Below are 56,599 nucleotides of genomic sequence, written 5' to 3' on the forward strand. Positions count from 1 at the left end.
TAAACAATCACTCGTCAACAACTTTTTTATAATTGATTAAAAGCAGTGGAGCTGATTGCGTCGGACTAATAATATATCATCTGGTTATTAAAGAGTCAACTATATTTTAAAAATAAATTCACAGCACATCATCACCCTTTGTTTAATTCATAAGGAAGCCCCCCTGCCCTCGTTTTGGTTATTACTTGTGCACTCTCTTTTTTAAAGGCTTGATATATCTCACGCAATCATTTGGATGAGCGAACCGGCGGTAGAGTCCAAAGATCAATTTGTACTTCTCTTCCATAGCTTTTTTCACTCTGTCGTCTATACGAGAATCTGATAAATCAAGCAGCAGCTCTTCTAACTCCCTCTTTAATATGTATTCCATTTCCTGAGCTTCTTTTCCGTTAATTAATAACCCAAGCATTTGTCCACCTCTTTTATAAAAGTAAAGTCTACTCATATCTTGTCCTCACCTGCATAAAATTATGCTAAGTGACCAGACGGAAGGGGAGCTCCTTTGATATGAGACACATTTGGGTTCTAAATGGCAAAACACTAAAGTATTATGCTCTTGCCACAGTGGCAGCCTTATTTGCTGCCAGCTTCTTATATGCAAGTCAGGCATATATACCGGCTTTTTCTACTGATGAAGGGCCAAGGGCTTTCCATAGAGCAGAGATTGATGAAAAAAAGGCCGCCTTAACTTTCAATATCAGCTGGGGTGATAAACGTGCCCTGCCTATACTTGAAATTCTTGCAGACCACAAAGTAGAAGAAGCAACATTTTTCGTTTCAGCCTCCTGGGCAGAAAGGCACCCTGATATTTTAGAAAAAATAAATGAGGCAGGATACACCATCGGCAACCACGGTTACCAATACGAGCATTATACAGAATGGGAAGAAAGTGAAATGATGCGGGATTTAAATGAAAGCCATCGCAAATTGAAGGAGGTAGGAGGAATCGAGCCAGTCTACTTTCGCCCCCCTCACGGAGATTTTGATGAGAGAGTGTTACAAGCTGTAGATCGATTCGGCTATTCTACAATTCATTGGAGTGTCGGCGGCAGTGATTGGAAAAATCCAGGAGTTGAAACAATTGTAAAAGATATTACAGAGAACACAGAACCTGGTGATGTGATTCTTCTCCACGCTTCAGACTCAGCAAAGCAGACCCATAAAGCTCTCCCTGTGATTCTTAATGACCTCTCTGAGAAAGGATATCAACTTGTTTCATTAGAAGAATTAATTACAGATGGTGAAGCGAAAACTCAAGAAAATAAAGTAATAAAAAACAGCCATTTTCCATGAGGATAAATGGCTGTTTTTATATTATGCTTTCTCTTTTTGGTCTCCTGTCAATCTGTGAAGGGTCAACAACTGCCACGTATTTGCTGTCAGAAGAGGTGCCAGGTAGATCCAGAGCCACTTGGAGTCATTTACTGTTCCAACTGTTAACGCCGGAATCCACTCAATGGTTGTAATAACGTACATGAAAAAAAGAGCCGGGATAAACGTTCTTTTATTCGTGTCTCTCATTTTAAAGTAAGCAACAATTATACTGTACAGTAAGAGTAAGAAAGGCATGATCATATAACCAAAGATGGTTTCATCTCCGTCAGCATAAGCTAAGTATCTAAAATAAATCAGGTCAAATAATACAAATAATATAAGAATGACTTGAATTCGATTCCACAGCTTGACGGATTTAAATAAACCCAAAGCCAAACGATGAATAGTTAAATAAGCAAAAAAGCCCATTTGAGCCACCAGGCTTATGGCTGCACTAATACCCAGCATCCAAAGCAGGCCAAACAAAAAATTTAAGAACCCGCCATCTAAGTACGTATCTAAATCTAATAACACACCAACTATCGCTCCGCTTATTGAGCCAATAATCAGCGTAGTAAAAAACAAATAAACTACTTTCCGAGTATTCAACGCCATCCGCTCCCCTTATGTTCTTACCGTAATGATTTTATCAATCGTGTTGGGAAAAAGCTACCTTATATACTTGTTGTGCATATTTTTTCACATCTCCACTCATATTAAAGACAACTACACTACTGAAAGGAGCGTCCACGTGATGAAAGGTCTTCAAATATTATTTATCCTTGGATTGCTCGTCACATTTGCCTCCGGGTGCGCCACTGTGGAGGGAGGAGAGAACCACGGTGATTATGAAAGTACAAAAGAAATGCTGGTGGACTTATTAAAGACAGATGAAGGAAAGGCAGCCGTAAGAGAAATATTAACTGATGAAGAAGTAAGACAGGATATTGTAATGGAACAAACTTTCGTCCAAAGCACTATACAAGACACGTTAGTATCTCCTGAAGGTAAAGCATTTTGGCAAGAAACCATGAAGGATCCTGAATTTGCCCGGGCACTGGCAGAGAGTATGCGCCAGGAGCATGAAGAGCTCCTTCGGCGTATGATGAAGGACCTGAGTACCAGGCTGTTTTGTTAGAGTTATGGCAAGACCCGGAAATGGATGATAATATTTCTGAGCTTTTACGAAGCAAAGAACACAAACAGCAAATTATGAACGTAATGACAGAAGCCTTTGAGAGCCCCTTCTTTCTTGCAAAGCTCCATGATATTCTAACCGAAGTTTCTGCGGAACGCTTAGAACAGGAAGCAGCTGATCAAGAACAGCAGGAACAACAGGAACAGCAGGAACAACAGGAACAAGAACAGGAAGATCAGCAAGGAGAAGAGGGGGAACAGCAACAAGAACAGCAGCAAGAAGGTGAAGAAGAACCCCAATAAATTCTTTGCCGGCTCTAGTTAAAAAGGCCCCACCTGCTGAGGTGAGGGCCTTTTCCTTTCTATAGAAGAAAATCTATTTACTTACCTGCCTTTTCAATCACTTTTGAAGCGATATCATGATAAATCTGTCCGATCTTATCGTCAGCGTCATACACGGATGGAGCAAAATCTTTCTGATCTATTTCAGGCTGCCCTAGCGGGATACGACCAAGAATGTCTGTTTTTAGCTCTTCGCTTAGTCTTTCTCCGCCACCTGTTCCAAACACATATTCCTTCTCACCAGTCAGCTTGCTCTCAAAGTAAGCCATGTTCTCCACAATACCAAGGATCTGGTGGTTTGTTTTAATAGCCATTGCCCCCGCTCTTGCAGCAACAAAAGCAGCTGTCGCATGAGGAGTAGTCACAATGATCTCCTTACACTCTGGAAGCATCGTGTGAATGTCCAAGGCAACGTCCCCAGTGCCAGGAGGAAGATCTAAAATAAGATAATCAAGTTCTCCCCACTCTACTTCATTAAAGAAGTTATTAAGCATTTTTCCAAGCATAGGCCCTCTCCAAATTACCGGAGCATTATCTTCGACGAAAAATCCCATGGAAATTACTTTTACTCCAAAACGCTCAACAGGATAAATTCTTTCTTCCACCACAGTGGGACGTTCTTCAATCCCCATCATATCTGGCACGCTGAATCCGTAGATATCTGCGTCAATAATTCCAACTTTCTTGCCCTGCCGTGCTAAGGAAGTGGCCAGGTTTACGGAAACGGTAGACTTCCCTACGCCACCTTTCCCGCTTGTTACAGCAATAAACTGTGTCTTATTCTCTTCAGAAAGAAGAGACGGCCCTGAAGCAGCAGCTGGCTGTCCTTGCTCCATGCCTCCATGCTGGCTTACTTCTTCTTTTGTCAACTCATCAAAACGGAGACCGACAGATCCTGCCCCTGCTCCTTTCACAGCGCTTACAATTTCTTGCTGGACTTTCATTTGCTCAGAAGTACCCGTTCTGGCTAATGCAACTTTCAAACTGACGTTATCCCCTTTAATCTTCACTTCTCTGAGACCGCCGGTTTCAACGATATTTTTATTTAGGTCAGGATCATTTATTCCTTTTAAAGCTTCAATCACTTGTTCTTCTGTAAGCAACACGGACACCATCCTTTGACTTTAGAAAATCTTACTATGTATAGCATACCTTTTCTCCCCTGTATTTTTCAAACAGAAAAACACCAGCTCTCATAAATTGAGCCTGGCGTTTTTTTAACTCTCTGCCTTGTGACGGAAGAAAATAAAGAGCTTCCTTCGCCAGGAAAGCCCTTAAAACCAAACTGCACTTACAATGCCAACGGTCACAACCATATAAAGAAGGTTAAGAGGAATACCTATCTTCAAATAGTCAGAAAAACGATATCCACCCGGCCCATAGACAATAAGGTTTGTCTGATACCCTATAGGAGTGGCAAAGCTGGCTGAAGCTGCGATAGCAATGGTGACAAAGAAAGGTACAGGATCAACTCCCAGCTGCGTTGCCATGGCAAGGGATATAGGAAACATGAGTACGGCCGCAGCATTGTTTGTAATGATTTCTGTAAAAACCGAGGTGAGAAAGTAAACAACCAAAATAGCGCCGATGATCCCCGCTCCAGCCGTGAGCTCTACAAAATGTTGAGCAATAAAGGCAGCTGTCCCTGTCTGTTCCAGAGCTATACCTATCCCTATCGCACAAGCAATAAGAATAAGAACATCAAATTGAATATACTTTTTTGCACCTACAAAGGTAATCGTTTTTGTCAAAAACAGAGTCAGAGAGGCAAGGACAGCTGCTTCAAACATGGAAAGTACATTAAAAGCGGCTAACAAAATCATGACAACCATTGTTACTCCAGCAATCAGGGACTTTTTTGAGTCCATGATTTCCGGCTCCTCCAGCGGTGAAACGATATAAAAATCACTTGTGTTAGACCACTTATTTACAAAGTCTTTATTTACGAGAAGCAGTAGTGTGTCCCCCGGCTTTAATTTAATATCTCCGACTTTACTGTTGATTCTCTCGTCATTTCTATGAACGGCAACTATACCTGCATCATACTTACTGCGAAACTTTATTTCTTTTACCGTTTGATTCATCAAAGAAGACTGATGTGATACCACCGCTTCTACTAAGGAAGAGGTGCCGTTTTGAAGGTCTTCAAGTACAAGGTTGGTTCCGGTTTCCACCCTTAAACCCTTGATATTTTGCAAATCCACAATAGTTGAAAGGAGTCCAGTAAAAATCAAACGGTCGTTTGTTTTAATTTTATGGTAGGACGGAACAGGAACGATTCTTTCCCCGTTTCTAATCAGTTCGATGAGATAAAGGCCATTTAAGCTTCTTAGGCCAGCCTCTTCTATCGTTTTCCCCACTAAAGGTGAATTTCCTTCCACAACTGCTTCCGCCAAATATTCCTTAGAACTCTCATCAAAAGACTCTTCAGAGGTTTTCCGGTTAGGCAAGAGCTTGTATCCAATCGTAATCATGAACAAAATCGCTAAGATACTTGCAGGAAGGCCTACAATTGCAAGCTGAAACATTGAGAATCCTTCAAGCCCCTGCTCAAGCATAAAACCGTGGATAACCAGGTTAGTGGACGTACCGATTAAGGTAAGAGTCCCTCCGAAGATCGCTGCGTAAGACAGCGGGATTAAAAATTTTGAAGGTGATATATTTCGTTCTTTGCACCACTTTCGAACAACAGGGGTGAACATGACAACAATAGGGGTATTATTTAAAAAGCAGATAAGCCAGCAATAGGAAGCATCATTGAAAAAGAGATTTTTTAGGCCCTTTGCCAGATCCCAACGCTTTTGTTACCACCTGGTTAAGCATTCCGCTTTGTTTAATTGCCCCAGCTATAATAAAGAGGAGAGCAACAGTGAGCATGCCCTCGTTTGCAAAACCTCTTAGGGCATCTTCCGGCGCAAGTACCCCGGATAGTAAAAGAACAGCCAAAGCTGTAAAAACAATAAAGTCCGGCCGGGCTATTTCTCTTACAAGGCAAATGAGCATGATGAAAACGACTGCCATCACAAAACCTATTTCAAATGTCACTTCTCTCTCCCCCTCTCCTTCACTGCATGTATCTTTACAATTCTTATTAGTTAAGTTGGAATTAAATTTAAAAAAATTTACCAGTGTCTATTCCAGCCTTAATCAGCAGATGAATATTAATATCATATTATTCTCACAAATACGATGTGTCAAGTAGGTTTTAAAAATAAAAAAAGCTTTCGAAAAGAAAGCTTTTCAGATTTACTCCATTTCTTCCCCAGAATAATAACGAAGGAGTCCCTGATAAATAGAAGCCGCTACTTTATCCTGGTATTCTTCTTTGCTAAGCATTGAAGCTTCTTGTGGGTTCGATAAAAATCCAACTTCAATAAGCATCCCTGGAATTGCTGCTTTATCAAGAAGATATATATTGGAAATAGGCTTTGCCTCACGCTTAGTATTTTCTAAATTTCTCGTCAGCTCTGCTTGCACGAACTTTGCAGCCAATTCATTATCAGGTACTGAGCGGTTATAAAACGTTTGTGCCCCGCTCCATTTTGGTGATGGTATAGAATTCAAATGCAGGGAGATAAACATGTCACTGCCTGTTTCATTAATAAGCTCCACTCTTCTTTTTAAATCGGATACTTTTCTGTTACGGTATCCTTTCACGTCCTCTGCGGCTAAATCATGATCCCCTTCTCTTGTCATAAGGACCAGCGCTCCTGATTCCTGAAGATAATCTCTAAGCTTTAAGGAAATATCCAAGGCAATATCTTTTTCTAATAAACCACTATTAGCTACAGCTCCTCCATCTACTCCTCCGTGTCCAGGATCGAGAATTATAATCCTGCCGGATAGGGGGAGCTGCCAGGTAGATAACGAATCGTCGCTATCCCAGTATATTTGTATAAGCCATCCAATGACGGCACAAGCTATAATGACGAAAGTCCCGATTAACCATTTTTTACGCTCATAAGCCGCCCGTCCCCTTCCTCCATGCTTGTTTCATCTATATGAAAGGACGAGCGGGCTTATTCTTTTTATTGCAAGCGTAATAGCAACCTTGTTTTTCCAGTTTCAAATCCTTTTTCCCACCAGTGGACCACAAAGCCATCCACCGCTTCAAACATTTTTTCTTCTTTTGCTTTTGGGTCATGGACCCAGCCATACATAAAGTTATATAGTTCTTTCACAAGAAACTTCACTTCCCTGTTTGCCCGTTCTTTAATGGAAATGTCATCTTCTCCCCTTACTCCTAAACGGCTGTACTTTGCCCCAAGCAGGAAAGAATCAATAGCCAGGTCTACGCAGGCATCCTCCATAAAAGAATATTGAAAATGAAAATTCGGGAACACAGGAATGAAAAATGTTTCTGAAATGGATTGTATATCCTTAATAGACAAAGTGCGAAGTATTTTTTTTCAAAATCCCATTCTTTCTTTCTTCGCCGCTCATTTAATGAAACGATTGTATTGCTCACTTGCATCCCCTCCTTGCCTTTATTATTTGAAAGGAGAGCCACTGCATGCAGTGGAAAAGAAGGAGGATTAGTGGCCGTGGAGGTGAAAATTAACCAATTATCAACCAAATAAAAAACAGGTGAAGTCCCCCAACGCGTGTGTTTTCCTTTTATATTTGTATGGTTGCTTTTTGCTGCATCCAGATAAGGGACGTCTCAAATAATTCTTTTTCAAAACGGTAACTGGAAAAAGTATGATCTGCTCCTGCAATATAAGACCATTCGACCGTTCCTTTTTGTCTTTCTTGAAGAGCAGATGCATATTTAGCTGTATTTTCTTTTGGAACATCTTCATCCTCTTCCGCATGAATAAGGAGGACGTTTTTTCAAACCTCTTCACTGATTTTAACGGGTCAAAAGAAGTTAAGGACTGAAAAAAAGGAGGCTTTAGATAAAAGCCGTCATAATCATAAGCTCCTTCTTTTTCTGCAACGATTTCCGCTTCCTTCCCAACAATGGATACAATGTCCTTATAAGGTCCGCAACCGGAGACCAGAGAATGAGACGAGAAACCCTTTCGTCCTCCGCTGCTGTTAAAGAGGAGACTGCACCGCCCAGACTATGACCGATTACTGTGATGTCCATTTCATCTACAAAAGGCAAGTTACTAACGTAATCAAGAGCACCTTTGACTTCCCGAATTTTCCGGGTCAAAGTAATTTCTCCGTAGTCGCCTTCACTATCACCACACCCGCTGAAATCAAAACGAAAAACAGTAAATCCCTCATCCGTGAACTTTCTTGCTGCTTTAACAAACATTCTATGCTCCCCCACTTTGCTTCCTACAAAACCGTGAACTAACACTATAGCTAGGGTTTCTTCTTCCATCTTTTTATCAGGAACATGAACCACCCCTGATAATGACAAGCCACCGACTGTGAAATGTACACTTTCTTCCTTCATAGTGGTTCTCACTCCTTTTTCAAAATACTCCGGTTTATGTTTAATTTTATATTAAGTATATTATTCTTATTTGTCAACTCGGAATTAAAGTGCCATTTATTTTGTTACATAAAATGCCTGCCCCCAGCTTATCCTAATAGAAATTCAGTCTGAAGGAGGGCAAGCTATGAGATTTGATGTGTCTCTTGTGTCACGGGTAAGCGAGGATATAGAGGATTCTGCAAAAAGACTGAGGGAAATTGTGAATTCTCCACAGGAGCTTTCAGCGGAACTTCAAAAAATTGAAAGCTGTGTTCGCTCTCTGCAATCCTTATCGGAGGGTCAGAATCAGGCAGGGGCCAATGCTGCCAATGCCCAGCATGCCCCAGACCAAAATCAGACCTAAGAAAATATGTTGAGGGTGCAAATCGATTCTCCTTTAAAAAATGATCAGCCTTCGCACATGTAATTAAGGGTTACAAACGTGGCAGCGAAGAGGGTCTTCGTACTCCTTTCCCTTCGGACATTGCACTTCATGTTTGCAGCTGCATTTTTTACAGCTGTATACATGAGCAAGCAGTGCTTCCGTAGGAAACCCGCAGCCTGCGCAAGGTAAGCCTTTCTTATGTTCCGTTACTTCAAAGCCAGGGGCTGAACAAGAAGGACATAAAGAAGTAATCTTAGATACAAGATCCTGTGCAGCAAGTTCGATATTTTTCATGCGGGTGGGATTATACATAGCCTCATGTCTGTTTCAATGCTCAGAAGCTTTGAAGTTTTTTTCCAAAAACCAAATGATGTATTAGCCGGTCTGGAAAGACTCTCTACTGCCCTTTTCAGCTCTTCAGTGCTTGTGATTCCTTTGATGATGTCTTTACTTTTCCTACTGTCATTACTTCTTTTCACAATGAGGCCGTGCTCTGGAAATCCAGCCGACTTCGCAAATTCTTCAGCTTCCTTAAATGATGCGATCTCTTTTTGGGCAGCGTTTGTATTGCTGTTGGCAGCATAGCCGATTATTTCAACTCCCTGTTTTTGATCAATACACACTATAAGCTCTCTGTTATAAGGCACGTGGGAAAAAACGGGGTGAGCTCCAAATGACCCTTCGCTGGCTATTCCGATATCTAAGCCCGTTTGTTTCATCGCAGCCATTGCTTTTTTTCTTGCTGCCTCAAGCTGGTTCCCCGCTCTTTTTACTTCTTTTGTAAACGTGCCAAAAGAATCTGAATCAAAGGATTCAGGAACAACTGCTTCAAGTGCAAGCTCGCGTTCGAGTATCGGTCCAATCACTTTCTCTTTTTTATGCATTGTGGCTATCACACATTTACGGTTTAAAAAAAGCTCTTTAACATCCTCATTCATATTCTGCTGGTTATCTCCTTGTTATAAAATCAATGTTCGTTTGTTTATATTATATCCTGAATTCGCCTCTTTCCCTATTACATGTGTGAGCAAAAATAAAAAGCTTATGTAACTATCCAGATAAGAAAAGACCCCCAACCATATTGGTTGAGAGTCTTGGAATGTAGATATATTAACGCTTTGAGAACTGAGGAGCACGACGAGCTGCTTTAAGACCGTATTTCTTACGCTCTTTCATACGTGCGTCACGAGTTAGGAATCCAGCACGCTTAAGTGGCTGACGGAAGTCAGGATCCACATCAAGAAGCGCGCGAGCGATACCATGACGGATTGCACCAGCTTGACCAGTGAAGCCGCCTCCGTTCACGTTTACTTTTACATCATATTGACCTTCTGTTCCAGTTTCGTTTAAAGGCTGCTTTACAACAAGCTTTAACGTTTCTAGATCAAAGTACTCGTCCAAGTCACGGCCATTAACAGTAATGTTTCCGTCACCAGGTACAAGGTGAACACGAGCTACAGAATTTTTACGACGACCAGTACCGTAGTATTGCACTTGTGCCAAAGTTAATACCCTCCTTTTTTATTATCCGCGAAGTTCGTAAACTTCTGGTTGTTGTGCTTGGTGCTTATGTTCCGGACCTGCATATACGTGAAGCTTCTTCCTTGCTGGCGTCCTAGGGAGCTTTTGGAAGCATGCCTTTAACCGCAAGCTCAATAAGTCTTTCTGGTTTCTTGTCACGCATTTCTCCAGCAGTAGTCTCTTTCAAGCCACCTGGATGTTGGCTGTGACGATAGTATTTCTTATCGCGAAGCTTTTTCCCAGTCAAGTGGATTTTCTCAGCATTGATAATGATAACATTGTCACCAGTATCGATGTGAGGTGTGAATTGAGGCTTGTTCTTACCGCGAAGAATAGATGCAACTTCACTAGCAAGACGACCTAATGTTTGACCTTCAGCGTCAATTACGTACCATTTGCGTTCTACTTCGCCTGGCTTTGCCATATATGTTGTACGCATCGATGTCCCTCCTAAATCTTTCAATTATTAACGTTCGTCTATTTAACAATCATCATTTACGATTCATTCCGATTCCCGGGGCTAGTGGGAATTTGAAATGCCAAATAACATCATATAATATATGGAACCCAATGTCAATGCCTGTACACCAGGATGAGTTGCTTTTTTCAGGTGCCTGGCACCTTTTCTGATTTCAATCAAGTATTGCTTCTGTAGCAAGCGTTTTACGCATTCCCCTGTTACACTCCCATTACAAAAGAGGAAGGTGCCAGGCACCTAATAAACTACTTCCCACAGAAACAATCCATGTCCTGGCACGGTTGGTCCGGCGGCTTCCCGGTTACATGCCCGAATAGCAGCTCCTACACTCTCAGGTTCCGCTTCCCTTTGCCTACTTCAAGCAGTGTCCCTACGAGAATCCTTACCATGTTATACAAAAAGCCGTTCCCCCTGAAGACGAAGATGATCTCATCACCCTCTTGAAGAACCTCTGCTTTAAATATGGTGCGCACTTTATCTACGACATCAGTATTGGCGGCACAGAAAGAAGAAAAGTCATGCCTTCCGATTGTTTGACTGACTGCCTCACGCATAGCGTTTATATCAAGTTGATCAGGCACATAGTAGGTGTAGTGCCGTCGAAATACATCCTTTGCGGGTCCGGTCAGCACGCGGTACCGATACTCCTTTTCTTTTGCCCCGTAACGGGCATGAAACCCGCCTTCCACATATTCAGCTTCTTTAACCTGAATATCTCTCGGCAGAAAAGGAGTGAGCGCCTGGAACCACTTGTCTTCTGGCACAGCAAGGGGAGTGTCGAAATGAACGACCTGGCCGTATGCATGGACGGTGGAATCTGTCCTTCCTGAGGCTGTAACCTTTGTCTTTTTACCTTTATGAATCTTTTCAAGAGCATCTTCAAGACAGCTTTGAACCGTACGCTGTCCGGGCTGAACCTGCCACCCGGCAAAATGAGTGCCGTCATATGCTATTTTACATTTCACTCTTCTCATAGGGTTCCTCCAACTATCAGCCTCTTATGGCAAAAATTAAGATACCAAAGGCCGCAACAATGATACAAGCTGCGGTGTCCCGCTTCCTCCAGACTAACTCTCTCAGCTTTGTTCTCCCCTCGCCTCCGTTGTAACCCCTCGCCTCCATCGCATACGCTAAATCTTCCGCCCTTTTAAAGGCTCTCATAAACAAAGGGACAAGAAGAGATACAAAAGCCTGGGAGCGGTCTTTGACTGTTCCCTTGGTAAAATCTGCTCCCCTGGCCGCCTGAGCTTTTAGTATTTTCTCTGTCTCTTGTAAAAGAGTAGGGATAAATCGAATAGCAATGGACATCATTAAGGCAATATCATGGGCGGGCACACCAATCTTTTTCAATGGAGAAAGCATGATTTCAAGGGCATCTGTTAAATCAATAGGACTTGTGGTTAAGGTAAGTAAAGAAGTTATAAAAACGAGAAGGAATAAACGCATCGAAATGAAAAAACCCTGCTCCAATCCCCCTGAGTAAACAGTAAAAGCTCCAAAGGAATAAAGGAGCTCTCCTTCGTTTGTAAAAAAAGCATGAAGTAAAAAGGTAAATAAGATAAGAATAGAGATGGGGAGCATGCCTTTCCAAATGTAACGAATTGGAATACCTGAGATCGAAAATACAAAAAGGGCCCCGGCAAACAAAGTACCATAGCTTACCCAGCTATTAGCCAGGAAAATAACAAACACAAAGAGAAAAACGACAATTAATTTAGCTCTGGCATCAAGGTGATGCATAAGAGAACGACCAGGGATGTACTGACCAATGATTACGTTTTGAAACATACTCATTTTCTTCCTTCCTTCCCTTTACCAATCTCTTCAGCAGCCTGTGCAGCCGAAAGCGCTTTAGAAGAAAATGCCACGTCCCATTCTTTTTCCAGCATATTTAATAATCGAACCGGCTCTGGAAGGTCTAAGTCCAATCTAAGCAAGTCCTCTTCTCTTTGATAAACTTCCTGAGGACTTCCGCTCATTACTATTTTTCCTTCATTCATCACGTAAATGTTATCCGCTAATCGAGCAGCTTCTTCCATTTGATGAGTGATCATAATAGTTGTAGTTCCCTTTTCTTCATGCCATTTCTTAAAGAGACTAATTATTTCCTCTTGTCCTTTAGGATCAAGACCGGCTGTCGGTTCGTCCAGGATTAAGATTTTAGGATCCATCGCCAGCACACTTGCGATAGCCACCCTTCTCATTTGGCCCCCGCTTAGATCAAAGGGAGATTTAGAAAGAATGCGTTCTGGAAGCCCTACCTTTTCCAGGAGAGCTGGAAGTTCTTTTTTTACAGCCACTACATTTTTGCCCATGTTTTTAGGCCCAAATAATAAATCTGCCTCCACGGTATCTTCAAACAACTGGTGCTCGGGATACTGAAACACCATTCCTACCTGTCGTCTGACAGCTTTTATCTCTTTTCGTTTTGCTTTCGCATGAAGGATCTTCCCGCCGACCAATACTCTTCCTTCCGAAGGTTTAATCAGACCGTTAACATGCTGAACAAGGGTTGATTTTCCTGAACCAGTACGTCCAATCACAGCAGAAAAGGATCCAGATGGAAAATGAGCCGAAACGTTATTAAGTGCCAGCGCTTCAAACGGCGTCTTTTTCATATAACGGTGTGTAACGTTCTCAAACTTGACCTCCATCTAAAACTCCTCCCTTAGCTGTAGAACCTTTGCTGCCTCCATCGTATGCCCTCTTTTATCCAGTTCAAAATAAAGCTCTAACCCAAAAGGAAGAGGAATACCTTTATCTTTCGCCCAGCTTAATTCTTCTATCATTTTCATTGGGGTGCTGTCTTTAATAATCGCTCCATCTTCTATGTAAAGGATTCTATCAGCAGCTAATGCGTCATGAAAGCTGTGAGTGATCATAATGACAGTGACCTCTTGTTCATGATGAAGCTTTCTAATCGTTTCAATTACTTCCTTGCGGCCTTTAGGATCGAGCATGGAGGTCGCTTCATCAAAAATCATTACCTGAGGATTCAAAGCCAGAATTCCAGCTATCGCTACTCGCTGCTTCTGACCGCCGGACAAGCGATGCGGCTCATAATCAAGCAGGTCTGTAATCCCAGTTTTAGTTGAAACATTTTCAATCCTTAATTTCATTTCAGAGCGATTTATACCGGCATTTTCCATGCCAAATGCTAAATCATCCCTGACCGTAGGTGCAACAAATTGATGGTCGGGATTTTGAAAGACCATTCCTACTCTTTGCCGAATGGTGGGAATATCCTCTTCATTTGCTGTTTCTTTGTTATCTATAACTACTCGTCCTTTTTCAGGAAGGAGTAATCCATTAAAGAGTTTGGCAAGAGTAGATTTCCCTGAACCATTAGGACCGATGACAGCCACCCACTCACCTTTTTGGACAGACAGTGATAGATCTTCCAGTATCCAATTTTCTTCCTCGGAGTAGCGGAAATAAATCTCATGAAAATTTGCTACGGCTGTCATGGTGGCCACCTTCTTTCTTGTACTTTAGAAAGCTTTCTTTGTTAACATTATTATTGTAATAGGTTAACAATGTAAACTCAATGATGCTTATTCATAACAAAGGATCGCACAAAGCCTGTGATCTTTAAAAAAGGTCTCAGAGACAAGAGACAGACCTTCTGCCTACAAAAAAAGGGCACGGACAAAGCACCAACTTGGTCTCGTCCTGCCCTTACGGATCTATTAGATTACAAAAGGTATCAGTTACCTTATATTACACGAATTCAATAATAGACATCTCTGCAGCGTCTCCGCGGCGAGGGCCTACTTTAAGAATACGAGTATAACCGCCTTGGCGGTCTTCATAGCGAGGAGCAATCTCGTCAAATAGCTTTTGTACAGCATCTTTTCCAGACTCCTCATCAGCTGTTTCAAGACGGATGAAAGCAGCTGCTTGACGACGGGCGTGAAGATCTCCACGCTTGCCTAAGGTTACCATTTTTTCTACGATTGGACGCAATTCTTTTGCTTTAGCTTCTGTAGTCTCGATACGCTCATTGATGATTAAGTCAGTTGCCAAATCACGGAAAAGAGCTTTACGAGCAGAGCTGTCACGTCCTAGCTTTTGGTATGCCATGAATATTCCCCTCCTTTTTACTCAAACTACCTAAAAGGCGTCTATTCTTCATCACGAAGGCCGAGTCCGAGTTCACCCAGCTTTTCTTGTACTTCTTCTAATGATTTCCGGCCCAAGTTACGAACCTTCATCATATCTTCTTCAGACTTCTGGCTTAACTCCTGAACCGTGTTAATGCCTGCACGCTTCAAGCAGTTATAAGAACGCACAGAAAGATCAAGCTCTTCAATGGTCATTTCAAGGACTTTTTCCTTTTGGTCCTCTTCCTTTTCAACCATTATTTCAGCATTTTGAGCCTGATCTGTGAGACCTACAAAAATATTCAAGTGTTCCGTCATGATTTTGGCTCCAAGAGACACCGCTTCTTCCGGACGAATACTTCCATCTGTCCACACATCAAGTGTTAATTTATCAAAATTAGTCACTTGTCCAACACGTGTGTTTTCTACCTGGTAGTTCACACGAGAAACTGGAGTGAAGATAGAATCAACTGGAATTACACCAATTGGCAGGTCGTCGCTATTATTTCCTTCAGCTAATACATAGCCGCGTCCGCGTTTAGCAGTCATGCGCATATGAAGATTAGCTCCAGAGTTTAGAGTAGCAATATGAAGATCCGGGTTCAATACGTCAACATCACTGTCAAACGTAATGTCTTTTGCAGTTACAACCCCTTCACCTTGTGCATCAATTTCAAGAACCTTCTCTTCGTCAGAGTAAATTTTAAGTGCAAGCTTTTTTAAGTTTAAAACAATCGTAGTTACGTCTTCAACGACACCTTCAATTGTTGAAAACTCATGCAGTACACCATCAATTTGGACTGTCGTAACAGCAGCTCCTGGAAGGGAGGATAATAGGATACGGCGCAAGGAATTTCCTAGAGTTGTACCATAGCCACGCTCTAATGGCTCAACAACAAACTTGCCGTACTTGGCATCCTCGCTTAGTTCAACCGTCTCGATATTAGGCTTTTCGATTTCGATCATATATTTATACCCTCCTTCAAAACGTCGAAACTCCGGCAGACCTGCTTAAGCCTAACCGGAATTTTCCCTTAGGCAGTTTTTGACCACATTTCCATCCTTACACGTCAACAATACGTAAGACGTTTCCGTCCAATAAGTGTTGCGCCTTACCCATTATTAACACTTATAGGAAATTCCATACTTCTGTGGTGTTATACTCTGCGACGTTTTGGCGGGCGGCAGCCATTATGAGGTACTGGAGTTACGTCGCGAATGACGCTGATCTCAAGACCGGTTGCTTGCATGGAACGAATAGCCGCTTCACGACCAGCTCCAGGTCCTTTAACTGCTACTTCTACAGTTCTCATGCCATGCTCCATTGCAGCCTTAGCAGCTGTTTCAGCTGCCATTTGAGCAGCAAAAGGAGTAGACTTACGAGAGCCTTTGAAGCCTAGTCCACCTGCACTTGCCCAAGAAATTGCATTTCCTTGTGTGTCGGTGATTGTGATAATCGTGTTGTTAAAAGTTGAACGAATGTGAGCCACTCCAGTCTCTACATTCTTACGCTGACGGCGTTTACGAGTGTTTGTTTTGGCTTTTGCCATGTTAGACTGACCTCCTTTTCATCTATTATTTTTTCTTGTTAGCTACTGTACGACGAGGACCTTTACGAGTACGAGAGTTATTCTTCGTATTTTGACCGCGCACCGGCAATCCACGACGGTGACGGATACCACGGTAAGATCCGATTTCGATTAGACGCTTGATATTTAGAGACTTTTCCCGGCGAAGGTCACCTTCAACGGTGAAACCATCGATTGCACTACGGATCCGGCCAAGCTCTTCTTCAGTTAAATCACGAACGCGAGTATCTTCAGAAACACCAGCTTCTTTCAAAAGTTCAGAAGCAGCGCTTTTTCCAATTCCATATACGTAGGTGAGAGAAACAACTACTCGCTTGTCACGAGGAATGTCAACACCTGCTACACGTGCCATCTATTGAGCACCTCCTTATATTATCCTTGCTTTTGTTTATGCTTAGGGTTTGAGCAAATGACCATGACCTTTCCATTACGGCGAATAACTTTACATTTTTCGCAAATCGGTTTAACAGATGGTCTGACTTTCATGTCTATTTACCTCCTTAACTGCTCGGAGTACATTCGAGAGTATAACACGCTTCGGACTAATTATTGCCGACTGGAATAGACATACTATTACTTATAGCGATAAGTGATCCGTCCGCGGGTTAGATCATACGGGGAGATTTCAACTGTTACTTTGTCACCAGGAAGAATTCGGATAAAGTGCATGCGAATCTTTCCGGAAACATGAGCTAAAATCTTGTGGCCATTTTCGAGTTCTACTCGAAACATGGCATTTGGAAGCGGCTCTAGTACCGTCCCTTCCATTTCAATAACATCATCTTTGGCCATGAATTTACTCTCCTTCCTTCAGTAATTCGAGATGCTGCTGTGAGAACACACCAAGAGCAAATCTGAGTTTCGCATTGGTGACACGTCCGGTTTCCTCTATGCTTCGTATCACTTCATCAGAGATATGGGGAAGGGGCTCTATATGATTCACATTTTTCTTCTTAGCCTTATCAAACTTTCGCTTGTCTCCATCAGCCAGCAGAAGAAAACGTTCATCTAACACCCCAACGACGACAGCATACTGTCCAGTATCCCGTCCCTTTTGATACGGACGACTTGTCCGACACGGGGTGGAGAATCAGAATCTTTCATTCCTGCATCACCTATATATTATCAAGCTTGAGTTAGGATCTCATAGCCTGTTGTAGTTATGGCAATGGTATGCTCAAAATGAGCACAGTTCTTCCCGTCAGTGTTACCACCGTCCAATTGTCTGAAAGTGTATGAACATGACGTTCACCAGCATTCACCATTGGCTCGATTGCCAGTACCATTCCTGGTTTCAGGCGCGGTCCTTTTCCAGGAGGCCCGAAGTGAGGAATCTGAGGGTCCTCATGAAGCTCCTGGCCTACGCCGTGTCCCACATACTCTCTTACGATAGAAAAGCCTTCGGCTTCTACATACTTTTGTATGGCGTGAGAGATGTTTGACAAACGTTCTTTTGGTTTTGCTTCAGCAAGACCCTTGAAAAGGGAAGCTTCTGTAACATCCAAAAGACGCTGATCTTCTTTGGAGATATCCCCAACAGGATAGGTCCAGGCTGAATCTCCATGATAACCATTATACTTTGCACCAATATCAATTGAAATGATATCGCCCTCGTTTAAGGCGCGGTCACTCGGAATTCCATGTACCAGCTCTTTATTTACTGAAGCGCAAATGCTTCCGGTAAATCCACTGTAACCTTTAAATGATGGTATTGCCCCGTGCTGACGAATAAACTTATCCGCAATCTCATCCAAGTCTTTCGTTGTTATACCAGGCTGAATATGCTTTTGTAATTCCTGATGCGTGAGGGCTACAATACGCCCGGCTTCACGCATTATATCGATTTCTCGATCTGTTTTACAAATTATCATGCATGAAGTCCTTTCAGCAATTCATCAATGTCTCGGAGCACCTTATCAATATCCTGATCTCCATCAATATTTCGAAGATAACCTTTTTCCTCATAAAAATCAATGAGAGGTTGTTGTTGTTCTATATTTACATCCAAACGCTTCTTAACGGTTTCTGGCTTATCATCATCTCTTTGAATCAATTCACTGCCATCCACATCACAGATGCCTTCTTCTTTCGGAGGATTGAAAATGACATGATAGGTTCTTCCAGATGTTGGAGAAACTCTTCTCCCGGTTAAACGCTCCATTAAGCTATCTTTGTCTACTTCAATATTGAGCACGTAATCTAAAGAAGTATTCAACGATGCCAGGATATCTTCCAAAGCTTCTGCCTGAGCTACTGTGCGCGGAAATCCATCAAGTAGAAACCCTTTTTCGCAATCACTCTTGCTTAGTCGCTCTCGAACAATGCCAATTGTTACCTCATCGGGAACTAATTCGCCGGCATCCATGTAAGACTTTGCTTTTATTCCAAGCTCCGTCTCTCCCTTAATAGCAGCGCGGAACATGTCCCCGGTAGAAATATGCGGAATACCGTATTTTTCTACAATCTTTTCAGCTTGTGTGCCTTTACCGGCACCTGGAAGTCCCATTAAAATAAGGTTCATTTATATCTCCTCCATCGCTCCGAGTTCGGCCAAGGGTCTGGGGAGTGCCCTTCCCCTCGATCTCTTATTTAATAAAGCCTTTATAGCTTCGTTTGATCAACTGGCTTTCTATCTGTTTCATTGTATCCAACGCTACACCCACGACAATTAACAATCCCGTGCCGCCTATTTGTATGGTTTGCGGAAGGCCTAACTGGGTAGTAAAGAAAACAGGAATGACTGAAACGGTGGCTAAGAATAATGCTCCGACCAACGTGAGTCGATACATAATTCTTTTGATATAACCTCGGTGGTCTTCCCTGGACGAATGCCGGGAATGTACCTCCTTGTTTTTTAAGGTTTTCAGCCATTTGCTCCGGATTCACTTGTACAAATGTATAGAAGTAGGTAAATCCAATGATCAATGCTGCGTAGAAGATTAAACCAAACGGCTGGGTGTAATCAAAGTTTTGAATGACCCATCTTGCTACAACATTATCTTCCCCTACAAAGCTTGCAACGGTAGGAGGGAAAATAAACAAAGAAAGTGCAAAGATAATTGGGATAACACCTGCGGCGTTTACTTTTAACGGCAGGTGAGTTGACTGTCCACCTACAGGACTGCGGCCTACCAGGCGTTTAGCATATTGTATCGGCACCTTACGGATCGCTTGCTGTATAAAAATAACCCCAACTACAATCAAAAGTACGGCTATCGCTAGAAACAGTAGCGTAACAATGCCGAAAAATAATTGATCTCCAGCATCTTCGATTTGGGTGGCATAAATTTGATTCACACCATTAGGTATCCCTGCTGCTATACCGCCAAAGATGATAATAGATATACCATTTCCAACACCTTTGAGTGTAATCTGTTCCCCTAACCACATTAAGAATGCAGTTCCTGTTGTCATCACCAAGGCAATGAAAATGTATTTCGGAATACTTGGGTCTGGAATCAAACCAGGAAAGAGGTTGTTAAAACCAATAGACATCCCTAAACCTTGAATAAAAGCGAGAACAACAGTGAAGTACCTTGTGAACTGAGCGAGTTTACGCCGTCCTGCTTCACCCTGTTTGGCCCATTCAGTAAATTTAGGAACAACGTCCATCCGTAACAATTGTACAACAATGGATGCGGTGATATAGGGCATGACACCCATAGCAAAAACAGAATAGTTCCCTAGCGCTCCGCCGCCAAATGTATTTAAAAATCCAAAAGCGTTCGCTTGATCTTGAAAGTCTAATACATCGCGGTTAGAGCCCGGGACAGGTATAAAGCTTCCTATTCTGAACACTACGAGCATGAGAAGGGTGAAAATGACTTTCCGTCTTAAATCACCCACGCGAAAAATATTGGAGATCGTACGGAACATTAGATCACCTCTGTTTTGCCGCCAGCCTCTTCGATTGCTTTCACAGCAGACGCAGAGAACTTATTGGCTCTTACAGTCAGGTCTTTATCCAGGTTTCCGTTGCCTAGAATTTTGATTCCGTCTTTGACGTTGCTAACTACCCCTTCTTTTACAAGAAGTTCAGGAGTTACCTCTGTACCTGACTCAAAACGGTTAAGAGTTTCTACATTCACAACTGCGTATTCTACGCGAGTCGGGTTCGTAAATCCACGCTTTGGCAGACGCTTGTAGATAGGGTTTTGACCCCCTTCAAAGCCTGGTCTTACTCCGCCACCGGAACGGGCGTTTTGACCTTTATGTCCACGGCCTGCTGTCTTACCATTACCAGAAGCCGGTCCACGTCCTACACGATTGCGAACTTTACGGGAACCTTCTGCAGGTTTCAACTCATGAAGTTTCATGCTGACACCTCCCTGTCTCGTTGAAGTTTATTATGCATCAATTTCTTTTACAGTTAATAGATGCGATACTTTATTGATCATTCCGCGGATTGCGGCATTGTCTTCTTGTACTACTGAATGATTCACCTTGCGCAGTCCAAGTGTATTTACAGTAACGCGCTGGTCCTGCGGACGGCCAATCAAACTACGGCTGAGGGTGATTTCAAGTTTTTTTGCCATCTCGTTTCCCTCCTTATCCTAACAGTTCTTCGACGCTTTTACCACGTAGTTTAGCTACTTCTTCAGCTGTCTTTAAGCTTTCAAGGCCTTGCAAAGTTGCGCGAACCATATTGATTGGGTTGTTAGAACCTAGAGACTTGGAAAGGATATCATTAACGCCACCTAACTCAAGCACGGCACGGACTGGTCCACCCGCGATAATCCCAGTACCTTCGCTTGCTGGCTTCATTAGTACACGTCCTGCTCCAAAGTGTCCTACGATTTCATGTGGAATTGTTGTTCCAACAGTAGGTACTTCAATAAGATTCTTTTTACCGTTCTCTACAGCTTTGCGGATAGCTTCTGGCACTTCAAGAGCCTTGCCCATTCCAAAACCGACGTGGCCGTTGCGGTCACCCACTACTACAAGAGCAGCAAAGCGGAAACGACGTCCACCTTTAACAACTTTCGCTACACGGTTGATAGCTACAACTCTTTCTTCAAGTTCAAGCTTACTTGGATCGATACCCATGCATTTTCCCTCCTTCTTTTTTAGAATTTCAATCCGTTTTCTCGTGCTGCATCAGCAAGTGCTTCCACACGGCCGTGATAAATGAATCCTCCGCGGTCAAATACAACAGATTCATGTCCTTTTTCACTAGCGCGCTTGGCGATAAGTTCACCAACTTGCTTAGCTGCCTCTTTATTTCCACCGTTCTCAAGCTTAAGCTCATTATCAAGAGATGATGCTGCAACAAGCGTTTCACCCTTCACATCATCAATAAGCTGTGCATAGATGTGCTTGGAAGAACGGAAAACATTTAAACGTGGGCGTTCAGCTGTCCCCTGTACCTTGCGGCGGACACTCATGTGACGCTTTTTACGGGACGCATATTTATTAGTTTTCGTAATCATGCAACGCTCCTCCTTTCTCACTTTTTCGTTAGGAGTTACTTACCAGTTTTACCTTCTTTGCGGCGAACTTGCTCACCTGCGTAACGAATTCCTTTACCTTTATAAGGTTCTGGGGTCCGTACAGAACGGATGTTAGAAGCTACAGCTCCAACACGCTCTTTGTCGATTCCTTTAACCACTACTTTGGTGTTCGCTGGAACATCGATTTCGATCCCTTCTTCAGGAACAATCTCAACTGGGTGGGAGTATCCTACATTCAGAACTACCTTGTTTCCAGATTTGTTCGCACGATAACCTACACCGACAAGCTCCAATGCTTTTTCATAGCCTTGGGTTACGCCCTCAACCATGTTGTTGATCAAGCTGCGGCTAGTTCCGTGAAGAGCACGATGCTCTTTGTGGTCAGAAGGTCTTTCAACCGTTACTTCGTTATCTTCAATATTGACTTTCATGTCAGAATGAATTTCACGCTTTAGTTCCCCTTTAGGCCTTTAACAGTTACCACGTTACCGTCAAGTGATACTGTTACACCTTCAGGGATTACTACTGGTTTAATACCTACACGAGACATAATGTCACCTCCATTTCGTCCACTCTTGTGTTACCAGATATATGCTAGAACTTCTCCGCCAACTTGTTGGCTGCGAGCATCTTTATCAGTCATTACTCCGTTAGAAGTAGAAATTACAGCGATTCCTAATCCACCAAGTACACGAGGTACTTCGTTAGCTTTCGCATAGACGCGAAGTCCTGGCTTGCTGATTCGCTTAAGCCCGGAAATAACGCGCTCATTGCTTGGTCCGTACTTCAAGAAGATACGGATGATTCCTTGCTTGTTGTCTTCCACATATTCTACATCGCGAACGAAACCTTCACGCTTGAGGATTTCTGCGATTTCTTTTTTCAAGTTAGAAGCTGGCAATTCAAGCTTCTCGTGACGAACAGTGTTTGCATTACGAATGCGTGTTAGCATATCGGCAATCGGATCTGTCATAACCATATCGGTTTACCTCCTTCCTTGTCTGGAGCCTTACCAGCTTGCTTTTTTGACGCCTGGAATTTGTCCTTTGTATGCGAGTTCACGGAAACAAATCCGGCAAAGTTTAAATTTACGTATAACAGAGTGAGGACGTCCACAACGTTCACAACGGGTGTACTCACGTACTTGGTACTTTTGTGGCCGCTTTTGTTTGGCGATCATTGATTTTTTAGCCAAGGCAGATTGTCCCTCCTTAAAGGTTCACTTATTTTTGGAACGGCAGTCCCATTTGAGTTAGCAACTCACGTGCTTCTTCGTCCGTTTCAGCAGTGGTAACAATTACGATATCCATGCCGCGAACTTTGTCTACTTTATCGTATTCGATCTCTGGGAAGATCAACTGCTCTTTTACACCTAGTGTGTAGTTCCCGCGACCGTCAAATGCTTTGTTTGAGATCCCGCGGAAGTCACGTACACGAGGAAGAGATACGTTGATTAGCTTTTCAAGAAAATCATACATACGTTGGCCTCGAAGTGTAACTTTGGCGCCAATAGGCATACCTTCACGAAGCTTAAAGCCTGCGATAGATTTCTTGGCCTTTGTGATTAATGGTTTTTGACCTGTGATATCAGCTAGTTCTTCAACTGCTTTATCAAGAGCCTTAGGGTTTTGCACCGCTTCACCCACACCCATGTTTACCACAATTTTGTCTATTTTAGGTACTCCCATAACAGAGGAGTAATTAAACTTTTCATGCAAGTTTGAAACAATCTCATTTTGGTATTTACTCTTTAGAGCGTTCATATGGTTGACCTCCTTTCATCAACTGACTTACTTATCGAGGGGTTCACCAGATTTCTTAGCAACCCGGATTTTTTTTCCGTCTTCAACTTTATAACCTACACGAGTAGGTTCACCGCTTTGCGGATCAATAGGCATCACGTTGGATACATGAATTGGCGCCTCTTGGTTCATGATTCCACCTTGCGGATTTTCTTGAGAAGGCTTAGCATGTTTTTTTACCATGTTAACCCCTTCTACCAACACTCTGTAATCGCTAGGGTAAGCTTCAAGGATCACACCTTCGGTGCCCTTGTCTTTTCCAGTGATTACTTTGACTTTATCGCCTTTTTTGACGTGGAGTTTAGGTTGAGCCATCATCGCACCTCCTTAACCATGCATTTTCATCTCTACCGGTCTCTTAAAGCACTTCTGGTGCCAAAGAAACGATTTTCATGTATTGCTCATCACGGAGTTCTCTTGCTACCGGTCCGAAAATACGAGTCCCGCGAGGCTTTTATCTGGGCGAACAATTACAGCTGCGTTTTCGTCGAACTTAATGTAAGAACCATCCTTACGACGTGCACCGCTCTTAGAGCGAACAATTACAGCAGTGACAACTTCACCTTTTTTGACAACGCCTCCTGGTGTTGCTTGTTTTACCGAGCAAACAATCATATCACCGATGTTAGCGGATTTACGACCAGAGCCGCCTAGAACTTTAATGCATTGTACTTGTCTTGCACCAGAGTTATCTGCAACTTTTAAACGACTTTCTTGTTGAATCATTGACTACGTAACCTCCCTTCATACAGAGAAAAGTATTAAATGATCACGGCTTCTTCTACAATTTCCACTAGTCGGAAACGTTTATCCTTAGATAGCGGGCGAGTTTCCATGATCTTAACGATATCGCCTTTTTGGCTTTTATTTTCTTCATCATGTGCTTTGAATTTCTTAGAGTACTTTACACGCTTTCCGTATAGGGAATCAGTCTTGTACGTTTCAACCAGAACCGTAATAGTCTTATCCATCTTATCAGAAACAACGCGTCCATTGTACACTTTACGCTGATTACGTTCAGCCATTTAGCCAAACCTCCTCTCAGGTTTATTAACCTTTATTAATACCGAGCTCTCTTTCGCGTAAAACTGTCTTGGCACGGGCAATATCTTTCCGTACTGTGCGAATCCGTACTGGATTGTCCAATTGACCAGTTGCCAGCTGAAAGCGAAGGTTAAATAACTCTTCTTTCAGTGACTTAGTCTTTTGCTCAATTTCAGCAGTGGTTAACTCTCTAATTTCATTAGCTTTCATTTGCCTCACCACCTACTTCTTCGCGTTTAACAAACTTCGTCTTAATTGGAAGCTTGTGAGACGCAAGTCTAAGTGCTTCGCGGGCTACTTCTTCAGGAACCCCCGCAATTTCAAACATAATCTTACCAGGTTTTACAACAGCTACCCATCCTTCTGGAGCACCTTTACCGGAACCCATTCGAACTTCAAGAGGTTTTGCTGTGTATGGTTTGTCTGGAAAAATTTTAATCCAAACCTTACCGCCACGCTTCATGTAACGAGTCATTGCGATACGAGCTGACTCAATTTGACGGTTTGTAATCCAAGATGCTTCTACTGCTTGTAGGCCATATTCACCAAAAGTAACTTCAGTTCCGCCTTTTGCACGGCCTCTCATTTTTCCACGATGTTCACGACGGAATTTAACACGTTTAGGCATCAACATATTATTTTCCTCCTTCCTTTTTGTTCGTTCCTTTCGTTGGAAGGACTTCTCCACGATAGATCCAGATCTTCACTCCGATTTTACCGTACGTAGTGTCTGCTTCAGCAGTCCCATAATCGATGTCCGCGCGAAGTGTATGGAGAGGAACTGTCCCTTCGTTATAGCTTTCAGAGCGAGCGATGTCAGCTCCGCCAAGACGGCCGGAAACTTCTGTTTTGATACCTTGTGCTCCAGCACGCATTGTGCGCTGCATAGCTTGCTTCATTGCACGACGGAAAGAAATACGGTTTTCTAATTGACGAGCAATATTTTCTGCCACCAGGCGAGCATCCATATCAGCTTGCTTTACTTCTGCAATGTTGATGTGTACTCTTTTGCCGGTTAATTGGTTAAGGGCTTTACGAAGAGCCTCAACTTCCGAACCGCCTTTACCGATAACCATACCAGGTTTCGCAGTGTGAATAGTAATATTAACACGCTTTGCTGCACGCTCAATCTCAATTGTAGATACTGATGCGTCCGTCAAGCGGTTTTCGATGAACTCACGAATCTTAACGTCCTCGTGAAGTAAGTCTGCATAGTCCTTGTCAGCGTACCATTTGGAATCCCAGTCGCGAATTACGCCGATGCGCAATCCTACCGGATTAACTTTTTGACCCACTCATTAACCCTCCTTCTTTTCTGATACAACGATTGTAATATGGCTTGTGCGCTTGTTAATTCTTGTGGCGCGCCCCATCGCACGTGGACGGAATCTTTTAAGCGTTACACCTTCATCAACAAAAGCCTCGCTGATATATAGATTCTCAGGTTCCATTTCATAGTTATGCTCTGCGTTTGCAACAGCAGAGTTTAGTACTTTCTCAATGATCGGGGAAGCTGCTTTTGGAGTGTGATTAAGAATAGCTAGCGCTTCACCGATGTTCTTGCCCCGAACAAGGTCTGCTACCAAACGTGCTTTACGAGGGGCAATTCGGACTTGTTTAGCAACTGCTTTAGCTTGCATGAATGTTTACCTCCCCTCTAATTAACGTCTCGTTTTCTTATCGTCTTTTCCATGGCCTCTGTACGTTCTTGAAGGTGCAAACTCTCCAAGCTTATGGCCAACCATGTCCTCTGATACGTATACAGGCACGTGCTTACGACCATCGTAAACAGCGATTGTATGTCCGACAAAGTCAGGGAAAATTGTAGAGCGGCGAGACCAGGTTTTAATTACTTTCTTATCATTCTTCTCGTTTAATTCTTCCACTTTTGTCATCAAGTGGTCATCGACAAAAGGTCCTTTTTTTAAACTACGACCCATGATGAGACCTCCCTTCGTGATTGGCCCACGGTTCCGTAGAACCGCAGCGCAACCTCGTTATTTTTTACGACGACGGACAATATACTTGTCAGTGTCTTTGTTTTTCTTACGTGTCTTGTAACCAAGAGTTGGTTGACCCCAAGGTGTAACTGGTGACTTACGTCCGATAGGCGCGCGGCCTTCCCCACCACCGTGTGGGTGATCACTAGGGTTCATTGCAGAACCACGAACGACAGGACGCTTACCTAACCAGCGAGACCGGCCGGCTTTACCAACGTTAATAAGTTCATGTTCAAGATTACCAACTTGACCGACTGTAGCACGACATGAAGAAAGAATCAAGCGTGTTTCACCAGATCTTAGTCGCACAAGAACATATTTGCCTTCTTTACCAAGTACCTGAGCTTCTGCTCCGGCAGAACGAACAAGCTGTGCTCCACGTCCAGGCTTTAACTCAACATTATGGATTACAGTACCACTGGGATATTAACAAGTGGAAGTGCGTTTCCTACTTTGATGTCTGCCTCTGGACCTGATACGATTTCTTGTCCTACCTTAAGTCCTTTTGGTGCAAGGATATAACGTTTTTCACCGTCCAGGTAGTTAATGAGCGCGATGTTAGCAGAACGGTTTGGATCGTACTCGATAGTCGCTACACGACCAGGAACTCCGTCCTTTTCACGCTTAAAGTCGATAACACGATATTGACGCTTGTGCCACCGCCTTGGTGGCGAACAGAAATACGGCCTTGATTATTACGACCGCCTTTCTTGTGAAGGGGCTCAAGCAAAGATTTTTCTGGCTGATCAGTTGTGATCTCTGCAAAGTCGCTTCCGGACATTCCACGGCGACCATTTGTAGTCGGCTTATACTTTTTGATAGGCATCTTGGTTTCCCTCCTTCACTCTTTATTAGCTTTCAAATAGTTCTAATTCTTGACTGTCTGGCGTTAGTGTGACAATCGCTTTTTTACGGCTAGGTTTAAAACCAGTATAACGGCCGAAACGACGGAATTTACCTTTGTAATTCAAAGTGTTAACTTTCGCTACTTTGATGTCAAAGATCTCTTCCAAGGCTTGCTTGATTTGCGTTTTGTTAGCCTTCACGTCTACTTCAAACGTATATTTCTTCTCTTCCATTTGATCTGCAGAGCGTTCAGTAATTACGGGGCGCTTAATTACATCGCGTGCGTTCATTATCCAAGCACCTCCTCTACCTTCTCCACTGCCTCTTTTGTGATGACTACTTTGTTGTGCTTAAGCAGGTCAAGTACGCTCACATTATCGGCAGTTACAAAGGTAACTCCAGGGATATTTTTTGCTGACAAAGCAACGGCTTCATTATAGTCAGCTGTTACTACAAGTGCTTTGTCACTTGCAGAAAGACCAGAAAGGATATTAACCATTTCTTTTGTCTTTGGTGCATCTAATTTCAAGTCCTCTACTACTACAAACTCTTCACTCTGTACTTTAGTGGAAAGAGCGGATTTAATAGCAAGACGACGAACTTTCTTTGGCAGGCTGTAGCTGTAGCTACGCGGTGTTGGTCCGAAGACTACTCCGCCTCCTACCATTGTGGGGAACGAATAGATCCTTGACGGGCACGTCCAGTTCCTTTTTGACGCCAAGGTTTGCGTCCTCCGCCTCTAACTTCAGAACGATTTTTAACTTTGTGTGTTCCTTGACGCAATGATGCCTGCTGCATAAGCACAGCATCCGCTAGAACAGCTTCATTTGGTTCGATGCCAAATACGGCATCCGCCAAATCTACATCTCCGACTTGAGAACCGGATTGGTTAAACAATGCTACTTTAGGCATGATGGAGCCTCCTTTCATTCAGACATTTTATTTCGTTGCTTTTACAGCACTTTGAATAGATACATAGCTTTTTTTCGGTCCAGGTACATTACCTTTGATTAGCAGCAAATTACGATCTGTATCGACTTTCACTACTTCAAGGTTTTGTACTGTTACTGTGTTTGTACCCATGCGTCCCGGAAGCTTCTTCCCTTTAAGAACGTGGTTTGGATCTGTTGGACCCATTGAACCTGGCGACGGTGGTAACGAGAACCGTGAGACATTGGTCCGCGAGACTGGTTATGGCGCTTAATAGCACCCTGGAAACCTTTCCCTTTAGACGTTCCAGTTACATCAACTGTGTCTCCTGCATTAAATGTATCAACTTTGACTTCCTGACCAACTTCATAATCCGTAAGTGTCACGTCACGGAATTCACGTACGTAGCGCTTGGGAGTAGTACTTGCTTTCTCAGCATGTCCCTTAGCTGGTTTGTTAGAACGTGATTCTTTTTTATCGGAGAAACCAAGTTGAATGGCTTCATACCCGTCAGACTCAACAGTCTTGGTTTGTAGAACCACATTTGGTTCAGCTTGGATAACTGTTACCGGTACTACCTCTCCATTGTCGTTAAACAACTGTGTCATTCCAATTTTTCTTCCCAAGATTCCTTTGGCCATTAGTCACACCTCCTGTTATTTCATAAAATTATTTTTTATTTATTGTTAATATAAAAGACTATTAAAGTTTAATTTCAATATCGACACCAGATGGTAAATCCAAACGCATCAAAGCATCAACTGTTTGCGGCGTTGGGCTTACGATGTCGATTAAACGCTTATGTGTGCGCATTTCAAACTGCTCACGTGAATCCTTAAACTTGTGAGTCGCACGCAAGATTGTGTAAACAGACTTTTCTGTAGGTAGTGGAATAGGTCCAGATACTCCCGCTCCAGAACGCTTCGCTGTGTCAACAATCTTCTCTGCAGACTGATCAAGAATGCGATGGTCATAAGCTTTTAAACGAATACGAATTTTTTCTTTTGCCATTTGTAGACCTCCTTTTTTCGTCCGATTTATACAGACATCCTCCGCGAAAATTATCCCATCACGCCCTCCCATGGCAAAGGGTCCGGGTGTGTCGGCAACCTTCCGCATCATCGTTATCCAGGACCAAGAACGTATAGATTGACTGATTTATCAGCTCAAAAATATATCCATTGGTCACACTTTTTCTATTATAAAGACCTAGTACACTAATTGCAAGTTTTTATTCAAAAAAAATTTGCTTTCCTTTATTTCTCAAGCAATCCTTCTTGCTGATTGCTGTAAGGAGTCTCTTTCTTGATGGTCAGGAGGTAATCAGCCAGCCGTTTTGTTTCTTCCTTATATTATATAGAAGAGATAGGATAAAGACGTTCCACACAGTGCTATCCCACTAAAAAGAGCCCTGACTCTGTCAGGACTCTTATTATATCACTTTACTTATTACTCAGTGATTTCAGCAACAACGCCAGCGCCTACAGTACGTCCGCCTTCACGGATAGAGAACTTCGTACCGTCTTCGATCGCGATTGGAGCAATTAGTTCAACTGTCATTTCGATGTTGTCACCAGGCATAACCATTTCTACGCCTTCAGGAAGGTGGATAACACCAGTTACGTCAGTTGTACGGAAGTAGAACTGAGGACGATAGTTAGAGAAGAAAGGAGTGTGACGTCCACCCTCTTCTTTTGAAAGAACGTATACCTCAGCTTTAAACTTCGTGTGTGGTGTGATAGAACCAGGCTTAGCCAAAACTTGACCACGCTTGATGTCCTCACGGCTTACACCACGAAGAAGGGCACCAATGTTGTCGCCAGCTTCTGCATAGTCAAGAAGCTTACGGAACATTTCTACTCCAGTAACAGTTGTTTTTCTAGCTTCTTCATCGATACCGATGATTTCAATTTCATCACCAACGTTAAGAACTCCACGCTCTACACGGCCAGTCGCAACTGTACCACGGCCAGTGATAGAGAATACGTCCTCAACAGGCATCATGAACGCCTTGTCTTTGTCACGCTCTGGAGTTGGGATGTAGTCATCTACAGCTTGCATAAGCTCGACGATTTTTCCTCGTACGCTTCGTCTCCTTCAAGTGCTTTCAAAGCAGATCCGGATACAACAGGTACGTCGTCTCCAGGGAAGTCGTACTCAGAAAGAAGGTCACGTACTTCCATTTCAACTAGCTCAAGAAGCTCTTCGTCGTCTACCATGTCTACTTTGTTCAAGAAAACAACGATAGAAGGTACACCAACCTGACGGGAAAGAAGAATGTGCTCACGAGTTTGTGGCATTGGACCGTCAGCTGCGGATACTACAAGAATAGCTCCGTCCATTTGTGCAGCACCAGTGATCATGTTTTTAACATAGTCAGCGTGGCCTGGGCAGTCAACGTGTGCATAGTGACGAGAATCTGTTTCATACTCTACGTGTGCAGTAGAGATTGTGATTCCACGCTCGCGCTCTTCTGGAGCACCGTCGATAGAATCGTAAGCCATAGCCGTTCCAGAACCGGAACGCTTGTGAAGTACAGTTGTAATAGCAGCCGTTAACGTAGTTTTACCATGGTCAACGTGGCCGATAGTACCGATATTGGCATGTGTTTTCGAACGATCAAACTTTTCTTTTGCCATTATGATAATCCTCCCTTAAATCAAGTAAATTATGTGAAGCAAGAAAGGTGGAACATTCTGCTATGAATCACCTTTCTTAGCTTACAATAAATTTTTTTTAGAAACAATTGTTTCGATTAAATTATTGTCCACTACTTTTCTTAATGATTTCTTCAGAAACACTCTTAGGCACTTCTTCATAGTGGTCAAAGTACATGCTGTACGTTCCACGTCCTTGTGTGTTAGAACGAAGGTTTGTAGCATAACCAAACATTTCAGCAAGTGGTACAAATGCACGGATCACCTGAGCATTCCCACGAGCTTCCATACCTTCAACACGGCCGCGACGGGAAGTTACGTCACCCATAACGTCACCCATGTATTCCTCTGGAACCACAATTTCAACTTTCATAAGCGGCTCAAGAAGCACAGGGTTACACTTGGTTTTTGCCTGCTTAAGTGCCATAGAAGCAGCTACTTTAAATGCCATTTCGTTGGAGTCAACGTCATGGTAAGAACCATCAAAGAGCTTGGCTTTTACATCAATAAGCGGGTACCCTGCCAACAGACCATTTTGCATTGACTCAGCAATGCCCTGCTCTACAGAAGGAATATATTCACGAGGAACAACCCCACCTACGATTTTGTTTTCAAATTCAAAGCCGGCGCCTTCTTCATTTGGTTCAAATTCAACCCAAACGTGACCATACTGACCGCGTCCACCGGACTGACGGACAAACTTTCCTTCACATTTTGCACCTTGACGAATCGTTTCACGGTAAGATACCTGAGGAGCACCTACAGTAGCATCTACTTTGAACTCACGTCTTAGACGGTCAACAATGATATCAAGGTGAAGTTCTCCCATTCCAGAGATAATTGTTTGACCAGTTTCTTCATCGGTCTTTGTCTGGAAAGTTGGATCCTCATCAGCAAGTCTTGCAAGGGCAATACCCATTTTATCCTGGTCTGCTTTTGACTTAGGTTCAACAGACAAGGAGATAACCGGTTCTGGGAATTCCATAGATTCAAGGATTACGCGATCCTTTTCATCACATAGAGTGTCCCCAGTTGATGTATCTTTCAAACCTACTCCTGCTGCAATATCACCAGCATACACACTGGAGATTTCTTCACGAGAGTTTGCATGCATTTGAAGAATACGACCTACACGCTCACGCTTGTCCTTAGTTGAGTTACGAACATAAGAACCAGAATCAAGTCTCCCTGAGTACACGCGGAAGAACGTCAGCTTACCAACGTAAGGGTCAGCCATTACCTTAAAGGCAAGTGCTGAGAAAGGCCCGTTATCGTCAGCTTTACGCTCTACTTCTTCCTCAGTGTCTGGAAGATGACCTTTGATAGGAGGTACATCAAGCGGCGATGGAAGATAGTCAATGACAGCGTCAATCATTAATTGAACACCTTTGTTTTTGAAAGCAGAACCGCAAAGCACAGGGTAGAATTCTACACTTAGTGTAGCTTTACGAACAGCTGCTTTTAATTCGTCATTGCTGATTTCTTCACCTTCAAGATATTTCATCATAAGATCTTCATCGAGTTCAGATACTGCCTCAATTAGCTTCTCACGATACTCCTCAGCTTGAGCCTTGTATTCTTCTGGGATTTCACGGGCCTCTGTACGAGTTCCGAGATCGTCCAAGTAGAAGAATGCTTCCATTGTAACAAGATCAATGATACCCTCAAATTCGTCTTCAGCACCAATCGGTAGCTGAACTGCCTGCGCATTAGCACCTAGACGGTCTTTAAGAGTACCCAAGGAGTAGATGAAATCTGCTCCGATTTTATCCATCTTATTAACAAAAACAATACGAGGTACATGATATGTGGTCGCCTGGCGCCACACTGTTTCTGTTTGTGGTTCCACACCAGATTGTGCGTCAAGAACCGCAACTGCCCCGTCAAGTACACGAAGAGAACGCTCTACTTCTACAGTAAAGTCTACGTGCCTGGTGTATCGATTATGTTTACACGATGGTCTTTCCACTGAGCGGTGGTAGCAGCAGAGGTGATAGTAATACCACGCTCTTGCTCTTGCTCCATCCAGTCCATTTGAGATGCACCTTCATGAGTTTCACCAATTTTATGGATACGACCAGTATAATAAAGGATACGTTCTGTGGCAGTCGTTTTACCGGCATCGATGTGAGCCATGATACCGATATTACGAGTTTTTTCTAAGGAGAATGCTCTTGCCATAGACTCCTTCTCCTTTCTCAAATCCTAAGTTGGTTGAATTATTTTTTTATAATATCTACCTGACAGATTACCAGCGATAATGAGCAAATGCTTTGTTTGCTTCAGCCATACGGTGAGTGTCCTCACGCTTCTTAACTGCTGAACCAGTATTGTTTGCTGCATCCATAATTTCATTAGCCAAACGTTCTTCCATTGTTTTCTCTCCGCGAAGACGAGCATAGCTCACCAACCAGCGAAGTCCCAATGTTGTACGACGATCAGGCTTAACTTCAATCGGTACCTGGTAGTTTGCACCACCTACACGACGAGCTTTAACTTCCAGCACAGGCATGATGTTTTTCAATGCTTGATCGAATACTTCCATTGGCTCTTGATTTGTACGTTCACGTACGATATCAAAAGACTTATAAAGAATGTTTTGAGCTTTACCTTTTTTACCGTCAACCATAATGCGGTTGATTAGACGAGTGACCAATTTTGAGTTGTAAAGCGGATCAGGCAGCACGTCACGGCGAGGTACAGGTCCTTTACGAGGCATGGATCACCCCTCCTTTCTTGTCTTTATTTTTATTTCTTCGGCTTCTTCGTGCCGTATTTAGATCTGCTTTGCTTACGATCTTGTACACCAGCAGTGTCTAGTGCACCACGAACGATGTGATAACGTACCCCTGGAAGGTCCTTAACACGTCCTCCACGGATCAATACCACACTATGTTCTTGTAAGTTATGGCCAATTCCCGGGATGTAAGCAGTAACCTCGATCCCGTTTGTCAAACGAACACGTGCATACTTACGCAATGCAGAGTTCGGTTTCTTTGGCGTCATTGTTCCAACACGAGTACATACTCCGCGCTTTTGAGGAGCAGACTGGTCTGTTTGAACTTTTTTGAAGCTGTTAAACCCTTTGTTCAAAGCTGGGCTGTCAGACTTCTTTGTTTTGTTTTGACGTCCTTTACGGACAAGTTGGTTAATAGTAGGCATCCAATTTCCTCCTTCCTTAAGCTATTTTCAAGACCACCGATCCAGGTGGTTCAATTGAAGACAAAAGTAAAGTTTTTGCTAGCAGAGAGAACCCTGCCAGCAAAAACATTATCCCTTTTTCAAGGCAACCGTTGCAGCTCCTACATCAATTCCACAAGCTTTACCAAGCAGCTGCATAGAATCGACAGTGTGAATGGGGATATTTCTATCTTTAGCAGCTAAGATGATTTTGTTGACAACACGCTTTTCTGCATCCTCGGCAACAATTACTTCATCTGCTGTACCCGCTTCTAAAGCTTTCAACGTCTGCTTCGTTCCTATCACTACTTCAGCGGCCTGTGTTACTTTTTCATAAGACATTAGTCATCCTCCAAAGCACAGGGTGTTAGGCGCACTTTGATATCATATCACTCTGAAAAACGAGTGTCAACACTCTTTTACTCATGATTCATAATTGCTTCAACACTATCCGCTTCAGGCTTTTCCACTGTTTCACTTATATCTGACTTCAATGAACGATATCTCTGCATCCCTGTTCCGGCTGGAACAAGTTTACCGATAATAACGTTCTCTTTCAGTCCTACAAGCTCATCACGTTTTCCTTTGATTGCCGCATCTGTAAGGACACGAGTCGTTTCCTGGAAGGATGCAGCTGACAAGAAGGAGTCTGTTTCAAGAGACGCTTTCGTAATACCAAGAATCACAGGGCGGCCCACAGCCGGCATTTTGCCTTCTGCCAGTACTTTATGGTTAGCATCGTCAAAATTGTGCACTTCCACAAGGCTACCAGGCAGTACCTCTGTATCTCCGGAATCTGCGACACGGATCTTACGAAGCATTTGACGGACCATTACCTCTACGTGTTTGTCGCCAATTTCTACCCCTTGCATGCGGTATACCTTTTGAACTTCTTTTAGCAGGTATTCTTGTGTCCCATGAAGACCTGAAACAACCAGTAGTTCTTTCGGGTCGATGGAGCCTTCAGTTAAAGGATCACCCGTTTCCACATGATCTCCTACTCCTACTTTAAGGCGTGCGCCATATGGGGTAGTATAAGATCTTGTTTCCTGATCCCCTTTTATTGTTACTTCTTTTTTATCGCCAGCTTCCTGAACCTCCGCTACTTCACCGGACAATTCAGTAATAACGGCTTGCCCTTTAGGATTTCGTGCTTCAAATAGTTCCTGGATACGCGGGAGACCTTGTGTAATATCGTCTCCTGCCACCCCGCCTGTATGGAACGTACGCATGGTGAGCTGGGTTCCCGGCTCTCCGATAGATTGTGCTGCAATAATTCCTACTGCTTCTCCAACCTCTACGTCACTTCCAGTAGCAAGGTTTCTTCCGTAACATTTCTTACATGCACCGTGTCGCGTATCGCATGTAAATACAGAACGGATCGTTACCGTTTCCACTCCGGAATCTTCAATTACTTTTGCTGTATCTTCATTAATCAGTTCATTCTTCCTGATCAGCGTTTCATCTGTTTCTGGGTGGCGCACAGTCTTAAAGGCCACACGCCCTACGAGACGGTCATACAAGTCCTCAATGACTTCATTCCCTTCCCTAAGAGCACTCACTTCAAGGCCTCTGTCTGTTCCGCAGTCATTTTCCCGAATGATAACATCCTGGGCAACATCAACAAGGCGACGAGTAAGATAGCCTGAGTCGGCTGTTTTCAGAGCTGTATCCGCAAGACCTTTTCGTGCTCCGTGCGTGGAGATAAAGTACTCAAGTACTGTCAGACCTTCACGGAAGCTGGACTTAATCGGAAGCTCGATAATACGTCCAGACGGGTTGGCCATCAATCCGCGCATTCCAGCAAGCTGTGTAAAGTTAGATGCGTTACCACGAGCACCAGAGTCACTCATCATGAAGATTGGGTTTTGGGGATCTAGTGTACCCATTAAGCGTTCCTGAATGATATCCTTCGCTTCACTCCAGATGGAAATAACTTTATCGTAGCGCTCTTCCTCAGTAATTAAACCGCGGCGGAACTGCTTCATAACCCGTTCCACCTTCAGGTCAGCATCATCAAGAATTTCTTGTTTTGTCTTCAATACTACAATGTCTGAAACCCCGACAGTGATCCCCGCTTTAGTGGAATAATAAAACCCTAGGTCTTTCATTCGGTCAAGCATCTTCGACGTTTCAGTAATCTGGAAGTCTTTAAATACTTGAGCGATGATGTCTCCTAAGAAACCTTTCTTAAAAGGAGGAACAACGTCTCTGGATTCAAACTCTTTTTTAACGTCCGTAGTGTTAGGCACCATGTATTTCGCTGGTGTAGCTGTTTCAAGGTTTGTTCTCGTAGGTTCATTTACAAAGGCAAATGAGCTCGGCATAATCTCATTAAAAATTAACTTCCCTACGGTCGTTAACAACAATTGATTATTCTGCTCTTCGGTAAAGGTCGTCTTTTTCAAGGAGGCAACAGGGATCGCAATCCTGCTGTGTAAATGTACGTATCCATTTTGGTAAGCAGTTAATGCTTCATTGGTGTCCTTGAAGACAGAACCTTCTCCATCTGCCCCTTTTCGTTCCAGAGTGAGATAATAGTTCCCTAAAACCATATCCTGGGAAGGAGTTACAACAGGCTTTCCATCCTTAGGATTAAGGATGTTCTGCGCTGCAAGCATAAGGATTCTTGCTTCCGCTTGTGCTTCCGCTGAAAGAGGAACGTGAACAGCCATTTGGTCTCCGTCAAAGTCCGCATTATACGCCGTACATACGAGAGGATGCAGCTTAATCGCTCGACCTTCAACAAGCGTTGGTTCAAATGCTTGAATACCTAGTCTGTGTAACGTCGGCGCCCGGTTTAATAGTACTGGGTGCTCTCTGATTACCTCTTCTAGTACATCCCATACTTCCGGCTGCACTCGCTCTACTTTTCGTTTCGCACTTTTGATGTTGTGGGCAAGTCCTTTGCTGACAAGCTCCTTCATTACAAAAGGCTTAAACAGCTCAAGCGCCATTTCCTTTGGAAGACCACATTGATACATTTTAAGAGCGGGCCCTACTACGATTACGGAACGGCCGGAATAGTCAACACGCTTACCTAGTAAGTTTTGACGGAAACGGCCTTGTTTTCCCTTCAACATGTGGGAAAGGGATTTCAACGGACGATTCCCCGGCCCAGTTACAGGACGGCCGCGGCGTCCGTTATCTATTAATGCATCTACTGCTTCCTGAAGCATTCTTTTTTCATTTTGAACGATGATATTTGGTGCTCCTAGATCTAAAAGACGCTTCAATCGGTTATTTCTGTTTATTACACGACGGTATAAATCGTTTAAGTCCGACGTGGCAAACCGGCCACCGTCAAGCTGCACCATTGGACGCAGTTCAGGCGGAATTACCGGAAGAACATCAAGAATCATCCATGATGGATCATTCCCTGAGTTTCTAAATGCTTCGAGAACTTCTAGGCGCTTAATCGCTCTCGTCCGGCGCTGGCCTTGAGCAGTTTCCAACTCTTCTTTCAACGTTTTAACTTCTTTGTCTAAATCGATATCTGACAAAATCTTTCTAATTGCTTCGGCTCCCATTTGAGCCGAAAAGCCTCTTCCGTACTTATCATAGTACGAACGATATTCCTTCTCTGAAAGAAGCTGCTTATATTCTAGAGGGGTGTCTCCAGCATCAGTCACTACGTACGAAGCGAAATAAATGACTTCCTCCAAGGAACGAGGTGACATGTCTAAAACAAGGCCCATTCGGCTTGGAATCCCTTTAAAATACCAGATATGGGATACTGGTGCAGCAAGTTCAATATGTCCCATTCGTTCACGGCGGACTTTCGCTCTTGTCACTTCCACGCCGCACCGGTCACAGACCACGCCTTTGTAGCGGACCCTTTTGTACTTGCCACAGTGACATTCCCAATCTTTTGTTGGTCCAAAGATACGTTCGCAGAAAAGTCCGTCCTTTTCAGGCTTTAACGTACGATAATTAATTGTTTCCGGCTTTTTCACTTCACCGCGAGACCAGGAGCGAATCTTATCCGGAGAAGCAAGACCAATTTTCATGTATTCAAAGTTATTTACATCTATCAAGGGGTCAACCTCCCTTTCGAACTTTCAGGTTGTAGGGAAAACAGCGGAGCGAAAGGCGGGATGTCCTTTCGCTTCCGGCAAACAGTGTTGTTATTTAGGCGTTCTCACTGGACTCCATTTTCAGGTTCAGCTTGTCATTAGACTGCTCTTCTTCATCGTCTAACTCTTTCATTTCAATTTCTTCTTCCGTACTAGAAAGCATCTTCACATCCATGCCAAGAGCTTGCAGCTCTTTAATCAGTACTTTGAAAGATTCAGGCACGCCTGGTTCAGGGACATTTTCTCCTTTGACGATTGCTTCGTAAGTTTTTACACGTCCTACGACGTCATCAGACTTCACTGTCAGAATTTCCTGCAGTGTATAGGCAGCCCCATATGCTTCTAGCGCCCATACTTCCATTTCCCCAAAACGCTGACCGCCAAATTGGGCTTTACCGCCAAGCGGCTGCTGTGTAACAAGGGAATAAGGGCCAGTTGAACGAGCATGAAGCTTGTCGTCGACCATGTGAGCCAGTTTAATCATATACATAACCCCGACAGAAACACGGTTATCAAAAGTCTCACCGGTCCGGCCGTCGTATAGTATTGTTTTACCATCACGAGCCATTCCTGCTTCAAGCAATGTTTCCCACACGTCTTCCTCTCGGGCTCCGTCAAATACCGGAGTGGCCATATGGAGTTTCAGCTGGCGGGCGGCCATTCCTAAATGAAGCTCAAGCACTTGTCCGATATTCATACGAGATGGTACCCCTAGAGGGTTAAGCATGATATCAATCGGTGTTCCATCTGGAAGGTAAGGCATATCTTCCTCGGGAAGAATCCGGGATATAACACCCTTGTTCCCGTGACGTCCTGCCATTTTGTCACCTTCATGAATCTTACGTTTCTGAACGATATAAGCTCTAACCAGCTGGTTAACTCCCGGTGGAAGCTCATCTCCATCTTCACGGTTAAAGATCTTAACATCAAGACAATGCCGTCAGCTCCGTGGGGCACTCGCAGAGAAGTGTCCCTTACTTCACGGGCTTTTTCACCAAAGATGGCATGAAGAAGTCGTTCCTCAGCTGTCAGTTCTGTCATCCCTTTTGGAGTAACTTTCCCGACAAGAATGTCTCCATCTTTTACTTCGGCTCCCACTCTGATGATCCCTCGATCATCCAGGTTTTTAAGAGCATCCTCACTTACGTTAGGAATGTCTCGAGTAATTTCCTCTGGTCCAAGCTTTGTATCACGTGCTTCCGACTCATATTCTTCAATATGCACAGAAGTATATACATCGTCCTTTACCAGTCTTTCACTTAAGATGATGGCATCCTCGTAGTTATAGCCGTCCCATGTCATAAAGCCAACTAATACATTACGCCCTAGAGCCATTTCACCTTTTTCCATCGATGGGCCGTCAGCGAGCACCTCACCTTTCACAACCTGGTCTCCTTCACTCACAATTGGACGCTGGTTGTAACTGGTTCCTTGGTTTGAACGTATAAACTTGGACAAATTATATTTATCAAGGTCTGTCTTAACATCTTTACCGTCCACTGCCTCAAGGCGGCGAATCCATACTTCTCTAGCAGTGACACGCTCTACGATTCCCCTTGATTTAGAGACAATCGCTGCCCCTGAATCCTTAGCAGACACGTACTCCATGCCGGTACCCACAATAGGAGCTTCCGGCTCTAACAAAGGCACTGCCTGCCGCTGCATGTTCGCACCCATAAGAGCACGGTTAGAGTCGTCATTTTCAAGGAAAGGGATACAAGCTGTCGCAGCAGATACAACCTGCTTTGGAGAAACATCCATGTAGTCTATTTTTTCTTTCGGCACAATGGTGTTCTCACCGCGGAAACGCGCAATGATATTCTCATCCACAAAGCTTCCATCATCAGTGAGCTTCGCATTAGCCTGAGCGACTACATAATTGTCTTCTTCATCCGCAGTTAAATAATCGATATGCTCAGTAACCTTTCCAGTCTCATGATCAACACGGCGGTACGGAGTTTCCATAAAGCCAAATTCGTTGACCTTTGCATAACTTGACAAAGAGTTAATCAAGCCGATGTTTGGACCTCTGGTGTCTCAATCGGACACATCCGGCCATAGTGAGAGTAGTGAACATCACGCACTTCAAATCCGGCACGCTCACGAGTTAACCCGCCGGGCCCAAGAGCAGAAAGACGGCGTTTATGCGTTAACTCTGCCAATGGATTCGTCTGGTCCATGAACTGGGAAAGCTGAGAGCTTCCAAAGAACTCTTTGATTGAAGCAATTACCGGGCGGATATTAATCAGAGCCTGGGGAGTGATAGCGCTTGGGTCTTGTATAGACATTCTTTCACGCACCACTCGCTCCATTCGTGACAATCCGATACGGAATTGGTTTTGAAGTAATTCACCTACAGAACGTAAACGACGGTTACCTAAGTGATCGATGTCATCTGTATCTCCCACCCCATGAAGCAGGTTAAAGAAATAGTTAATGGAAGCCACAATGTCTTCCGGAGTAATGTTTTTGACAGACTTGTCAATATTGCCATTACTGATGACATTGATCGCCCGGTCGGCATCCTGCTCATCAGGCGGATATATTTTGATAGACTGAATATCTAAATCGCCTTCTTGTACTACACCACCGCTGACAGAATATCTCTTAAATCCTACATTATTTTCAAGGTAAGGAATAAGTCTATCAAGAGTTCTGCGGTCGATGACTGCACCTTCTTCAGCAAGCACTTCACCTGTTTCTGGGTCTACCAGAGTTTCAGCAAGGCGCTGATTAAAGAGACGATTCTTGATATGAAGCTTTTTGTTCATTTTATAACGGCCGACATTTGCCAGGTCATATCTCTTTGGATCAAAGAACCTTGAGTCTAAAAGACTTTTAGCGTTTTCTACAGTCGGCGGTTCCCCTGGACGAAGGCGCTCATAGATTTCAATGAGTGCTTTTTCCGTTCCATCGGTATTGTCTTTTTCAAGAGTATTGCGTAAATACTCATCTTCACCCAGAAGATCAATAATCTCCTGGTCCGAGCTAAACCCAAGAGCTCGCATAAGTACAGATACAGGGATTTTTCGTGTGCGGTCGATACGAACGTAAACAATGTCTTTCGCATCTGTTTCAAGTTCCAGCCATGCTCCACGATTAGGAATGACCGTGGTGGTATAACCTTTCTTTCCATTCTTGTCCGTTTTATGGCTGTAGTACACACTTGGCGAACGAACAAGCTGGGATACGATAACACGCTCAGCTCCATTAATGACAAAGGTTCCCGTATCAGTCATTAGAGGGAAGTCCCCCATGAAAACCTCTTGTTCTTTAACCTCTCCTGTTTCTTTGTTCATTAATCGAACCTTCACTCGGAGTGGAGCAGAGTAAGTTACGTCTCTTTCTTTTGATTCTTCTACGGAATACTTTGGTTCTCCAAGGCTGTAATCAATGAATTCAAGGATGAGGTTCCCTGTAAAATCTTCTATTGGGGAAATATCCTGGAACATTTCCTTTATACCCTCATCTAAAAACCATTGATAGGAAGCGGTTTGGATTTCAATGAGGTTAGGTAATTCTAACACTTCACTGATTCTTGCATAGCTTCTTCTCTGGCGGTGGCGTCCAAACTGAATGAGTTGACCTGTCAACTGATTCACCCCTCAAATCTCGCAAATTGTTCGTCACTCTCGGAGCAACGACTTTCCAAAGGTGACAAGCAATAAGGAAAGAAAATATGTGAACACGAATAACCCCTTTTCAAACGAAAATGGAGTCACTCATGTTTCTTCCAAGCTGATTCACAAATAATAATCTTCTTGCTGTATTACGAGAGTGCTAACCATCAAGTTATGAAGAAACGTAAGATAAGCAAACAATGCAGCTTGAACTTACTGTTCAAATGCTTGGCGGAATCTGTAAAATAAAATTTTAATGCTCTTTCATTCGAAAAGTGCAAAATAAAAAATGGCTCTATAGAGAAACCACTATTTTCCATCTCCTGCCTTGATTATCCTATTGTTCCCCACTCTCTTGTTTTTTATTCACTACCTGATCATTTTCATTAATTCTCTTTGCATCATAAAATTGGTAGTTATACGCATTAAATAACAATAACACAAACCAATCTTCTGGTCAATTATTTTTTGGCCCTTAAAATATAATAACCTTTGTTTTTTTTCACGGTTTCGACGGACTCAAAGATTTCTTCCAGTCTTTCCTTAGCAGAAGGAGCACCTTGCTTTTTTTGTATTACTACCCAAAGTTCTCCGCCAGGCACCAAGTGGTTAAACGTTTGTTTGAAAAGCTCATGAACCACTTTCTTTCCGGCTCTGATCGGGGGATTGGTAACGATTGCCGAGAAGTCCTGCTTTTCTACTGAATCAAGCAAATCACTCTCTTGTATAGTGACATTGTTTATTTGATTGTCTTTTGCATTCCTCTTCGCCAGAGCAAGCGCTCTCTGGTTCACATCAACCATCCACACGTCTCTTTCCTTTTCAGCAGCAAGAGCAAGTCCAATAGGTCCGTATCCGCAACCCACGTCAAGAATCTCACCATCTGCCTCGGGCCACTCAAAAGCATCAAGCAAGGTTTGCGTTCCAAAGTCCACTTCTCCTTTTGAGAACACGCCTCTGTCAGTGGTGAACACTAGCTTATTACCACGTAAAACTGTTTTGATCTTTCGTTCTTCACTCTCACTAGAAGGGTTATGAGAATAATAATGATCTTTCATAACGTGCCTCCTCATTTATGAACTGTCCATCTATCCTACCAAAAGTAAATTGCAGAAAGCAAAAAATGCCTTGTTTTCCCAACTAAAATGATATTCTTCTCCACTACCCCCGGCATCAGATGACCTTCAAAACAAAACAATCGAACAAAAAGGCTCCCCCCTAGATTAGGAGGAAGCCGATATTGCTGCGTTACCTTACTTAACTTCTACGCTTGCGCCAGCGTCTTCTAGCTTGCCTTTGATTTCTTCAGCGTCTTCTTTGCTTACGCCTTCTTTGATTGTCTCTGGAGCGCCGTCAACTAGAGCTTTAGCTTCTTTCAAGCCAAGTCCAGTGATTTCACGTACGACTTTGATTACGTTGATCTTAGATCCGCCAGCGGACTCAAGAACTACGTCAAATTCAGTTTGCTCAGCTTCAGCAGCTTCTCCGCCTCCGCCAGCTACAGCTACAGGAGCAGCAGCAGTTACGCCAAACTCCTCTTCGATTGCTTTTACAAGGTCGTTCAATTCAAGAACGGACATTTCTTTGATTTCTTCAATGATAGATTCTTTACTCATTGTGAATCCTCCTTAAAATAATTGATTATATTTTTACGTACTTTACGCACTATACAGCGACGTTCGACTTATGCGCCTTCTTCTTCCTTTTGGTCGGCAACTGCTTTGGTAGCCAAAGCAAAGTTGCGCATTGGAGCTTGAAGTACGCTGAGTAGCATAGAAACAAGTCCGTCGTGAGATGGTAGGTCGGCAAGCTGCTTGATTTCATCAAGGCTTACTACACGTCCTTCAATCACGCCTGTTTTTAATTTCCAGCGCCTCATGATTTTTTGCAAAATTGTTAAGAACCTTAGCCGGCGCCACTACATCTTCTGTGCTTGTGGCGATAGCAGTTGGACCAACAAGATGCTCATCAAGGTCTGTTAGGTTTACTTGTTCAGTCGCACGGCGAGTCATTGTGTTTTTGTACACTTTGAAATCTACGCCAGCTTCACGCAATTGCTTACGAAGTTCAGTAGCTTCTGCCACGTCAAGTCCACGGTAGTCTACAAGGATTGTAGAAACGCTATTTTCAAGCTTTTCTGCGATTTCGCTTACGACTTGCTGCTTCTGTTCAATTACTTTGCTCATCGTCACACCTCCTAGTCTTCATACATTATTACCACACGATGACAAGGCTTCTATTCATTCACCCTTTGCTTATGCAATAAAAAAACCTTCATGTCCATAGACATGAAGGTTTGCTCTCATAATTATCCTATGTGATTTCTCACTAGGAATTATAGAAAACTACCTCGGCAGGAAGTTTAAGTGCGGCAAGCACTCCTGCTGTCTATGGTACGTCCGTATTGGTTTGTTTCAGGTTTCATACCTTTAACAGTATATATATTTCAAAGTAAGACGTCAAGTCTTATTTTAGGTTCAAAGTAGAAGTAGATACTTTCACTCCAGGACCCATAGTAGAAGCAACTGCTACGCCCTTCATATACGTTCCTTTAGCAGCGGCAGGCTTAGCTTTTACCAGCGTCTCGATCACTGTGTTAAAGTTCTCTTGAAGCTTTTCAGTATCAAAAGAGATTTTACCGATTGGCGCGTGGATGTTACCAGACTTATCTGTGCGATATTCAACTTTACCAGCCTTAATCTCACCTACAGCCTTTTCTACATCCATTGTTACCGTACCGGTTTTAGGGTTTGGCATTAGACCTTTAGGTCCAAGTACTTTACCTAGTCTACCAACTTGAGCCATCATGTCCGGTGTTGCAACAACAACATCAAACTCAAACCAGCCTTGTTGGATTTTGTTTACAAGATCATCTTCACCAACATAATCTGCTCCAGCAGCTTCTGCCTCTTGCGCTTTTGCACCTTTAGCAAAAACCAGGACACGTTGAGTTCTGCCAGTTCCGTGCGGAAGCACAACAGCTCCGCGGATTTGCTGGTCATTTTTCCTTGGGTCAACGCCAAGACGAACAGCCACTTCTACTGTTTCATCAAAAGAAGCAGGAGCAGTCTTTTTTACTAGCTCAATAGCTTCTTCGGCATTATATGCTTGTTCACGATCAATAAGCTTTACAGCATCTTGATACTTTTTACCTCTTTTAGCCAATTTCATTTCCTCCTCGTTGTGGTTTTAGCGGTTATACCTCCCACTAATAAAGGTTGCGTCGTCCAGTCATCTAGACGGGATCTCGCAACCCTTAATCAGGCAACGGCAATTAGTCTTCGACTACAATGCCCATGCTTCTTGCTGTACCTTCAACCATAAGCATAGCTGCATCAATGTCAGCTGCGTTAAGATCTGGCATCTTTGTCTCAGCAATTTCACGTACTTTATCACGCTTAATCGTTGCTACTTTGTTCTTGTTAGGTTCACCAGAACCGCTTTCCACTCCAGCAGCTTTCTTTAGAAGAACAGCAGCGGGTGGAGTTTTTGTGATGAAAGTAAACGAACGATCTTCATATACACTAATTTCTACAGGAATGATCATTCCTGCTTGATCAGCAGTACGAGCATTGAATTCCTTACAGAATCCCATGATATTTACTCCAGCTTGTCCTAGTGCCGGTCCTACTGGCGGAGCCGGATTCGCTTTCCCTGCAGGAATCTGCAATTTAACGACTTTCTCGACTTTTTTAGCCACGCGACACACCTCCTTAGTCCGTGATGTGGTTTCTCGGGCAAGAGCCTCCCACTCGAAAACGAACTTGATATCACAAGTTCGTTTGTTGAAGCTTATTTCAAACATTAAAAATCTTATCACTTCGCGAGAGGAACTGCAAGTCCAAATTTAAATCTTTTCAACCTGATGAAACTCCAGCTCCACAGGAGTCTCCCTGCCAAACATATTGACATGCACCTTTACTTTTTGCTTTTCTGTATTAATATCTTCAATGGTGCCGGTAAAGTCAGCAAACGGTCCTTCTTTCACCTTCACTGTTTCTTTAAGGTCAAAGTCCACCTCTGCTTTCGGAGCATCCACACCCATTTGCTTCAAAATGTTATCTACTTCATCAGGAAGCAAAGGAGTCGGCTTGGAGCCTGCTCCTGCAGAGCCTACGAATCCAGTCACCCCCGGAGTGTTTCGAACTACGTACCAGGAGTCATCTGTCATCACCATTTCTACAATGACGTACCCTGGAAAGACCTTGCGAGTGACCGCTTTGCTTTTTCCGTTTTTCACTTCCGTTTCTTCTTCAACCGGAACAAGCACGCGGAAAATCTTATCGGTCATCTCCATGGACTCTACCCTTTTTTCCAGGTTCGTTTTTACTTTGTTTTCATATCCAGAATATGTGTGTACTACAAACCAATTTTTCTCCATGTTCAAGTGGACGGTATGTCCTTCCCTCCTAACTAACAGGGGTCAGTTCAGCTATTAATCCAAGAATGTACGAACAAGGGTAGACAATCCTAAGTCTACCACGGCGAAGAAAATTGAAATAAAGAAAACCGTTGCAAGAACCACACCGGTATATTTTATTAACTCTTTACGAGTGGGCCAGGTAACCCGCTTCATTTCCCTGCCTACATCCCGTAAAAACTTCCCCGTATTTTTTACGCCGCTCGCCATAAGTGCCACCTCCAAAGCTTATGAGCCTCCTAAACCTACATGTCAATGAAACTATCTCTATACGAACCTTCACCGGTTTAAGATTCTCTGCAACAGAAAGCACAGCTCTTACGCTCCATCCTCTCCAATATTGGAGGAGATTATCCCTGGCTATTTATGAAAAAACCGCCTTTCGGCCTGGCTGTTCATTCCTTGCCTTCAAACAGTATATTTATAAATAAAAAAACAACCGCAGATTACTTTGTCTCACGATGAAGGCTATGCATATTACACTGTTTGCAAAACTTCTTCACCTCAATGCGGCCGGTCTCTGTCTGCTTCTTTTCAGTTGTATAGTTTCTGGCAAAGCACTGTCCACATGAGAGTACCACTTTCCTCCGCATTGAGCACCTCCTAAGTAAGCTCACACTTCGTCATATGCATGCGCTTAATCACCATATCATACAGGAATTTCACTGTCAATCAGCTGGAGGAAAGGGCCGAATTTTACCCTCAAAAAAACAAGGCAGCTGTCAAAGGATAAGCATGCCTTGTTTTTCAGTTATGAATATTTCGAAAATAAATGGTGAACGTTTTTCCTTTTACACTTATAAAGTTACGCCCTTTACTTCCATGTATCTTTCAAGCTTTCGTTTGACTCTTTGTAAAGCGTTGTCAATTGATTTCACGTGTCTGTTTAAGTCAGTCGAGATTTCTTGATAGGATCTTCCATCCAGATAAAGCATAAGTACCTTTTGTTCCAGGTCACTTAGTATTTCACTCATTTTCAGTTCGATGTCGTCAAACTCTTCCTGATTAATAATCAGTCTTCCGGGTCACTTACACGAGATCCGCATATGACATCCAGCAGAGTTCTATCTGATTCATCATCATAAAGGGGCTTGTCCAAGGAAACATAGGAATTAAGCGGCATGTGTTTCTGCCGTGTTGCCGTTTTAATTGCAGTAATAATTTGCCTGGTAATACATAGTTCAGCAAAAGCTCTAAAGGAGGAAAGCTTGTCTCCTTTAAAATCGCGAATCGACTTATAAAGCCCAATCATACCTTCTTGAACAATGTCTTCATGATCAGCCCCTATGAGAAAATAGGATCTCGCTTTTGCGCGCACAAAGTTCTTATATTTATTAATTAAAAACTCAAGTGCTGCTGTGTCTCCATTACGAACGCTTGCCACTAGTGCTTCATCTTCAGCCTTATTGAAATGGTGCTGCTTTGCATCTTTGAGGTCTGTGCCCAATACAATCCCCCCGCCTCGACTGATTGTATATTTCTAGAAATAATTATAAATCACCGTGAAACCAAGCGTCAACTACTCATCGGCCTTCTCGACGCCATTTGTCAAAAATTTCAGCAATTTCTTTTGATATGGGCAATTTCGTCTCAATTCGACGCTCTTTTGTCTCTTGTACTTGTCGAGAAATGCCTTCCTCCACCAGCTCCATTTCTATGCGAAGCTCCCGGGCTGACTTTCTCAGGGCCCCGCTTCCAAAAATCAAAGACTGCTCCGCATAGTCTGAAGTGGCGACATGTACTCGCGTTTCTACATTTTTAATTTCTCTTACAAGCTTTTCTATTCTTTCATCTGCTGTTTCATTCTCTCTTGTGTACACTACATCAATCCGGTAGTTAAGGTACTTCTTTCCCACGCCAGGAACCATGTGAGCATCAAAAATGACCTTTACCTCCCACCCTTGAACGCTTGGTACTCAGCCATTTTTTCAATTAACAAGTCCCGGGCCTGGGCGAGGTCCTTTTCCCTTAATTCTTTTAACTCCGGCCAGTCCCCGATAATGTTGTAGCCATCAACAAGCAAGACATCCTTCATTTCCATTTTACCCTTGTCCAATCGGCTTCCGTTTTCTCAGTACTTCAAACATTAACAAGCTGGCTGCTACCGACGCATTTAGTGATGTGACATGCCCTGTCATGGGAATACTTAGAAGAAAGTCACACTTCTCTTTTACCAGCCTGCTCATCCCTTTTCCTTCACTTCCAATCACCAGGCCAACAGGCATATCCCCGTCCCATTCACGGAAATCCTGCTTTCCTTTTGCATCAGTCCCTGCAAGCCACAGTCCTTTTTCCTTAAGCTCATCCATAGTCCGGGCCAGGTTTGTTACCCGCACGACCGGGACATGCTCAATCGCTCCAGTAGACGACTTTGCTACTGCCTGCGTTAAACCGACTGACCTGCGCTTTGGAATGATCACACCGTGGGCACCCGCTGCGTCTGCCGTTCGCAGAATAGACCCTAAATTATGAGGATCGGCAATTTCATCCAGTAGCAAAAAGAAAGGGTCTTCCCCTTTGTCACGCGCTTTCTTAAAAAGATCTTCAAGCTGTGCATATTCATAAGCCGCCACAGAAGCCACCACCCCTTGGTGACGGTTATTGCCGGCGAGCTCATCAAGTTTTTTCCGGGGAGAAGGCTGTACAAGAACTCCATTTTCCTTGGCAAGATCAAATACTTGTTTCATCTGCCTTTCCCGGCACCTTCAGCTGTCCACACTTTATTAATCGGCCTGCCTGCTCGTAAAGCTTCCAGGACAGCGTTTTTGCCTGTGATCCACTCCTCACTCATGACTTCTCACTCCTTTCCTGTTCTTCTTCCACGAGGGTAAATGTATAGTAAATAATTCTCTCCAAGCGTTCCTTGCGTTCCAGGAAGTATAAAAAACCTAGCAGCGCTTCAAAGGCTGTACTGTGTCTGTACGTGTTTTGATCCGTATTTTTTGGCACAGTTCCAGACTTCGCGTTTCTCCCTCTTCTCACCAATGCCTCTTCTTCCTCTGTAAGTTCCTGCTTTTCTAAAAGGCTTCTTACCGCCCGGGCTTGTGCCTTTGCGGAAACATACGATGTGGCGGTCTGGTGAAGCTTCTGAGGTCGTACTCTACCGCGGGCGATAAGATGATGTCTGACGTACATATCGTAAATAGCATCCCCCATATAAGCGAGGGCCAAAGCATTTAACTGCCGGGCATCTACTTGCTTCTCTCCTCGTTCCTCGTCCAGCATTTACCTCACCCTCTTTTCCAGCGAGTTCCTTGAGGAGTGTCCTCCAGGATGATTCCCTGCTCCTTTAAATCATCTCGAATTTTGTCGGCTAATGTAAAATCACGATTTTTCCTCGCTTGAATACGCTTTTGAATCAAAGCCTCTATCTCTTCATCAAGGATTTCTTTCTCTTCTTCTACGGTCAGGCCAAGAATATCTCCTATTTCTTTGATTATCCCTATAAAGGCGGAAAGGACCTTCTTGGAGGAATGCTCAGCCTGCATGCAGCGATTGGCTTCCTTGACTATATCAAAAAGCACAGCAATTCCATTGGCGGAATTAAAGTCATCATCCATTTCTTTGATAAAAGCCTTTTTGTGCTGATCAATCAATTTCAACCACTCTTCTTCGTCTCCAGCGTCTGCACTTTCTTCCAAGCGGTGTTCAAGGTTGCTGACCGTGGATTTAATCCGGTCCAGGCTGCTTTTTGCACTCTCTAATAATTCACTGCTGAAATTAATAGGAGTACGGTAATGTGCCTGCAGCATAAAGAAACGAACCACATCGGCCGGATGTTCCTTAATAATGTCATGCACAAGTACGAAGTTGCCAAGAGATTTCGACATTTTTTCATTATCTACTTTAATATACCCATTATGCATCCAGTAATTAGCCATCGCCTTTCCAGTAAGGGCTTCTGACTGTGCAATTTCATTTTCGTGATGAGGAAAAGCAAGATCCTGTCCTCCTGCGTGTATATCTATCGTATCACCAAGGTATTTTTTACCATGCAGAACATTCAATATGCCACCCTGGACGACCCTTTCCCCATGGGCTATCCCAGGAAATTTCCCCCTCTTTCGCTTTTTTCCATAATACAAAATCCAGAGGATCTTTCTTCTTTTCTCCCACCTCTATCCGAGAGCCAAGCTGAAGGTCTTCAATGGATTGATCTGAAAGTTTCCCATAACTGTCAAATGCTTTTGTTTTAAAATAAACGTCTCCCTCCGCTTCGTATGCATACCCTTTATCCTCCAAAAGAGTGATGAAAGTAATAATGTCCTCCATGGTGTCAGTAACTCGCGGGTGAAGATCGGCTTCCTTGACTCCGAGGGCCTTTGTATCCTCATGATAAGCCTCAATAAATTTTTCAGCTAATGCAGGGACCTCTTCTCCCAATTGATTCGCCGCTTTTATAATCTTATCGTCGACATCAGTAAAGTTAGAGATATACATTACCTCGTAACCTTTGTAGTCCAGATACCTGCGTACCATATCAAAGACAATGGCAGGCCGGGCGTTTCCTATGTGAATATAGTTATAAACCGTTGGACCGCAGACGTACATTTTCACTTTTGTTTTCTTCCAGCGGTTTGAAGGGTTCTTTCTTTCTAGTTAGCGTATTATAAATGCTTACTGTCATCGCTGCTCACTTCCCTGTCTTTGTTCTTCCTTTTGTTTTTGCCGCAGTACCTTCACCTCTTGCCGCAGCTCCTCTAATTCTTCTTCCAGCTTACAAAATCTATCTGTAACAGGATCAGGAAGAAGGTGGTGATTTAAGTGCCCGTCTTTATCTTCATCTACTTTCACACCATCTTGAATGACGACTTTTCCAGGGATTCCAACTACCGTTGAGTTATCCGGCACCTCTTTTAAAACCACAGATCCGGCTCCAATCCGGGCATTTTCCCCGATCGTCATTGAACCGAGCACCTTTGCTCCGCTTGCAATCAGAACGTTGTCTTTAATGGTCGGGTGTCTTTTTCCTTTTTCTTTCCCTGTACCCCCAAGGGTCACTCCTTGGTAGATGGTGACGTTATCACCTATTTCACACGTTTCCCCAATGACAACACCCATTCCGTGATCAATAAACAAGCGCTGTCCAATTACTGCACCCGGATGAATTTCAATTCCGGTAATAAAGCGACTAAATTGAGACAAAAGCCTCGCTAAAAAGAAAAGCTTGCGCTGCCATAAGAAATGCGCTACCCGGTGAGCCCATACAGCGTGAACTCCTGAATAAGTCATAATAACTTCAAACCGGCTCCGCGCTGCCGGGTCTTGTTCAAACACTACATCAATGTCATTTTTAAATGTTTTAAACATAGTTTCTCCCTCTTTTTCCCATTAATATGCCGTGCCCTCGTACACTCCAAAGTCTTTTTCCCCGTTACTATTTGGCACGAAAAAAAGCGCCCTGTGCCATTGGCACAGAGACGCTTACATAAGCGCGGTTCCACTCTGCTTAAGGATCAGAGAAATATAGATCCTTCCCTTCATCAGTTAACGGCTTAAGCCGCCCCAGCATACTTACTCTTCAGCCAGGGACTCTAAGGTGCATGTTCAGGAAACTCTTCCTACGACCACTTTCAGCCAAGGTGATCGTCTCTGTTTAGGAGGGCAGCTTCCTTACTTATCCTTATCAACGTTTTCTCTATATTCAGCTTTTGTTTATTTGTATTGATTAACAGCTTGTCTTAGACGGGTTTTCACAACATCAGGCCCAAGCAATGAGATTGCATGGGGAAGCTCCGGCCCATGTGTCTGCCCAGTAACCGCTACACGAATTGGCATAAACAGCTTCTTCCCTTTCTGCCCGGTTGCCTTCTGTGTTGCCTTCACTGCCTTCTTCACATCTGCTGGTTCAAATCCTTCTAAGGCATCTATTTCCTCAGCAAACTGTTTCATAACTTCCGGCACCTGCTCTTCAGCAAGTACCTCCTTTGCTTCTTCATTATACTCGATTTCTGTTTTAAAGAACAGATCTGTCAATTCTACAATTTCTGCAGCATAATGCATTTGTTCCTGGTAAAGAGCGACCAGCTTCTTAACCCACTCTCGTTGTTCTGTATCCAGTGATTCTGGAAGTTTTCCCGCTTCTTGAAAGTGAGGAACAGCCAGGTCTGTGAGCCGCTCTGTATCCGCTTCTTTTACATACTGATTGTTCATCCAGGCAAGCTTATCTGTATCAAAAACAGCCGGTGCTTTTGATACACGTTCAAGAGAAAATTGTTCAATAAGCTCATCCATAGTAAAAATCTCTTCTTCTCCTACTGGAGACCAGCCAAGAAGTGCCAGGAAATTAACTATCGCTTCTGGCAAATAACCGAGGTTCTTATACTGCTCGACAAACTGCATGATTGATTCGTCCCGCTTACTCATCTTCTGACGATCTGGGTTAAGGATGAGAGAAGCATGAGCAAACTTCGGCTTTTCCCAGCCAAAAGCTTCAAATACAAGAGCCTGGCGAGGAGCATTGGACAAATGTTCTTCAGCCGGATAACGTGTGAAATTTTCATCAAGTGGTCATCGACTACTACGGCAAAGTTATATGTCGGCACACCATCGCCGCGGGCAATAACGAAGTCGCCAATTCCGTCAGTTTCAAAAGTTACTTCCCCGCGGACAGCGTCATCTATCACCACTTTTTCTCCTTCCTTCACGAGAAAGCGAATAACCGGCTTGATGCCTTTTTCCTCATAAGCTTTACGCTGTTCGGCTGTCAAATTCCGATCCCTGCCACTGTACTTGGGTGCCTGGCCTTTAGCGAGTTGTGCTTCACGCTCAGCAGCCAGCTCCTCTTCTGTCATATAGCAATAATACGCTTTTCCTTCTTCAAGGAGCTGTTCTATATATTTTGTATAAACATCCATGCGCTCCATGCTTCGGTAAGGACCATATTCTCCGCCTATATCTACACTTTCATCCCATTCAATTCCCAGCCATTTTAAACTGGCCATCAGCTTCTCTGTGGCAGTCTCCACATTTCTCGCCTGGTCTGTATCCTCTATCCGTAAGATAAACTTGCCGTTTTGGCTGCGGGCAAACAGATAATTAAATAAAGCAGACCTTGCTCCGCCGATATGAAGATGACCTGTGGGGCTTGGAGCAAACCGCACTCTTACTTCTTTTGACATACTTAACACCCTTCCACCTATTCTTTATTTCTAGTGAGCTTATTATTTGCTTACAAGCAACACTACGGCCTGGGAAGCAATTCCTTCTTCCCTTCCTGTGAAGCCAAGCTTTTCTGTCGTTGTTGCTTTTACATTCACTTGGGAAACATCCCCCTCCAGCAGTTCAGCGATTTTCTCTCGCATCCCCTGAATGTAAGGAGCCATTTTCGGCCGCTGGGCCATAATCGTACAATCAATGTTGCCAAGCTCGTAGCCTTGCTTTTTTACAAGCATATATACATGTTGAAGCAGCTCTGCAGAGTCTGCATCCTTAAACGCTGGATCCGTATCCGGGAAATGCTTTCCAATATCACCTTCACCAATCGCTCCAAGGCACGCATCAGCTATCGTATGCAAAAGTACGTCAGCGTCTGAATGACCTAAAAGACCTTTTTCGTGGGGAATCTCAATACCACCAATGATTAAAGGACGACCCTCCACTAATTGATGAACATCAAACCCTTGTCCTATTCTCACGCTCAGTCTCCTCCCTTCCTTTTCTCAAGAATCGCTTTGGCAATAATTAAATCCTCGGGGGTGGTCAATTTAATGTTATCGTATTCCCCCTCAACGATATGTACCTCTTGGCCGGTAAACTCAACAAGGCTGGAATCATCAGTTCCCTGGTGATTTTTTTCAAGCGCATCTTCATAGGCCCTGACAACAAGCTCATGATGGAAGCCTTGCGGTGTTTGTATGGCCCACAAATTTTCACGAGGAACCGTATCCTTTACTATCATCTCTGCTCCCCGTTTCACTGTATCTTTCACTTTCACACCAAGAACCGAGGCCCCTGTGGATGCTGTCTTTTCCACAAGATCATGTACCCGTTCAATGCTGACAAACGGCCTGGCCCCGTCATGGACCAGCGTTATGCCCCCTTGATTATCTAAGGCTTTCAACCCTTTATACACACTGTCCTGTCGTTCTTTTCCTCCAGGAACAAGTGGTGATATCTTGGTGAAGTGGTAAGAGTCTAAAAGTGCTTTCATTTCCTCTATTTCTTTTTCATTTACTACTATGATGATCTCTTTACACCAGTGATCTTTTTCAAATATAGCCAGAGTATGAACTATCACCGGATCGTCATCTAAAGTAATAAATTGCTTGTTTTTTTCTGCTTTCATACGTTTGCCCTGGCCGGCTGCCGGGACCACTACTTTATATTCCATACTACCTCTCCGTCACAGTTTCCGTCTATTTTAAGGCTCTTCTATGATACACTTGATCAGGCTGGAAAATCAAACGAGAATCATACAAAAACCCTTCTTTTCATGCTTTATCAGATGCCAGTCGAAATAGCAAAAACAGACGATTTTGTAAAAATAAAAAACACTCCCTTCTAATATCCGCCCGTTTGGTCAGGACAGTCTACTAAAAGGCAGTGTCAAGGTCTTCACAAAGCTTTTTCCAGGAGCTTCGGCTTAGCAAAAATCATGCGGCCGGCGCTAGTCTGCAGTACGCTTGTAACCACTACTTCGATTGTTTTACCTATATAGTTGCGGCCGCTTTCTACTACAATCATTGTTCCATCATCTAAATAGGCAATACCCTGGTTCTGCTCTTTTCCATCTTTAATCACTTGAACATTAAGCTCTTCTCCAGGAAGCACTACAGGCTTCACCGCGTTTGCCAGGTCATTGATGTTAAGAACAGGGACTCCTTGGAATTCACACACCTTATTCAAATTAAAATCGTTTGTAACAACCATGCCATTCATCACTTTCGCAAGCTTCACAAGCTTGCTGTCCACTTCCTGGATGTCTTCAAAATCCCCTTCATAAATATGGACTTCAGAGCTTAACTCTTTTTGGATTTTGTTCAAGATATCCAGTCCCCTGCGTCCACGATTTCTCTTCAATACGTCAGAAGAGTCAGCAATATGCTGAAGCTCCTCCAGCACAAATTCAGGAATTACTAACACACCTTCCAAGAAGCCAGTTTGGCATATGTCTGCGATTCTGCCATCAATGATCACACTGGTATCGAGGATCTTAACTTTTGAAAGGTCACTAGGCTGTTCTTCTGAATCCTCTTTTCTTTTTTCCTTAGCTGTCGCTTTGGAGGCAGTAAACAGATTAATTAGTTCCTCTTTCTTTTTAAAACCTACCTGGAAGCCAAAATAACCAAGAAAGAACGAGATAAAAATAGGAAGAACCGTCGTCAGCACAGGAATTTGAATAGTATTTAAAGGAATGATAATCAAATACGCCACAATCAAACCAAATGCGAGACCTGTTGTTCCAAATAACACGTCTGTTACAGGGCCTTTACAATCGTTTCTTCCATCAAACGCATAACATTCACGATATAATCAGCCAGCCAAAATGTCAGAAGATATAAAATCAAAGCACCGAGAACAGCTCCTGCATAAGGACTTTCTAACCAAGCAGGCGCATCAGTTGTAAGAAAAGATATAAGTTCAGGAATAAATAAAAAACCTAGTGCGCCGCCAACAAGTATAAAGAACAACTGTACAATCCATCTTAACATTTTTGGTTCACCTCCCTTTCCTTATTATAGACAAATCTCCTTTTTTGAAACCTATGAAACTCAATTTCACACGAACTTACAGAATGTAAAGGGACTGCTCTTTCATCGTAATAAAATATAACACAATTGTCAATTTCAAACATTCCATTATATATTTACCAATCAGAAGAAGTCAAGTAACAATACTCCCCCTTTTCACTTCCCTTAAATATGGCGGTCTATAAACAACTGCTCTTGTATCCTGTTTAGTCCTTCTTTTATTTTTCTGGCCCTGGCTTCACCAATTCCCTCTACCTCATCTAGTTCTGCAATAGAGGAAACCATGATTTTGTTTACCCCCTCGAACTCTTTTACAAGGTTTTCAATAATAGAAGCAGGGAGCCTCGGAATTTTGTGTAGGATACGGTAACCGCGGGGAGAAACAGAATGCTCCTGGTGATTGACCTGCCTAGGATAACCAAGAAGCTTAAAGATGATGGAATCATCAAGGAGTTCTTCGTTTGAAAGTTTCTGCATTTCCTTCAATATATCCTTTGCGATTAAAGTCTCATTTTTGACGTAATCCTTAATTAGGTATACAGCCTCTTCTTCTATGTTGGAAACTAATTCGTTTAGCTGCAT

The 56,599-nt window shown here is 43.3% G+C and carries 58 protein-coding genes, 21 pseudogenes and 2 other annotated features (1 of these 81 cut by a window edge); of the genes and pseudogenes, 3 read left to right on the top strand and 76 right to left on the bottom strand.

The window, feature by feature from the left end; translation table 11 throughout:
* Window positions 1-181: 181 nt before the first annotated feature.
* Window positions 182-409, bottom strand: a complete 228-nt coding sequence (locus tag JCM19033_RS16375) for a hypothetical protein (protein WP_054637092.1) — start codon at window positions 407-409, stop codon at window positions 182-184.
* 98 nt (window positions 410-507) lie between these two features.
* Between JCM19033_RS16375 and pdaB the strand changes: the two genes are divergently transcribed.
* On the top strand, window positions 508-1,293 hold the full coding sequence (pdaB, locus tag JCM19033_RS16380; RefSeq protein WP_054637093.1) for a polysaccharide deacetylase family sporulation protein PdaB: 786 nt from the start codon (window positions 508-510) through the stop codon (window positions 1,291-1,293).
* A 21-nt stretch (window positions 1,294-1,314) separates the two neighbouring features.
* On the opposite strand, the gene JCM19033_RS16385 is transcribed toward pdaB, so the two are convergent.
* On the bottom strand, window positions 1,315-1,923 hold the full coding sequence (locus tag JCM19033_RS16385) for a KinB-signaling pathway activation protein (RefSeq protein ID WP_054637150.1): 609 nt from the start codon (window positions 1,921-1,923) through the stop codon (window positions 1,315-1,317).
* 145 nt (window positions 1,924-2,068) lie between these two features.
* Between JCM19033_RS16385 and gerD the strand changes: the two are divergent.
* Window positions 2,069-2,754 (top strand): annotated as a pseudogene (gene gerD, locus JCM19033_RS22565) (spore germination lipoprotein GerD).
* Window positions 2,755-2,831: 77 nt separating this feature from the next.
* On the opposite strand, the gene JCM19033_RS16400 reads toward gerD, so the two are convergent.
* The 7 genes from JCM19033_RS16400 to JCM19033_RS16425 form a co-directional block, all read right to left on the bottom strand.
* Window positions 2,832-3,896 carry an Mrp/NBP35 family ATP-binding protein gene (locus tag JCM19033_RS16400; protein ID WP_054637151.1) on the bottom strand — a complete coding sequence of 355 codons (1,065 nt, stop codon included), beginning with the start codon at window positions 3,894-3,896 and terminating at the stop codon, window positions 2,832-2,834.
* A gap of 171 nt (window positions 3,897-4,067) precedes the next feature.
* Window positions 4,068-5,495, bottom strand: a complete 1,428-nt coding sequence (locus JCM19033_RS16405; protein ID WP_269758316.1) for an SLC13 family permease — start codon at window positions 5,493-5,495, stop codon at window positions 4,068-4,070.
* A 52-nt stretch (window positions 5,496-5,547) separates the two neighbouring features.
* Window positions 5,548-5,838: an SLC13 family permease gene (locus JCM19033_RS26325; RefSeq protein ID WP_269758317.1), complete on the bottom strand. Its 291-nt coding sequence runs from the start codon at window positions 5,836-5,838 to the stop codon at window positions 5,548-5,550.
* A gap of 201 nt (window positions 5,839-6,039) precedes the next feature.
* Entirely contained in the window at window positions 6,040-6,735 is a 696-nt protein-coding gene (gene cwlD, locus JCM19033_RS16410; protein ID WP_054637096.1) for an N-acetylmuramoyl-L-alanine amidase CwlD, read from the bottom strand.
* Between the two features lie 86 nt (window positions 6,736-6,821).
* The gene (locus JCM19033_RS16415; RefSeq protein WP_083465528.1) at window positions 6,822-7,196 is read right to left on the bottom strand and encodes a DUF2521 family protein; all 375 of its coding nucleotides are present in this window, start codon (window positions 7,194-7,196) and stop codon (window positions 6,822-6,824) included.
* A gap of 214 nt (window positions 7,197-7,410) precedes the next feature.
* Window positions 7,411-7,611: a prolyl oligopeptidase family serine peptidase gene (locus JCM19033_RS28380; RefSeq protein ID WP_083465529.1), complete on the bottom strand. Its 201-nt coding sequence runs from the start codon at window positions 7,609-7,611 to the stop codon at window positions 7,411-7,413.
* A 76-nt stretch (window positions 7,612-7,687) separates the two neighbouring features.
* Window positions 7,688-8,203, bottom strand: a complete 516-nt coding sequence (locus JCM19033_RS16425; RefSeq protein WP_054637099.1) for an alpha/beta hydrolase — start codon at window positions 8,201-8,203, stop codon at window positions 7,688-7,690.
* Window positions 8,204-8,369: 166 nt separating this feature from the next.
* Here JCM19033_RS16425 and JCM19033_RS16430 point away from each other — a divergent pair, with 166 nt between their 5' ends.
* Window positions 8,370-8,588: a hypothetical protein gene (locus JCM19033_RS16430; protein WP_054637100.1), complete on the top strand. Its 219-nt coding sequence runs from the start codon at window positions 8,370-8,372 to the stop codon at window positions 8,586-8,588.
* 63 nt (window positions 8,589-8,651) lie between these two features.
* Here the strand turns inward: JCM19033_RS16430 and JCM19033_RS24400 are convergent, their stop codons facing one another.
* From JCM19033_RS24400 to disA, 67 genes and pseudogenes are all read right to left on the bottom strand, one after another.
* The gene (locus JCM19033_RS24400; RefSeq protein ID WP_054637101.1) at window positions 8,652-8,903 is read right to left on the bottom strand and encodes a DUF6671 family protein; all 252 of its coding nucleotides are present in this window, start codon (window positions 8,901-8,903) and stop codon (window positions 8,652-8,654) included.
* Window positions 8,900-9,547 (bottom strand): DUF6671 family protein, encoded by a 648-nt coding sequence (locus tag JCM19033_RS16440; protein ID WP_054637102.1) that lies wholly within the window; start codon window positions 9,545-9,547, stop codon window positions 8,900-8,902. The genes JCM19033_RS24400 and JCM19033_RS16440 overlap by 4 nt, the downstream gene beginning before the upstream one ends.
* Before the next feature lie 172 nt (window positions 9,548-9,719).
* Window positions 9,720-10,112, bottom strand: a complete 393-nt coding sequence (rpsI, locus tag JCM19033_RS16445) for a 30S ribosomal protein S9 (RefSeq protein WP_054637103.1) — start codon at window positions 10,110-10,112, stop codon at window positions 9,720-9,722.
* Between the two features lie 21 nt (window positions 10,113-10,133).
* Window positions 10,134-10,569: pseudogene (gene rplM / locus JCM19033_RS16450) on the bottom strand (50S ribosomal protein L13).
* A 276-nt stretch (window positions 10,570-10,845) separates the two neighbouring features.
* Window positions 10,846-11,582: pseudogene (truA, locus tag JCM19033_RS16460) on the bottom strand (tRNA pseudouridine(38-40) synthase TruA).
* 16 nt (window positions 11,583-11,598) lie between these two features.
* Window positions 11,599-12,396: an energy-coupling factor transporter transmembrane protein EcfT gene (locus tag JCM19033_RS16465; protein WP_054637152.1), complete on the bottom strand. Its 798-nt coding sequence runs from the start codon at window positions 12,394-12,396 to the stop codon at window positions 11,599-11,601.
* Window positions 12,397-12,398: 2 nt separating this feature from the next.
* A complete protein-coding gene (locus JCM19033_RS16470; protein WP_054637106.1) occupies window positions 12,399-13,262 on the bottom strand; it encodes an energy-coupling factor transporter ATPase in 864 nt (287 codons plus the stop codon).
* The gene (locus tag JCM19033_RS16475; RefSeq protein ID WP_054637107.1) at window positions 13,263-14,075 is read right to left on the bottom strand and encodes an energy-coupling factor transporter ATPase; all 813 of its coding nucleotides are present in this window, start codon (window positions 14,073-14,075) and stop codon (window positions 13,263-13,265) included.
* 253 nt (window positions 14,076-14,328) lie between these two features.
* Entirely contained in the window at window positions 14,329-14,691 is a 363-nt protein-coding gene (gene rplQ, locus JCM19033_RS16480) for a 50S ribosomal protein L17 (protein WP_054637108.1), read from the bottom strand.
* 41 nt (window positions 14,692-14,732) lie between these two features.
* Window positions 14,733-15,677 carry a DNA-directed RNA polymerase subunit alpha gene (locus JCM19033_RS16485; RefSeq protein WP_054637109.1) on the bottom strand — a complete coding sequence of 315 codons (945 nt, stop codon included), beginning with the start codon at window positions 15,675-15,677 and terminating at the stop codon, window positions 14,733-14,735.
* A 191-nt stretch (window positions 15,678-15,868) separates the two neighbouring features.
* On the bottom strand, window positions 15,869-16,261 hold the full coding sequence (gene rpsK, locus JCM19033_RS16490; RefSeq protein WP_054637110.1) for a 30S ribosomal protein S11: 393 nt from the start codon (window positions 16,259-16,261) through the stop codon (window positions 15,869-15,871).
* A 25-nt stretch (window positions 16,262-16,286) separates the two neighbouring features.
* Window positions 16,287-16,652, bottom strand: a complete 366-nt coding sequence (rpsM, locus tag JCM19033_RS16495) for a 30S ribosomal protein S13 (RefSeq protein WP_054637111.1) — start codon at window positions 16,650-16,652, stop codon at window positions 16,287-16,289.
* 20 nt (window positions 16,653-16,672) lie between these two features.
* A complete protein-coding gene (gene rpmJ / locus JCM19033_RS16500) occupies window positions 16,673-16,786 on the bottom strand; it encodes a 50S ribosomal protein L36 (RefSeq protein WP_054637112.1) in 114 nt (37 codons plus the stop codon).
* An 87-nt stretch (window positions 16,787-16,873) separates the two neighbouring features.
* On the bottom strand, window positions 16,874-17,092 hold the full coding sequence (gene infA, locus JCM19033_RS16505) for a translation initiation factor IF-1 (RefSeq protein WP_054637113.1): 219 nt from the start codon (window positions 17,090-17,092) through the stop codon (window positions 16,874-16,876).
* 4 nt (window positions 17,093-17,096) lie between these two features.
* Window positions 17,097-17,315 (bottom strand): RNA-binding protein, encoded by a 219-nt coding sequence (locus tag JCM19033_RS16510; protein WP_306301379.1) that lies wholly within the window; start codon window positions 17,313-17,315, stop codon window positions 17,097-17,099.
* A 110-nt stretch (window positions 17,316-17,425) separates the two neighbouring features.
* Window positions 17,426-18,171, bottom strand: a pseudogene (gene map, locus JCM19033_RS16515) (type I methionyl aminopeptidase).
* Window positions 18,168-18,821 (bottom strand): adenylate kinase, encoded by a 654-nt coding sequence (locus tag JCM19033_RS16520; RefSeq protein ID WP_054637114.1) that lies wholly within the window; start codon window positions 18,819-18,821, stop codon window positions 18,168-18,170. Before JCM19033_RS16520 ends, map begins: the two are co-directional and overlap by 4 nt.
* Window positions 18,822-18,885: 64 nt before the next feature.
* Window positions 18,886-20,107, bottom strand: a pseudogene (secY, locus tag JCM19033_RS16525) (preprotein translocase subunit SecY).
* A gap of 68 nt (window positions 20,108-20,175) precedes the next feature.
* Window positions 20,176-20,616, bottom strand: coding sequence for a 50S ribosomal protein L15 (gene rplO, locus JCM19033_RS16530; protein ID WP_054637115.1), 441 nt, complete (start codon window positions 20,614-20,616; stop codon window positions 20,176-20,178).
* Between the two features lie 30 nt (window positions 20,617-20,646).
* Complete coding sequence (rpmD, locus tag JCM19033_RS16535) at window positions 20,647-20,835, bottom strand: 50S ribosomal protein L30 (protein WP_054637116.1); 189 nt, start codon at window positions 20,833-20,835, stop codon at window positions 20,647-20,649.
* Between the two features lie 13 nt (window positions 20,836-20,848).
* Window positions 20,849-21,346 (bottom strand): 30S ribosomal protein S5, encoded by a 498-nt coding sequence (gene rpsE / locus JCM19033_RS16540; protein ID WP_054637117.1) that lies wholly within the window; start codon window positions 21,344-21,346, stop codon window positions 20,849-20,851.
* A gap of 20 nt (window positions 21,347-21,366) precedes the next feature.
* Window positions 21,367-21,729 (bottom strand): 50S ribosomal protein L18, encoded by a 363-nt coding sequence (gene rplR / locus JCM19033_RS16545; protein WP_054637118.1) that lies wholly within the window; start codon window positions 21,727-21,729, stop codon window positions 21,367-21,369.
* A 35-nt stretch (window positions 21,730-21,764) separates the two neighbouring features.
* Window positions 21,765-22,300: pseudogene (gene rplF / locus JCM19033_RS16550) on the bottom strand (50S ribosomal protein L6).
* A 30-nt stretch (window positions 22,301-22,330) separates the two neighbouring features.
* A complete protein-coding gene (rpsH, locus tag JCM19033_RS16555) occupies window positions 22,331-22,729 on the bottom strand; it encodes a 30S ribosomal protein S8 (protein WP_054637120.1) in 399 nt (132 codons plus the stop codon).
* Window positions 22,730-22,759: 30 nt separating this feature from the next.
* Window positions 22,760-22,945: a type Z 30S ribosomal protein S14 gene (locus JCM19033_RS22570; protein WP_019375521.1), complete on the bottom strand. Its 186-nt coding sequence runs from the start codon at window positions 22,943-22,945 to the stop codon at window positions 22,760-22,762.
* A 28-nt stretch (window positions 22,946-22,973) separates the two neighbouring features.
* Complete coding sequence (rplE, locus tag JCM19033_RS16560) at window positions 22,974-23,513, bottom strand: 50S ribosomal protein L5 (RefSeq protein ID WP_054637121.1); 540 nt, start codon at window positions 23,511-23,513, stop codon at window positions 22,974-22,976.
* Window positions 23,514-23,540: 27 nt separating this feature from the next.
* Window positions 23,541-23,867 carry a 50S ribosomal protein L24 gene (gene rplX, locus JCM19033_RS16565; protein ID WP_054637122.1) on the bottom strand — a complete coding sequence of 109 codons (327 nt, stop codon included), beginning with the start codon at window positions 23,865-23,867 and terminating at the stop codon, window positions 23,541-23,543.
* 43 nt (window positions 23,868-23,910) lie between these two features.
* A pseudogene (gene rplN, locus JCM19033_RS16570) lies at window positions 23,911-24,278 on the bottom strand (50S ribosomal protein L14).
* Window positions 24,279-24,313: 35 nt separating this feature from the next.
* Window positions 24,314-24,577 carry a 30S ribosomal protein S17 gene (rpsQ, locus tag JCM19033_RS16575; RefSeq protein ID WP_054637124.1) on the bottom strand — a complete coding sequence of 88 codons (264 nt, stop codon included), beginning with the start codon at window positions 24,575-24,577 and terminating at the stop codon, window positions 24,314-24,316.
* A 25-nt stretch (window positions 24,578-24,602) separates the two neighbouring features.
* Entirely contained in the window at window positions 24,603-24,806 is a 204-nt protein-coding gene (gene rpmC / locus JCM19033_RS16580; protein WP_054637125.1) for a 50S ribosomal protein L29, read from the bottom strand.
* Window positions 24,796-25,230, bottom strand: coding sequence for a 50S ribosomal protein L16 (gene rplP / locus JCM19033_RS16585; RefSeq protein WP_054637126.1), 435 nt, complete (start codon window positions 25,228-25,230; stop codon window positions 24,796-24,798). Before rplP ends, rpmC begins: the two co-directional genes overlap by 11 nt.
* A 1-nt stretch (window position 25,231) precedes the next feature.
* The gene (gene rpsC, locus JCM19033_RS16590; RefSeq protein ID WP_054637127.1) at window positions 25,232-25,891 is read right to left on the bottom strand and encodes a 30S ribosomal protein S3; all 660 of its coding nucleotides are present in this window, start codon (window positions 25,889-25,891) and stop codon (window positions 25,232-25,234) included.
* A gap of 3 nt (window positions 25,892-25,894) precedes the next feature.
* Complete coding sequence (rplV, locus tag JCM19033_RS16595) at window positions 25,895-26,236, bottom strand: 50S ribosomal protein L22 (RefSeq protein ID WP_054637128.1); 342 nt, start codon at window positions 26,234-26,236, stop codon at window positions 25,895-25,897.
* 21 nt (window positions 26,237-26,257) lie between these two features.
* On the bottom strand, window positions 26,258-26,536 hold the full coding sequence (rpsS, locus tag JCM19033_RS16600; protein WP_054637129.1) for a 30S ribosomal protein S19: 279 nt from the start codon (window positions 26,534-26,536) through the stop codon (window positions 26,258-26,260).
* A gap of 57 nt (window positions 26,537-26,593) precedes the next feature.
* Window positions 26,594-27,422, bottom strand: a pseudogene (gene rplB, locus JCM19033_RS16605) (50S ribosomal protein L2).
* Window positions 27,423-27,447: 25 nt separating this feature from the next.
* Complete coding sequence (rplW, locus tag JCM19033_RS16610) at window positions 27,448-27,732, bottom strand: 50S ribosomal protein L23 (protein WP_269758318.1); 285 nt, start codon at window positions 27,730-27,732, stop codon at window positions 27,448-27,450.
* A pseudogene (rplD, locus tag JCM19033_RS16615) lies at window positions 27,732-28,354 on the bottom strand (50S ribosomal protein L4). Before rplD ends, rplW begins: the two are co-directional and overlap by 1 nt.
* A 27-nt stretch (window positions 28,355-28,381) precedes the next feature.
* Window positions 28,382-29,013: pseudogene (rplC, locus tag JCM19033_RS16620) on the bottom strand (50S ribosomal protein L3).
* Between the two features lie 61 nt (window positions 29,014-29,074).
* Window positions 29,075-29,383 carry a 30S ribosomal protein S10 gene (gene rpsJ, locus JCM19033_RS16625; protein WP_054637132.1) on the bottom strand — a complete coding sequence of 103 codons (309 nt, stop codon included), beginning with the start codon at window positions 29,381-29,383 and terminating at the stop codon, window positions 29,075-29,077.
* Between the two features lie 438 nt (window positions 29,384-29,821).
* Window positions 29,822-31,011 (bottom strand): annotated as a pseudogene (gene tuf / locus JCM19033_RS16630) (elongation factor Tu).
* Between the two features lie 121 nt (window positions 31,012-31,132).
* Window positions 31,133-33,210 (bottom strand): annotated as a pseudogene (fusA, locus tag JCM19033_RS16635) (elongation factor G).
* 67 nt (window positions 33,211-33,277) lie between these two features.
* Window positions 33,278-33,748 (bottom strand): 30S ribosomal protein S7, encoded by a 471-nt coding sequence (gene rpsG, locus JCM19033_RS16640; RefSeq protein WP_054637133.1) that lies wholly within the window; start codon window positions 33,746-33,748, stop codon window positions 33,278-33,280.
* A 29-nt stretch (window positions 33,749-33,777) separates the two neighbouring features.
* A complete protein-coding gene (gene rpsL / locus JCM19033_RS16645) occupies window positions 33,778-34,191 on the bottom strand; it encodes a 30S ribosomal protein S12 (RefSeq protein WP_054637134.1) in 414 nt (137 codons plus the stop codon).
* A 108-nt stretch (window positions 34,192-34,299) separates the two neighbouring features.
* Window positions 34,300-34,551 (bottom strand): 50S ribosomal protein L7ae-like protein, encoded by a 252-nt coding sequence (locus tag JCM19033_RS16650; RefSeq protein WP_054637135.1) that lies wholly within the window; start codon window positions 34,549-34,551, stop codon window positions 34,300-34,302.
* Between the two features lie 77 nt (window positions 34,552-34,628).
* Entirely contained in the window at window positions 34,629-38,246 is a 3,618-nt protein-coding gene (gene rpoC / locus JCM19033_RS16655; protein ID WP_054637136.1) for a DNA-directed RNA polymerase subunit beta', read from the bottom strand.
* Between the two features lie 94 nt (window positions 38,247-38,340).
* A pseudogene (rpoB, locus tag JCM19033_RS16660) lies at window positions 38,341-41,878 on the bottom strand (DNA-directed RNA polymerase subunit beta).
* Window positions 41,879-42,366: 488 nt separating this feature from the next.
* On the bottom strand, window positions 42,367-42,963 hold the full coding sequence (locus tag JCM19033_RS16665; protein ID WP_054637137.1) for a class I SAM-dependent methyltransferase: 597 nt from the start codon (window positions 42,961-42,963) through the stop codon (window positions 42,367-42,369).
* Between the two features lie 195 nt (window positions 42,964-43,158).
* On the bottom strand, window positions 43,159-43,521 hold the full coding sequence (rplL, locus tag JCM19033_RS16670) for a 50S ribosomal protein L7/L12 (protein WP_054637138.1): 363 nt from the start codon (window positions 43,519-43,521) through the stop codon (window positions 43,159-43,161).
* Window positions 43,522-43,589: 68 nt separating this feature from the next.
* Window positions 43,590-44,091 (bottom strand): annotated as a pseudogene (gene rplJ, locus JCM19033_RS16675) (50S ribosomal protein L10).
* A gap of 70 nt (window positions 44,092-44,161) precedes the next feature.
* Window positions 44,162-44,317, bottom strand: a sequence feature (ribosomal protein L10 leader region).
* Between the two features lie 54 nt (window positions 44,318-44,371).
* Entirely contained in the window at window positions 44,372-45,070 is a 699-nt protein-coding gene (gene rplA, locus JCM19033_RS16680) for a 50S ribosomal protein L1 (protein ID WP_054637139.1), read from the bottom strand.
* Between the two features lie 109 nt (window positions 45,071-45,179).
* A complete protein-coding gene (gene rplK, locus JCM19033_RS16685) occupies window positions 45,180-45,605 on the bottom strand; it encodes a 50S ribosomal protein L11 (protein WP_054637140.1) in 426 nt (141 codons plus the stop codon).
* A 147-nt stretch (window positions 45,606-45,752) separates the two neighbouring features.
* Complete coding sequence (nusG, locus tag JCM19033_RS16690; protein WP_054637141.1) at window positions 45,753-46,286, bottom strand: transcription termination/antitermination protein NusG; 534 nt, start codon at window positions 46,284-46,286, stop codon at window positions 45,753-45,755.
* Window positions 46,287-46,340: 54 nt separating this feature from the next.
* A complete protein-coding gene (gene secE / locus JCM19033_RS16695) occupies window positions 46,341-46,535 on the bottom strand; it encodes a preprotein translocase subunit SecE (protein ID WP_054637153.1) in 195 nt (64 codons plus the stop codon).
* Between the two features lie 236 nt (window positions 46,536-46,771).
* Window positions 46,772-46,918 carry a 50S ribosomal protein L33 gene (rpmG, locus tag JCM19033_RS16700; protein ID WP_054637142.1) on the bottom strand — a complete coding sequence of 49 codons (147 nt, stop codon included), beginning with the start codon at window positions 46,916-46,918 and terminating at the stop codon, window positions 46,772-46,774.
* A 204-nt stretch (window positions 46,919-47,122) separates the two neighbouring features.
* A pseudogene (sigH, locus tag JCM19033_RS16705) lies at window positions 47,123-47,772 on the bottom strand (RNA polymerase sporulation sigma factor SigH).
* Window positions 47,773-47,848: 76 nt separating this feature from the next.
* Window positions 47,849-48,360 (bottom strand): annotated as a pseudogene (locus JCM19033_RS16710) (NYN domain-containing protein).
* Window positions 48,361-48,367: 7 nt separating this feature from the next.
* Window positions 48,368-49,116, bottom strand: a pseudogene (gene rlmB / locus JCM19033_RS16715) (23S rRNA (guanosine(2251)-2'-O)-methyltransferase RlmB).
* The gene (locus JCM19033_RS16720; RefSeq protein ID WP_054637143.1) at window positions 49,113-49,550 is read right to left on the bottom strand and encodes a Mini-ribonuclease 3; all 438 of its coding nucleotides are present in this window, start codon (window positions 49,548-49,550) and stop codon (window positions 49,113-49,115) included. The pseudogene rlmB and the gene JCM19033_RS16720 overlap by 4 nt, the downstream one beginning before the upstream one ends.
* A 5-nt stretch (window positions 49,551-49,555) precedes the next feature.
* Window positions 49,556-50,952 (bottom strand): annotated as a pseudogene (cysS, locus tag JCM19033_RS16725) (cysteine--tRNA ligase).
* Window positions 50,949-51,635 (bottom strand): serine O-acetyltransferase, encoded by a 687-nt coding sequence (gene cysE, locus JCM19033_RS16730; RefSeq protein ID WP_054637144.1) that lies wholly within the window; start codon window positions 51,633-51,635, stop codon window positions 50,949-50,951. The pseudogene cysS and the gene cysE overlap by 4 nt, the downstream one beginning before the upstream one ends.
* A gap of 103 nt (window positions 51,636-51,738) precedes the next feature.
* Window positions 51,739-51,964, bottom strand: a binding site (T-box leader).
* 16 nt (window positions 51,965-51,980) lie between these two features.
* Window positions 51,981-53,446: pseudogene (gene gltX, locus JCM19033_RS16735) on the bottom strand (glutamate--tRNA ligase).
* Window positions 53,447-53,488: 42 nt separating this feature from the next.
* A complete protein-coding gene (gene ispF / locus JCM19033_RS16740; protein ID WP_054637145.1) occupies window positions 53,489-53,962 on the bottom strand; it encodes a 2-C-methyl-D-erythritol 2,4-cyclodiphosphate synthase in 474 nt (157 codons plus the stop codon).
* 2 nt (window positions 53,963-53,964) lie between these two features.
* Window positions 53,965-54,657 (bottom strand): 2-C-methyl-D-erythritol 4-phosphate cytidylyltransferase, encoded by a 693-nt coding sequence (gene ispD, locus JCM19033_RS16745; protein ID WP_054637146.1) that lies wholly within the window; start codon window positions 54,655-54,657, stop codon window positions 53,965-53,967.
* A 224-nt stretch (window positions 54,658-54,881) separates the two neighbouring features.
* A pseudogene (locus JCM19033_RS28385) lies at window positions 54,882-55,481 on the bottom strand (PIN/TRAM domain-containing protein); the annotation flags it as partial.
* Between the two features lie 68 nt (window positions 55,482-55,549).
* Window positions 55,550-55,757, bottom strand: a pseudogene (locus tag JCM19033_RS28390) (PIN domain nuclease); the annotation flags it as partial.
* A complete protein-coding gene (locus JCM19033_RS28395) occupies window positions 55,745-55,978 on the bottom strand; it encodes a hypothetical protein (RefSeq protein WP_374701261.1) in 234 nt (77 codons plus the stop codon). The pseudogene JCM19033_RS28390 and the gene JCM19033_RS28395, both read right to left, overlap by 13 nt.
* Before the next feature lie 204 nt (window positions 55,979-56,182).
* Window positions 56,183-56,599 carry the 3' portion of a DNA integrity scanning diadenylate cyclase DisA gene (gene disA / locus JCM19033_RS16755; protein ID WP_054637147.1) on the bottom strand. The gene runs 657 nt beyond the window's last position, so the window shows 417 of its 1,074 coding nt (coding positions 658-1,074); its start codon lies beyond the right edge, outside the window — the gene reads right to left on this strand; the stop codon is at window positions 56,183-56,185.

The sequence above is a fragment of the Thalassobacillus sp. C254 genome (genome assembly GCF_001310615.1).

What these genes read in the sequence shown, in the direction of transcription:
- JCM19033_RS16375 (WP_054637092.1), bottom strand. Translation starts at nt 409, where the DNA reads ATGCTTGGGTTATTAATTAACGGAAAAGAAGCTCAGGAAATGGAATAC.
- pdaB (WP_054637093.1), top strand. Translation starts at nt 508, where the DNA reads ATGAGACACATTTGGGTTCTAAATGGCAAAACACTAAAGTATTATGCT.
- JCM19033_RS16405 (WP_269758316.1), bottom strand. Translation starts at nt 5,495, where the DNA reads ATGTTCACCCCTGTTGTTCGAAAGTGGTGCAAAGAACGAAATATATCA.
- JCM19033_RS16425 (WP_054637099.1), bottom strand. Translation starts at nt 8,203, where the DNA reads ATGAAGGAAGAAAGTGTACATTTCACAGTCGGTGGCTTGTCATTATCA.
- JCM19033_RS16430 (WP_054637100.1), top strand. Translation starts at nt 8,370, where the DNA reads ATGAGATTTGATGTGTCTCTTGTGTCACGGGTAAGCGAGGATATAGAG.
- JCM19033_RS24400 (WP_054637101.1), bottom strand. Translation starts at nt 8,903, where the DNA reads ATGAAAAATATCGAACTTGCTGCACAGGATCTTGTATCTAAGATTACT.
- JCM19033_RS16440 (WP_054637102.1), bottom strand. Translation starts at nt 9,547, where the DNA reads ATGAATGAGGATGTTAAAGAGCTTTTTTTAAACCGTAAATGTGTGATA.
- JCM19033_RS16465 (WP_054637152.1), bottom strand. Translation starts at nt 12,396, where the DNA reads ATGTTTCAAAACGTAATCATTGGTCAGTACATCCCTGGTCGTTCTCTT.
- JCM19033_RS16470 (WP_054637106.1), bottom strand. Translation starts at nt 13,262, where the DNA reads ATGGAGGTCAAGTTTGAGAACGTTACACACCGTTATATGAAAAAGACG.
- JCM19033_RS16475 (WP_054637107.1), bottom strand. Translation starts at nt 14,075, where the DNA reads ATGACAGCCGTAGCAAATTTTCATGAGATTTATTTCCGCTACTCCGAG.
- rplQ (WP_054637108.1), bottom strand. Translation starts at nt 14,691, where the DNA reads ATGGCATACCAAAAGCTAGGACGTGACAGCTCTGCTCGTAAAGCTCTT.
- JCM19033_RS16485 (WP_054637109.1), bottom strand. Translation starts at nt 15,677, where the DNA reads ATGATCGAAATCGAAAAGCCTAATATCGAGACGGTTGAACTAAGCGAG.
- rpsK (WP_054637110.1), bottom strand. Translation starts at nt 16,261, where the DNA reads ATGGCAAAAGCCAAAACAAACACTCGTAAACGCCGTCAGCGTAAGAAT.
- rpsM (WP_054637111.1), bottom strand. Translation starts at nt 16,652, where the DNA reads ATGGCACGTGTAGCAGGTGTTGACATTCCTCGTGACAAGCGAGTAGTT.
- rpmJ (WP_054637112.1), bottom strand. Translation starts at nt 16,786, where the DNA reads ATGAAAGTCAGACCATCTGTTAAACCGATTTGCGAAAAATGTAAAGTT.
- infA (WP_054637113.1), bottom strand. Translation starts at nt 17,092, where the DNA reads ATGGCCAAAGATGATGTTATTGAAATGGAAGGGACGGTACTAGAGCCG.
- JCM19033_RS16520 (WP_054637114.1), bottom strand. Translation starts at nt 18,821, where the DNA reads ATGAACCTTATTTTAATGGGACTTCCAGGTGCCGGTAAAGGCACACAA.
- rplO (WP_054637115.1), bottom strand. Translation starts at nt 20,616, where the DNA reads ATGAAACTTCATGAGTTGAAACCTGCAGAAGGTTCCCGTAAAGTTCGC.
- rpmD (WP_054637116.1), bottom strand. Translation starts at nt 20,835, where the DNA reads ATGGCAAAAAAACTTGAAATCACCCTCAGCCGTAGTTTGATTGGCCGT.
- rpsE (WP_054637117.1), bottom strand. Translation starts at nt 21,346, where the DNA reads ATGGGTATCGATCCAAGTAAGCTTGAACTTGAAGAAAGAGTTGTAGCT.
- rplR (WP_054637118.1), bottom strand. Translation starts at nt 21,729, where the DNA reads ATGATTACGAAAACTAATAAATATGCGTCCCGTAAAAAGCGTCACATG.
- rpsH (WP_054637120.1), bottom strand. Translation starts at nt 22,729, where the DNA reads ATGGTTATGACAGATCCGATTGCCGATATGCTAACACGCATTCGTAAT.
- rplE (WP_054637121.1), bottom strand. Translation starts at nt 23,513, where the DNA reads ATGAACGCTCTAAAGAGTAAATACCAAAATGAGATTGTTTCAAACTTG.
- rplX (WP_054637122.1), bottom strand. Translation starts at nt 23,867, where the DNA reads ATGGCTCAACCTAAACTCCACGTCAAAAAAGGCGATAAAGTCAAAGTA.
- rpsQ (WP_054637124.1), bottom strand. Translation starts at nt 24,577, where the DNA reads ATGGCTGAACGTAATCAGCGTAAAGTGTACAATGGACGCGTTGTTTCT.
- rpmC (WP_054637125.1), bottom strand. Translation starts at nt 24,806, where the DNA reads ATGAAAGCTAATGAAATTAGAGAGTTAACCACTGCTGAAATTGAGCAA.
- rplP (WP_054637126.1), bottom strand. Translation starts at nt 25,230, where the DNA reads ATGTTGATGCCTAAACGTGTTAAATTCCGTCGTGAACATCGTGGAAAA.
- rplV (WP_054637128.1), bottom strand. Translation starts at nt 26,236, where the DNA reads ATGCAAGCTAAAGCAGTTGCTAAACAAGTCCGAATTGCCCCTCGTAAA.
- rpsS (WP_054637129.1), bottom strand. Translation starts at nt 26,536, where the DNA reads ATGGGTCGTAGTTTAAAAAAAGGACCTTTTGTCGATGACCACTTGATG.
- rplW (WP_269758318.1), bottom strand. Translation starts at nt 27,732, where the DNA reads ATGAACGCACGCGATGTAATTAAGCGCCCCGTAATTACTGAACGCTCT.
- rpsJ (WP_054637132.1), bottom strand. Translation starts at nt 29,383, where the DNA reads ATGGCAAAAGAAAAAATTCGTATTCGTTTAAAAGCTTATGACCATCGC.
- rpsG (WP_054637133.1), bottom strand. Translation starts at nt 33,748, where the DNA reads ATGCCTCGTAAAGGACCTGTACCTCGCCGTGACGTGCTGCCTGATCCG.
- rpsL (WP_054637134.1), bottom strand. Translation starts at nt 34,191, where the DNA reads ATGCCTACTATTAACCAACTTGTCCGTAAAGGACGTCAAAACAAAACA.
- JCM19033_RS16650 (WP_054637135.1), bottom strand. Translation starts at nt 34,551, where the DNA reads ATGTCTTATGAAAAAGTAACACAGGCCGCTGAAGTAGTGATAGGAACG.
- JCM19033_RS16665 (WP_054637137.1), bottom strand. Translation starts at nt 42,963, where the DNA reads ATGAAAGATCATTATTATTCTCATAACCCTTCTAGTGAGAGTGAAGAA.
- rplL (WP_054637138.1), bottom strand. Translation starts at nt 43,521, where the DNA reads ATGAGTAAAGAATCTATCATTGAAGAAATCAAAGAAATGTCCGTTCTT.
- nusG (WP_054637141.1), bottom strand. Translation starts at nt 46,286, where the DNA reads ATGGAGAAAAATTGGTTTGTAGTACACACATATTCTGGATATGAAAAC.
- secE (WP_054637153.1), bottom strand. Translation starts at nt 46,535, where the DNA reads ATGGCGAGCGGCGTAAAAAATACGGGGAAGTTTTTACGGGATGTAGGC.
- rpmG (WP_054637142.1), bottom strand. Translation starts at nt 46,918, where the DNA reads ATGCGGAGGAAAGTGGTACTCTCATGTGGACAGTGCTTTGCCAGAAAC.
- JCM19033_RS16720 (WP_054637143.1), bottom strand. Translation starts at nt 49,550, where the DNA reads ATGCTGGACGAGGAACGAGGAGAGAAGCAAGTAGATGCCCGGCAGTTA.
- cysE (WP_054637144.1), bottom strand. Translation starts at nt 51,635, where the DNA reads ATGTTTAAAACATTTAAAAATGACATTGATGTAGTGTTTGAACAAGAC.
- ispD (WP_054637146.1), bottom strand. Translation starts at nt 54,657, where the DNA reads ATGGAATATAAAGTAGTGGTCCCGGCAGCCGGCCAGGGCAAACGTATG.
- JCM19033_RS28395 (WP_374701261.1), bottom strand. Translation starts at nt 55,978, where the DNA reads ATGTTAAGATGGATTGTACAGTTGTTCTTTATACTTGTTGGCGGCGCA.